Source organism: Vibrio sp. (assembly GCF_048266485.1).
In the GTDB taxonomy this organism is placed as follows: domain Bacteria; phylum Pseudomonadota; class Gammaproteobacteria; order Enterobacterales; family Vibrionaceae; genus Vibrio.
This window is the reverse complement of the sequence record NZ_JBLWZK010000005.1, coordinates 115343-173013: the sequence shown is the minus strand read 5'-3', so window position 1 is coordinate 173013 and position 57671 is coordinate 115343. Positions and strand designations below refer to the sequence as shown.

At 42.4% G+C, this 57671-nt stretch carries 47 protein-coding genes (2 of these 47 running past the window's edge); 29 read left to right on the top strand and 18 right to left on the bottom strand.

Going from position 1 to position 57671, the window contains the following annotated elements; translation table 11 throughout:
* The 9 genes from mraY to lpxC all read left to right on the top strand — a co-directional run.
* Positions 1-1008: the 3' portion of a phospho-N-acetylmuramoyl-pentapeptide-transferase gene (mraY, locus tag ACN0T8_RS08855; protein ID WP_417880270.1), read on the top strand. Its footprint begins 75 nt before the window's first position; only the last 1008 of its 1083 coding nucleotides appear in the window; its start codon lies beyond the left edge, outside the window; the stop codon is at positions 1006-1008.
* A 21-nt stretch (positions 1009-1029) separates the two neighbouring features.
* Positions 1030-2370 carry a UDP-N-acetylmuramoyl-L-alanine--D-glutamate ligase gene (murD, locus tag ACN0T8_RS08850; RefSeq protein WP_417880269.1) on the top strand — a complete coding sequence of 447 codons (1341 nt, stop codon included), beginning with the start codon at positions 1030-1032 and terminating at the stop codon, positions 2368-2370.
* 64 nt (positions 2371-2434) lie between these two features.
* Positions 2435-3661 carry a cell division protein FtsW gene (gene ftsW / locus ACN0T8_RS08845; RefSeq protein ID WP_417880268.1) on the top strand — a complete coding sequence of 409 codons (1227 nt, stop codon included), beginning with the start codon at positions 2435-2437 and terminating at the stop codon, positions 3659-3661.
* A complete protein-coding gene (murG, locus tag ACN0T8_RS08840; RefSeq protein WP_417880267.1) occupies positions 3648-4712 on the top strand; it encodes an undecaprenyldiphospho-muramoylpentapeptide beta-N-acetylglucosaminyltransferase in 1065 nt (354 codons plus the stop codon). The genes ftsW and murG overlap by 14 nt, the downstream gene beginning before the upstream one ends.
* A gap of 10 nt (positions 4713-4722) precedes the next feature.
* Positions 4723-6189, top strand: a complete 1467-nt coding sequence (gene murC / locus ACN0T8_RS08835; protein ID WP_417880266.1) for a UDP-N-acetylmuramate--L-alanine ligase — start codon at positions 4723-4725, stop codon at positions 6187-6189.
* A gap of 138 nt (positions 6190-6327) precedes the next feature.
* Entirely contained in the window at positions 6328-7104 is a 777-nt protein-coding gene (locus tag ACN0T8_RS08830; protein ID WP_417880265.1) for a cell division protein FtsQ/DivIB, read from the top strand.
* The gene (gene ftsA, locus ACN0T8_RS08825; protein ID WP_417880264.1) at positions 7101-8378 is read left to right on the top strand and encodes a cell division protein FtsA; all 1278 of its coding nucleotides are present in this window, start codon (positions 7101-7103) and stop codon (positions 8376-8378) included. Before ACN0T8_RS08830 ends, ftsA begins: the two co-directional genes overlap by 4 nt.
* Before the next feature lie 33 nt (positions 8379-8411).
* Positions 8412-9629 carry a cell division protein FtsZ gene (gene ftsZ / locus ACN0T8_RS08820; protein ID WP_417880263.1) on the top strand — a complete coding sequence of 406 codons (1218 nt, stop codon included), beginning with the start codon at positions 8412-8414 and terminating at the stop codon, positions 9627-9629.
* Positions 9630-9735: 106 nt separating this feature from the next.
* Complete coding sequence (gene lpxC / locus ACN0T8_RS08815; protein WP_417880262.1) at positions 9736-10659, top strand: UDP-3-O-acyl-N-acetylglucosamine deacetylase; 924 nt, start codon at positions 9736-9738, stop codon at positions 10657-10659.
* 78 nt (positions 10660-10737) lie between these two features.
* Here lpxC and ACN0T8_RS08810 read toward each other — a convergent pair whose 3' ends face one another.
* Positions 10738-11199: a DUF721 domain-containing protein gene (locus ACN0T8_RS08810; protein WP_417880261.1), complete on the bottom strand. Its 462-nt coding sequence runs from the start codon at positions 11197-11199 to the stop codon at positions 10738-10740.
* A gap of 358 nt (positions 11200-11557) precedes the next feature.
* Between ACN0T8_RS08810 and secA the strand changes: the two genes are divergently transcribed.
* Together secA and mutT are read left to right on the top strand one after the other, a co-directional pair.
* Positions 11558-14293 (top strand): preprotein translocase subunit SecA, encoded by a 2736-nt coding sequence (gene secA, locus ACN0T8_RS08805; protein WP_417880260.1) that lies wholly within the window; start codon positions 11558-11560, stop codon positions 14291-14293.
* A gap of 83 nt (positions 14294-14376) precedes the next feature.
* Positions 14377-14775 (top strand): 8-oxo-dGTP diphosphatase MutT, encoded by a 399-nt coding sequence (gene mutT / locus ACN0T8_RS08800; RefSeq protein WP_417880259.1) that lies wholly within the window; start codon positions 14377-14379, stop codon positions 14773-14775.
* Positions 14776-15065: 290 nt separating this feature from the next.
* On the opposite strand, the gene yacG is transcribed toward mutT, so the two are convergent.
* The 8 genes from yacG to nadC form a co-directional block, all read right to left on the bottom strand.
* A complete protein-coding gene (gene yacG / locus ACN0T8_RS08795) occupies positions 15066-15269 on the bottom strand; it encodes a DNA gyrase inhibitor YacG (protein WP_417880258.1) in 204 nt (67 codons plus the stop codon).
* Between the two features lie 47 nt (positions 15270-15316).
* Positions 15317-16048, bottom strand: coding sequence for a cell division protein ZapD (gene zapD / locus ACN0T8_RS08790; RefSeq protein ID WP_417880257.1), 732 nt, complete (start codon positions 16046-16048; stop codon positions 15317-15319).
* A 35-nt stretch (positions 16049-16083) separates the two neighbouring features.
* Complete coding sequence (gene coaE / locus ACN0T8_RS08785) at positions 16084-16707, bottom strand: dephospho-CoA kinase (protein ID WP_417880256.1); 624 nt, start codon at positions 16705-16707, stop codon at positions 16084-16086.
* 3 nt (positions 16708-16710) lie between these two features.
* A complete protein-coding gene (locus ACN0T8_RS08780) occupies positions 16711-17604 on the bottom strand; it encodes a prepilin peptidase (RefSeq protein WP_417880255.1) in 894 nt (297 codons plus the stop codon).
* A 42-nt stretch (positions 17605-17646) separates the two neighbouring features.
* On the bottom strand, positions 17647-18879 hold the full coding sequence (locus ACN0T8_RS08775) for a type II secretion system F family protein (protein WP_417880254.1): 1233 nt from the start codon (positions 18877-18879) through the stop codon (positions 17647-17649).
* 58 nt (positions 18880-18937) lie between these two features.
* Positions 18938-20626: a type IV-A pilus assembly ATPase PilB gene (gene pilB / locus ACN0T8_RS08770; protein ID WP_417880252.1), complete on the bottom strand. Its 1689-nt coding sequence runs from the start codon at positions 20624-20626 to the stop codon at positions 18938-18940.
* Between the two features lie 5 nt (positions 20627-20631).
* Positions 20632-21099, bottom strand: a complete 468-nt coding sequence (locus tag ACN0T8_RS08765; protein ID WP_417880251.1) for a pilin — start codon at positions 21097-21099, stop codon at positions 20632-20634.
* A gap of 470 nt (positions 21100-21569) precedes the next feature.
* The gene (gene nadC / locus ACN0T8_RS08760; protein WP_417880250.1) at positions 21570-22490 is read right to left on the bottom strand and encodes a carboxylating nicotinate-nucleotide diphosphorylase; all 921 of its coding nucleotides are present in this window, start codon (positions 22488-22490) and stop codon (positions 21570-21572) included.
* A gap of 250 nt (positions 22491-22740) precedes the next feature.
* Between nadC and ampD the strand changes: the two genes are divergently transcribed.
* The 5 genes from ampD to lpdA all read left to right on the top strand — a co-directional run bounded on the left by ampD (position 22741) and on the right by lpdA (position 30907).
* Positions 22741-23289, top strand: a complete 549-nt coding sequence (gene ampD / locus ACN0T8_RS08755; protein WP_417880249.1) for a 1,6-anhydro-N-acetylmuramyl-L-alanine amidase AmpD — start codon at positions 22741-22743, stop codon at positions 23287-23289.
* 467 nt (positions 23290-23756) lie between these two features.
* Complete coding sequence (pdhR, locus tag ACN0T8_RS08750; RefSeq protein WP_417880248.1) at positions 23757-24524, top strand: pyruvate dehydrogenase complex transcriptional repressor PdhR; 768 nt, start codon at positions 23757-23759, stop codon at positions 24522-24524.
* 51 nt (positions 24525-24575) lie between these two features.
* Complete coding sequence (gene aceE, locus ACN0T8_RS08745; RefSeq protein WP_417880246.1) at positions 24576-27239, top strand: pyruvate dehydrogenase (acetyl-transferring), homodimeric type; 2664 nt, start codon at positions 24576-24578, stop codon at positions 27237-27239.
* A gap of 80 nt (positions 27240-27319) precedes the next feature.
* Positions 27320-29206 (top strand): pyruvate dehydrogenase complex dihydrolipoyllysine-residue acetyltransferase, encoded by a 1887-nt coding sequence (gene aceF, locus ACN0T8_RS08740; protein WP_417880245.1) that lies wholly within the window; start codon positions 27320-27322, stop codon positions 29204-29206.
* 273 nt (positions 29207-29479) lie between these two features.
* Positions 29480-30907: a dihydrolipoyl dehydrogenase gene (lpdA, locus tag ACN0T8_RS08735; RefSeq protein WP_237296008.1), complete on the top strand. Its 1428-nt coding sequence runs from the start codon at positions 29480-29482 to the stop codon at positions 30905-30907.
* A gap of 165 nt (positions 30908-31072) precedes the next feature.
* Here lpdA and ACN0T8_RS08730 read toward each other — a convergent pair whose 3' ends face one another.
* Entirely contained in the window at positions 31073-31681 is a 609-nt protein-coding gene (locus tag ACN0T8_RS08730) for a TetR family transcriptional regulator (RefSeq protein ID WP_417880244.1), read from the bottom strand.
* Positions 31682-31975: 294 nt separating this feature from the next.
* Here ACN0T8_RS08730 and hpt point away from each other — a divergent pair, with 294 nt between their 5' ends.
* On the top strand, positions 31976-32506 hold the full coding sequence (gene hpt, locus ACN0T8_RS08725; RefSeq protein ID WP_417880243.1) for a hypoxanthine phosphoribosyltransferase: 531 nt from the start codon (positions 31976-31978) through the stop codon (positions 32504-32506).
* A 151-nt stretch (positions 32507-32657) separates the two neighbouring features.
* On the opposite strand, the gene can is transcribed toward hpt, so the two are convergent.
* A complete protein-coding gene (gene can, locus ACN0T8_RS08720) occupies positions 32658-33329 on the bottom strand; it encodes a carbonate dehydratase (protein ID WP_417880242.1) in 672 nt (223 codons plus the stop codon).
* Positions 33330-33423: 94 nt separating this feature from the next.
* Here can and ACN0T8_RS08715 point away from each other — a divergent pair, with 94 nt between their 5' ends.
* Both ACN0T8_RS08715 and ACN0T8_RS08710 read left to right on the top strand, forming a co-directional pair.
* Entirely contained in the window at positions 33424-34377 is a 954-nt protein-coding gene (locus tag ACN0T8_RS08715; protein WP_417880241.1) for an ABC transporter ATP-binding protein, read from the top strand.
* Positions 34377-35147, top strand: a complete 771-nt coding sequence (locus tag ACN0T8_RS08710) for an ABC transporter permease (RefSeq protein WP_417880240.1) — start codon at positions 34377-34379, stop codon at positions 35145-35147. The genes ACN0T8_RS08715 and ACN0T8_RS08710 overlap by 1 nt, the downstream gene beginning before the upstream one ends.
* A gap of 111 nt (positions 35148-35258) precedes the next feature.
* Here ACN0T8_RS08710 and panC read toward each other — a convergent pair whose 3' ends face one another.
* From panC to sfsA, 7 genes are all read right to left on the bottom strand, one after another.
* Positions 35259-36140 (bottom strand): pantoate--beta-alanine ligase, encoded by an 882-nt coding sequence (panC, locus tag ACN0T8_RS08705; RefSeq protein ID WP_417880239.1) that lies wholly within the window; start codon positions 36138-36140, stop codon positions 35259-35261.
* A 29-nt stretch (positions 36141-36169) separates the two neighbouring features.
* Entirely contained in the window at positions 36170-36964 is a 795-nt protein-coding gene (gene panB / locus ACN0T8_RS08700) for a 3-methyl-2-oxobutanoate hydroxymethyltransferase (protein ID WP_417880238.1), read from the bottom strand.
* Between the two features lie 35 nt (positions 36965-36999).
* Positions 37000-37485: a 2-amino-4-hydroxy-6-hydroxymethyldihydropteridine diphosphokinase gene (gene folK, locus ACN0T8_RS08695; protein ID WP_417880237.1), complete on the bottom strand. Its 486-nt coding sequence runs from the start codon at positions 37483-37485 to the stop codon at positions 37000-37002.
* Complete coding sequence (gene pcnB, locus ACN0T8_RS08690; RefSeq protein ID WP_417880236.1) at positions 37482-38870, bottom strand: polynucleotide adenylyltransferase PcnB; 1389 nt, start codon at positions 38868-38870, stop codon at positions 37482-37484. The genes folK and pcnB overlap by 4 nt, the downstream gene beginning before the upstream one ends.
* A gap of 122 nt (positions 38871-38992) precedes the next feature.
* Positions 38993-39871 (bottom strand): tRNA glutamyl-Q(34) synthetase GluQRS, encoded by an 879-nt coding sequence (gene gluQRS, locus ACN0T8_RS08685; RefSeq protein ID WP_417880235.1) that lies wholly within the window; start codon positions 39869-39871, stop codon positions 38993-38995.
* Positions 39872-39968: 97 nt separating this feature from the next.
* Positions 39969-40418, bottom strand: a complete 450-nt coding sequence (gene dksA, locus ACN0T8_RS08680) for an RNA polymerase-binding protein DksA (RefSeq protein ID WP_417880234.1) — start codon at positions 40416-40418, stop codon at positions 39969-39971.
* Positions 40419-40554: 136 nt separating this feature from the next.
* Positions 40555-41298: a DNA/RNA nuclease SfsA gene (gene sfsA, locus ACN0T8_RS08675; RefSeq protein WP_417880233.1), complete on the bottom strand. Its 744-nt coding sequence runs from the start codon at positions 41296-41298 to the stop codon at positions 40555-40557.
* A gap of 86 nt (positions 41299-41384) precedes the next feature.
* Between sfsA and hrpB the strand changes: the two genes are divergently transcribed.
* From hrpB to ACN0T8_RS08625, 10 genes are all read left to right on the top strand, one after another.
* A complete protein-coding gene (gene hrpB, locus ACN0T8_RS08670; RefSeq protein ID WP_417880232.1) occupies positions 41385-43919 on the top strand; it encodes an ATP-dependent helicase HrpB in 2535 nt (844 codons plus the stop codon).
* A gap of 95 nt (positions 43920-44014) precedes the next feature.
* On the top strand, positions 44015-46387 hold the full coding sequence (gene mrcB, locus ACN0T8_RS08665) for a penicillin-binding protein 1B (protein ID WP_417880230.1): 2373 nt from the start codon (positions 44015-44017) through the stop codon (positions 46385-46387).
* Positions 46388-46535: 148 nt separating this feature from the next.
* On the top strand, positions 46536-48755 hold the full coding sequence (locus tag ACN0T8_RS08660; protein ID WP_417880284.1) for a patatin-like phospholipase family protein: 2220 nt from the start codon (positions 46536-46538) through the stop codon (positions 48753-48755).
* Positions 48756-49011: 256 nt separating this feature from the next.
* Positions 49012-51609: a bifunctional aconitate hydratase 2/2-methylisocitrate dehydratase gene (gene acnB, locus ACN0T8_RS08655; RefSeq protein ID WP_417880229.1), complete on the top strand. Its 2598-nt coding sequence runs from the start codon at positions 49012-49014 to the stop codon at positions 51607-51609.
* A gap of 210 nt (positions 51610-51819) precedes the next feature.
* Positions 51820-52194, top strand: a complete 375-nt coding sequence (locus ACN0T8_RS08650) for a YacL family protein (RefSeq protein WP_417880228.1) — start codon at positions 51820-51822, stop codon at positions 52192-52194.
* Between the two features lie 181 nt (positions 52195-52375).
* Positions 52376-52714, top strand: a complete 339-nt coding sequence (gene glnK / locus ACN0T8_RS08645; RefSeq protein ID WP_027696300.1) for a P-II family nitrogen regulator — start codon at positions 52376-52378, stop codon at positions 52712-52714.
* 26 nt (positions 52715-52740) lie between these two features.
* A complete protein-coding gene (locus ACN0T8_RS08640) occupies positions 52741-53958 on the top strand; it encodes an ammonium transporter (protein ID WP_417880227.1) in 1218 nt (405 codons plus the stop codon).
* Positions 53959-54128: 170 nt separating this feature from the next.
* Positions 54129-55142, top strand: coding sequence for a Fe(3+) ABC transporter substrate-binding protein (locus tag ACN0T8_RS08635; RefSeq protein WP_417880226.1), 1014 nt, complete (start codon positions 54129-54131; stop codon positions 55140-55142).
* An 81-nt stretch (positions 55143-55223) separates the two neighbouring features.
* The gene (locus ACN0T8_RS08630; RefSeq protein ID WP_417880225.1) at positions 55224-56864 is read left to right on the top strand and encodes an ABC transporter permease; all 1641 of its coding nucleotides are present in this window, start codon (positions 55224-55226) and stop codon (positions 56862-56864) included.
* A protein-coding gene (locus ACN0T8_RS08625) for an ABC transporter ATP-binding protein (protein WP_417880224.1) crosses the window boundary here: on the top strand, positions 56865-57671 show its 5' portion. The gene runs 273 nt beyond the window's last position; the window shows 807 of its 1080 coding nt (coding positions 1-807); its start codon is at positions 56865-56867; the stop codon falls past the right edge of the window.

Sequence of the window (57671 nt, the reverse complement as noted above, 5' to 3'; positions counted from 1 at the left end):
GCTATTTTGAGCATTTTGACTGCTTTGGGGTTATCTCTTTGGATAGGACCTAAACTTATCCAGCGTTTACAGCTTTTACAAATTGGTCAAGTCGTGCGTAATGACGGTCCTGAATCTCACTTTAGTAAACGTGGCACCCCAACGATGGGCGGTGTGATGATACTAGCAGCGATCACTGTGACCGTTTTCCTATGGGCAGATTTATCTAACCCTTATGTTTGGGCGGTGATAGCAGTATTGCTTGGTTATGGTGTCGTTGGTTTTGTTGATGACTATCGTAAAGTTGTGCGCAAAAATACAGATGGCTTGATTGCTCGCTGGAAGTATTTTTGGCAATCAGTCATTGCACTAGGTATAGCGTTTGCTTTATATGCAATGGGCAAAGATACTTCAGCGACTCAACTAGTGGTTCCTTTCTTTAAAGATGTGATGCCACAACTTGGTTTGATGTATATCGTGCTGACTTACTTTGTAATTGTAGGTACCAGTAATGCGGTGAACTTAACCGATGGTCTAGATGGCTTAGCGATCATGCCTACGGTATTAGTTGCAGCAGGCTTTGGTGTTATCGCTTGGGCGACGGGTAACGTCAATTTCTCTGAATATTTGCACATTCCTTATATTCCTTATACCAGTGAGCTTGTGATTGTTTGTACTGCAATAGTTGGGGCTGGTTTAGGCTTTTTATGGTTTAACACCTATCCAGCACAAGTATTTATGGGCGATGTTGGTTCATTAGCGTTAGGTGGAGCTTTAGGGACGATTGCGGTTTTGGTTCGTCAAGAGTTTGTATTGGTGATCATGGGTGGGGTATTCGTGATGGAAACCCTATCGGTTATCTTGCAAGTCGGTTCTTATAAATTACGTGGCCAGCGTATTTTCCGTATGGCACCGATTCACCACCATTACGAATTAAAAGGCTGGCCGGAACCTCGCGTTATTGTGCGTTTTTGGATCATCTCTATCGTATTGGTATTAATTGGCTTAGCGACACTGAAAATACGTTAATTTTTTATAGGATATTACTTTATGTCACACTCATTATTAGCAAAATGGCAAGGGATACAACGTGTCGTTGTGGTTGGCTTGGGTGTGACGGGGTTATCCGTTATTCGATATTTACAAAAACTGCCACAGGATTTATCGATAAAGGTTATTGATACTCGTTCCGAACCACCTGGTGTGGAATTGTTGGATGCTAGCGTTGAAGTACATACTGGTAGTTGGCAGCTTGATTGGTTATTGGAAGCAGACTTAATTGTGACTAATCCGGGAATTGCATTAGCTACTCCAGAGATTCAACAAGCGCTGGCAAACAATATTCCGGTAGTTGGTGATATCGAGTTATTCGCATGGGCAGCCAATGCGCCAGTGGTGGCTATCACTGGTTCAAACGGCAAAAGTACGGTCACCGATTTAACAGGCGTTTTGGCAAAATCTGCCGGGTTAACGGTGGGTGTCGGTGGCAATATCGGCGTGCCAGCTTTGGATCTACTTGCAGATAATGTGGATTTGTATGTGTTGGAACTCTCTAGTTTTCAACTGGAAACTACATCGTCATTGAAATTGGCCGCGGCTGCTTATTTGAATCTTTCTGAAGATCATATGGATCGCTACCAAGGCATGGAAGACTATGCTGAGGCGAAGCAACGTATTTTCTTACATGCCGATAAAGCGATTGTTAATCGTGCTGAACCAGAAACCTATCCCAAAAATGATATCCCAGTTGTCAGTTTTGGCTTTGATGAGCAAGACTTTGGCTTGGTGTGGTTAGAAGCGCAAGAATATATTTCTAAGCAAGGTCAACCAATTGTCGCGGTTGAGGATTTAAAACTTGTCGGTAGACACAATGTCGCCAATAGCTTGGTCGCTTTAGCCTTGCTAGATAGTGTTGATGTTGAATTATCGAAGGTTGTGCCTGCGTTGAAAACTTACTCAGGGCTAACACATCGCTGTCAGTTAGTTGTGGATAATAATGGTATTAAATGGATCAATGATTCTAAAGCAACCAACGTAGCCAGTACGTTAGCGGCATTATCGGGGTTGCAATTAACAGGCAGTCTGCATCTGTTGGTTGGTGGCGTTGGAAAAGGCGCGGATTTTTCTGAATTAGCGCCAGTGTTGAAAAACTTAAATGTTCAATTGCATTGCTTTGGTCAAGATGGTGACTCGTTTGTTTCGTTGCACCCTTCGGCACAACGTTGGGAAACAATGGAGCAAGCAATAAACTCGTTTCATCATGAATTAAAAGCGGGTGATTTAGTGATGCTATCGCCTGCTTGTGCCAGTTTTGATCAATTTAAAAACTTTATGGCCAGAGGAGATGAATTCACTCGTTTGGCGCAACATTATATGAAATTATCGTCTTAATAATTTTCTCATTGCTCATTTATCGGATTGAAGGCTGACCGTGGTTAAAGCAAAAGTGCAAAATATGGGTAAAGGATTTCAAGGGTGGATGAGTCAACCTTCTCCTGATGTACTTTACGATCGTCAATTGGTTTGGTTAGCATTTAGTTTAATGTTAATTGGTCTGGTGATGGTCACGTCAGCATCTTTTCCTATTAGTACTCGTCTAACTGGTGAACCATTTCACTTTATGGTGCGACATGGCATATTTTTATTTCTCGCTTTAGGTGCCGCGACGATAGTGGTACAAATTCCGTTAGAACGTTGGATGAAGCATAGCATGCACTTACTTTTGCTCTCTATGTTCTTATTGTTGGTGGTATTGCTGGTTGGACATTCCGTTAATGGTGCGTCTCGTTGGATCCCATTAGGCTTATTTAATTTACAGCCTGCGGAAGTGGCGAAGCTATCATTATTTATTTTTATGTCTAGTTACTTAGTTCGTAAGCATGATGAAGTGAAAAGCTCATTTTTTGGTGGCTTTATCAAACCCATTATTGTATTTGGTTGTTTGGCGGTATTACTGCTCGCTCAGCCCGATTTAGGTACAGTGGTGGTCATGTTGGTGACGTTATTCGGTATGTTATTTATTGCGGGAGCAAAGCTAAAACAGTTTATCGCTCTGCTATTGGTCGGTATCGGCTCAGTAGCCTTATTGATTTTGGCTGAACCTTATCGTATGCGACGCGTAACCTCATTCATGAATCCATTTGAAGATCCTTTTGGTAGTGGTTATCAATTAACCCAATCCTTAATGGCATTTGGTCGTGGTGGTTTATTTGGTCAAGGGCTAGGTAACTCGATTCAGAAGCTAGAATATTTGCCTGAGGCACATACTGACTTTGTCTTTGCGGTGGTGGGAGAAGAGTTAGGCTTTATTGGCGTGACATTGGTCTTATTGATGATTTTTGCTTTGGTATATAAAGCATTATCGATTGGTAAGAGGTCGCTTGAATCGGGCCATTTATTTGGTGGTTTTTTAGCGACTAGTATTAGTATTTGGTTCGCGTTTCAAACCTTAGTTAACGTCGGTGCGGCGGCCGCGATTGTACCAACTAAAGGTTTAACATTACCTTTGATCAGTTATGGTGGTTCTAGTCTTATTATTATGATGACGGCGGTAGCACTGTTGTTACGTATTGATTATGAGCGTCGCTTGGCAGAGTTGTCAGCTAGAACTAAACCGGTGAGTGAAAAGAAACCCCAACCAGATCAAACCCAACAAGAATTAAGTGATAATGAAAAAGAATAAACGTTTATTAGTAATGGCTGGTGGTACTGGTGGACATGTCTTCCCTGGTTTGGCTGTAGCGAAAAAGTTGCAACAGCAAGGTTGGGAGATTCGCTGGTTAGGCACACCTGATCGTATGGAAGCAGATTTAGTACCAAAGCATGGTATTGAAATTGATTTTATTCATGTAAAAGGTCTGCGTGGTCAAGGGCTTGCTAAGCTAATTAAGGCACCTTTTCAAATTGTTAACGCCATTATGCAAGCGAAAAAACATATTAAAGCTTGGCAACCTGATGTGGTTTTAGGCATGGGCGGCTATGTAAGTGGCCCGGGTGGTGTTGCCGCTTGGATGTCTGGTATTCCAGTGGTTCTGCACGAGCAAAATGCCGTTGCCGGTTTAACCAATCAATGGTTATCTAAAATAGCCAAACGAGTGATGCAAGCATTCCCAGGTGCATTTCCCAATGCTGAAGTGGTGGGAAATCCTGTGCGCCAAGATGTCGTCGAGATTGCTGAGCCAAAACAACGCTTAGAACAACGTGATGGACCTATCCGTATTTTGGTTATGGGGGGGAGCCAAGGTGCTCGAATACTGAATACAACGTTACCTCCAGTGATGAGAGCTTTGGGTAATGATTACGAGATACGTCATCAAGCGGGTAAAGGGCAACAACCAATGGTTGAATCACTGTATCAAGAGAACCAAGTGATTAACGCTCAGGTTACCGAGTTTATTGATAATGTGGCACAAGCGTATGAGTGGGCGGATTTATTAGTATGTCGCTCAGGTGCTTTGACGGTTTCTGAAGTTTCTGCTGCTGGTGTTGGGGCTATTTTTATTCCTTTTATGCATAAAGATCGCCAACAAGCACTGAATGCTGATCATCTTGTTCAATGTGGAGCCGCTTTAATGATTGAACAGCCAGATTTGACTGAACAAGTTTTAATGGAACAAATACAACAACTGGATCGGGCTCAGTTACTTGCGATGGCAGAAAAAGCACGATCAGCTGCCATTACCGATGCTGACACACGAGTTGCTGAAGCGATTATCGCTGTAAGCCAAGATTGAGAAATAATTGATGTTAACAAAACAAAATCCCAACCTATCTGAACTGCGTTCTATCGTACCTGAAATGCGCCGAGTAAAGTGTATTCATTTCGTGGGTATTGGTGGTGCTGGCATGAGCGGTATTGCTGAAGTTTTACTTAATGAAGGTTATGACATTAGCGGTTCAGATTTGAATGAAAATACTGTAACTGAGCGTTTGAAGGCAAAAGGGGCGACAATATACATTGGTCATCAAGCAGCGAATATTGAAAAAGCTAGTGTAGTGGTGGTCTCGACTGCGATTTCAACTGATAATCCTGAATTGATTGCGGCTAAAGAGTTACGTATTCCGGTGGTACGTCGTGCCGAAATGCTTGCTGAATTGATGCGTTTTCGCCATGGTATTGCCGTTTCCGGTACTCATGGTAAAACTACAACTACAGCGCTTGTCACACAAATTTATTTTGAAGCGGGTCTCGATCCTACCTTTGTTAATGGCGGATTAGTGAAAAGTGCTGGAACTAACGCACGCTTAGGCTCTAGCCGTTACTTAATTGCTGAAGCTGATGAAAGTGATGCATCCTTCCTGCATTTACAACCAATGGTGAGTATTGTAACCAACATAGAAGCCGACCATATGGACACTTATGGTGGTGATTTTGAAACGTTGAAGCAAACGTTCATCGATTTCCTGCATAATTTACCTTTTTATGGTCAAGCGATCATGTGTATTGATGATCCTGTTGTCAGAGAGTTGATACCACGAGTCAGCCGCCAAGTGATTACTTATGGTTTCTCTGAAGATGCGGATGTTCGAATTGTTAACTATCATCAAAAAGGCCAGCAAGGTAAATTTACCGTAGTCCGTCAAGAGCGTGCTGATTTAGACATTACGTTAAATATTCCAGGTAAACATAATGCGTTAAATGCTGCTGCTGCTATTGCGGTAGCTACTGAAGATAATATTTCAGATGATGCGATTGTACGTGCTTTAGTGAGCACTCAAGGCACTGGTCGTCGATTTGATCATCTAGGTGAGTTTGATACGGGTAATGGTCAAGCTATGTTGGTGGATGACTATGGTCATCATCCCAGTGAGGTTGACGTTACTATTCAAGCGGCTCGCTCAGGTTGGCCAGATAAACGCTTAGTCATGATTTTTCAACCACATCGCTATAGCCGCACACGCGACTTATATGATGATTTCGCGAATGTTCTAGAAAAGGTTGATGTGTTGATTATGCTTGATGTTTATTCTGCAGGTGAAAAACCGATTGCAGGAGCAGATAGCCGTTCTTTATGTCGTACAATTCGCAGTCGTGGCAAAGTCGATCCAATTTTTGTGGATTCATCGAATAAACTCCCCTCAACCTTGGCTAGTTTATTAGAAGACAATGATTTGGTTTTAACTCAAGGGGCGGGTGATGTTGGCCGTGTCGCAAAAATCTTAGAGGATTTTCAACTGGATATTGACAAAATGAAAGTCATTAGTGAGTAAAATAGCTACAAGTTGTCTTGGCACTCAGGCCTTCGGTCAGTATAATCCCTGTTAATTGTCGTTATTTTCAGGGATGTACCATTAGTTAACCTCAGATTATGGGCATTTAATGAATATTTTAGAGTCTAACTGCTCATTATGAATATCACCGCGGAAGATTTGGTTGAAGGCAATACTCAATCATCATCGAAACAGCATTGGGTCGGTGGTGCTTTTTTATTATTAGTCGTGATTGGTATCGGTACTTTAATTTATTCAACTTTTAGCTGGATGACCGATGACCAGCGTTTACCTCTTTCGCGTTTAATGGTCGAAGGGGATTTGCATCACGTAAGTCCTAAACAGGTACAAGGTGCTTTAGCCAGGCTACCACATATGGGAACATTTATGACCCAAGATGTGGACCAGTTACAGCAAGCATTACAAACCTTACCTTGGGTTGCTCAAATTTCGATCAGAAAACAATGGCCTGACTTAGTTAAAGTCTATATTGTTGAATACCAAGCGATTGCGATTTGGAATGGTAATTCGCTATTAAGCCCGGAAGGTCATATTTTTAATGGTCACCCAGAAGACGCTCCTGAAAATACGGTGAATCTTTACGGACCAGAAGGTTCTAGTGAGCAAGTCTTGTCAGTTTGGCAAAAAAGCACGCAAAAATTAAAGCCGCTAGGTCGTACTATTACATCAGTTGTATTAAATGATAGACGTGCATGGCAATTAATATTAGATAACGGTATTCGTTTAGAGCTCGGAAAAGATGCTCGTGAAGATCGTTTGAATCGTTTTATTAAACTTTATGGTCGGTTGGGCGATAAAGTAGAGCAAATTAGCTACATTGATCTTCGATATGATACTGGGGCCGCCGTTGGTTGGATTCCAGATGATGATTCAGCACAAGAGAGAAATAAATGACGAAGACCGCAGAAGGTAACATAGTCGTTGGTCTTGATATTGGCACAGCTACTGTATCCGCGTTAGTAGGTGAAGTGCTTCCTGATGGACAAATTAACATCATAGGAGCCGGAACTAGCCCATCTCATGGTATGGACAAAGGTGGTGTTAACGATCTTGAATCGGTTGTAAAATCCGTTCAGCGCGCTATCGACCAAGCCGAATTAATGGCAGAATGCCAGATTACGAGTGTCTATCTTTCTCTTTCAGGTAAGCATATTGCTAGCCGTATAGAAAAAGGTATGGGGGCGATTTCAGAAGAAGAAGTTTCTCAAGAGGATATGGATCGTGTTATTCATACTGCTAAATCGATTAAAATCGGTGAAGAGCAGCGTATTTTGCACGTCATTCCTCAAGAGTTCACTATCGATTATCAAGAAGGAATTAAAAACCCTTTAGGTTTGTCTGGTGTTCGTATGGAAGCGAGTGTTCACTTGATTTCTTGTCATAATGACATGGCAAGAAATATCATCAAAGCGGTAGAACGCTGTAATTTAAAAGTGGAACAGCTGATATATTCAGGCTTAGCATCAAGTAATGCGGTTATCACTGACGATGAGCGTGAGCTTGGTGTCTGTGTGATCGATATCGGGGCGGGTACAATGGAGCTATCCATCTGGACTGGTGGTGCGCTACGTCACACAAAAGTATTTTCTTATGCTGGTAATGCCGTAACAAGTGATATTGCCTTTGCATTTGGTACACCTGTCAGCGATGCTGAAGAGATAAAAGTTAAGTTTGGTTGTGCGCTTAGCGAGCTAGTAAGCAAAGACGATACTGTTAACGTACCAAGTGTTGGTGGTCGTCCTTCTCGAAGTTTACAACGTCAAACTTTGGCAGAAGTGATAGAACCCCGATATACTGAGCTTATGGGCATGGTTAATCAAAGCATTGATTCTGTTCAAGCAAAGTTACGTGAAGATGGAATTAAACACCATTTAGCGGCAGGTATTGTGCTAACCGGTGGAGCATCACAGATTGAAGGATTAGTGGAGTGTGCAGAACGCGTATTCCGCAACCAAGTAAGAATTGGTAAACCCCTAGAAGTCAGAGGGTTAACTGACTACGTTAAAGAGCCATATCATGCAACAGCGGTTGGATTATTACATTACGCCAAAGACAGCCAGTTTTATGATGAGGGTGAATATCAACACACAGCACCAAAGCAGCGCTCTGGTAGCTCGTTTACGGATATCATTCAAAAGCTACGTAATTGGATACAAAAAGAGTTTTAACCTGAGGCGAACAGGAAGAAACGGAGAAAACACATGTTTGAACCGATGATGGAAATGTCTGACGATGCTGTAATTAAAGTCGTTGGAGTTGGAGGCGGCGGTGGCAATGCCGTAGAACACATGGTGCGAGAGTCCATCGAAGGGGTGGAGTTCATCAGTGTTAATACGGATGCCCAAGCGCTACGTAAAGTAAGTGTCAGCAATGTTATTCAAATTGGTGGCGATATCACTAAAGGTCTAGGTGCCGGAGCAAACCCTCAAGTAGGTCGTGACTCAGCATTAGAAGACCGTGAAGCAATTAAAGCGGTTTTAGCTGGCGCCGATATGGTGTTCATTGCAGCTGGTATGGGTGGTGGTACCGGTACCGGTGCAGCGCCTGTGATTGCAGAAGTAGCTAAAGAACTTGGTATCTTAACCGTAGCGGTCGTAACTAAACCGTTTAGCTTTGAAGGCAAAAAGCGTATGGCTTTTGCTGAGCAAGGTATTGAAGAGCTTTCAAAGCATGTTGATTCATTGATCACCATTCCAAATGAAAAGCTACTGAAAGTACTTGGCCGTGGTATTACATTGCTTGAAGCCTTTGCTAAAGCGAATGATGTATTACGTAATGCCGTTCAAGGTATTGCTGAGCTGATTACTCGTCCTGGTATGATGAATGTTGACTTCGCCGACGTACGTACGGTGATGTCTGAAATGGGGCATGCCATGATGGGGAGCGGTGTCGCTACTGGTGAAGACCGTGCAGAAGAAGCCGCTGAAATTGCTATCTCAAGCCCATTACTAGAAGACATCGATCTTGCTGGTGCGCGTGGTGTGTTAGTTAACATCACTGCTGGCCTAGACATGCGTTTAGAGGAATTCGAAACCGTAGGTAACACCGTTAAGGCATTTGCTTCAGATAATGCAACGGTTGTTATTGGTACTTCTCTTGATCCTGACATGAGCGATGAAATCCGCGTAACAGTTGTTGCAACGGGAATTGGTAACTCTCATCAACCTGATATCACTTTAGTTAAAGGTAGTTCAGCGAAACCAGTTTCAGCACCTCAACCTGCAGTTCAAGCGTCCGCTCAATCATCAGCTAAGACTGAGGAAGAAGTGCCACAGCCCATGCTTCGTACTAACAAAGCACCGGCGACAAGTTCCTCATCAAGCTCTTCGAATGAAAATTCAAATACGGTGAAGAAGCCAGATGAAAATGACAGTGGTTACCTTGATATCCCTGCATTTTTAAGACACCAAGCTGATTGAGTTTTGCACAATTAGTTGAAGTATATCTAAAATGTGATAAGATATCTGACCAGTCAAATATTGGCTGTGATATGTAGCGTAAAAGCGTAAATTAGAGGCAAATTAGATGATCAGACAACGTACATTGAAAGAAATGGTGAAAACGACTGGTGTGGGTCTCCACTCTGGACGTAAAGTCACGCTTACGCTACGTCCTGCACCAGCTAATACCGGTATAATTTATCGTCGTACAGATATGAATCCCCCTGTGGATTTTCCTTCTGATCCAAACTCAGTACGTGACACTATGTTGTGTACTGCGTTAGTAAACGATGAAGGCATTCGTATTTCTACCGTTGAGCACTTAAATGCAGCTCTAGCCGGTATGGGAATCGACAACATTATCATCGAGGTTGATGCGCCTGAAATTCCAATTATGGATGGCAGTGCTAGCCCGTTTGTATATCTGCTGCAATCAGCAGGTGTCGAAACTCTAAATGCACCAAAACGTTTTATTCGTATTAAAAAGCCAATTCGTATTGAAGATGGTGATAAGTGGGCAGAGCTTGTTCCTTATGACGGTTTCCGTATGGATTTTGAAATTGAGTTTGATCACCCTGCTATTGATTCTGAACAACAACATATGTTGTTTGATTTCTCTTCACAGGCGTTTATCAAAGATATTTCTCGTGCTCGTACCTTTGGTTTTATGCGCGATATCGAATATTTACAGTCACAGAATCTATGTTTAGGTGGTAGCTTTGACTGTGCAATCGTTCTTGATGAATACCGTATCTTGAATGAAGAAGGCTTACGTTTTAGTAATGAATTTGTTACGCACAAAGTATTAGATGCCATTGGTGACTTATACATGTGTGGCCATAGCATTGTTGGTGAGCTTCGTGCTTATAAAACAGGCCATGCTTTGAACAACCAGTTATTGCGTGCAGTTCTAGCTGACCAAGAAGCTTGGGAATGGGCTACGTTTGAAGAAGCTGCCGGTTCGCCAGTTGCATTTGGTGAAGTTATGCCGAATACAGTATTAGCTTAAGATCGAATTAAGTATTAAAAAAGCCAGACTGAAAGTCTGGCTTTTTTATTACCTAAAATTTATCAAAACAAAAAAGAGTTATTTGCTTTTTGGTTGAGCAAGTTTCGCTAGGCTTTCCATTCGATGCTTCAGCTTCGGTGGTGCTAAAGAGGCGGCCATTAGGATAGATTGAGCTGCTTCCTCACTTAAAGCATGTTGCTGATAAGTCACTTCTTTTTCTTTGAGAGATTCACTACGATATAACTCAGGGTTTACTTTAAACTCTATTCCAGCCAAACGAGAAAATCCTGCTGCTCTTAGCTCAGATAAAATTCTGATTCGCTCATAGTTGAGTTTCATTTGGAAAGAAGCATTCGCCACTTCGATCAGTAATTGATTTTGACGAACATTGGCCGCTCGACAATGAGCTAATAGGTTCTTCGGCAAGATACTTTTTAGTGTTTGGTTGATCGATAAAATTTCAGAAACATGCTGAGAAAAGGCCTTTAACTGGCTATCACCAATCAGATCTTGTGTTAGTTTTGGGCGGTGGTCTCGCATAAAATATCTCATCATATTAAAGCTTAATCATTATACTCAAGTCGCTTGAGTATATATTATGCGTTATGAAAAATTATTAATGTCAAAAAATATTATTTTTGATTAAAAATAATGAGGATGAACGCAAACAACAGTGTTTGTAGATAGAAGATAGGTGCATAATCCCATACTATATAACCAAGTGAATTCTGTATCTTGAAGTCACTTGGCTATATAACCACTTGTCTTTTAGTCTTGAAAATGGGCTTGATTGGCACCATATGACAAGTAGACCAAATTTATCTCAGTATTCTTAGAATTAAACTGTGAGAAGCTGAAAGCAGAGATCCGAAAGATCAGGAAGAGAGATTCGTAAATAATGTTAACTAAGTTACTGACTAGTGTCATCGGCAGCCGTAATGATAGAACGTTACGCCAGCTGAGAAAGATCGTAAATCAAATTAATAGCTTTGAACCAGAATATGAAGCATTAACTGATGAACAACTTCAGCATAAGACCATTGAGTTTCGTGAACGTTACACCAATGGTGAATCATTAGATAAACTGTTACCTGAAGCTTTTGCAACGGTACGTGAAGCGTCAAAGCGTATTTATGGCATGCGTCATTTCGACGTTCAGCTTATCGGTGGTATGGTTCTTAACGCAGGTAAAATTGCAGAGATGCGTACCGGTGAAGGTAAAACGTTAACCGCGACTTTATCAGCTTATCTTAATGGGATTTCAGGCAAAGGCGTTCATGTTATTACTGTGAATGACTACTTAGCCAAACGTGATGCTGAGACTAACCGCGAGTTATTTGAATTCTTAGGTATGACGGTTGGTATTAATGTACCAAACATGATCCCATCTGAGAAAAAAGCCGCTTATCAATGTGATATTTTGTACGGAACGAACAACGAGTTCGGTTTCGATTACTTACGCGATAACATGGCGTTTCGTCCAGAAGACCGCGTACAACGCGAACGTTTTTTTGCGGTAATCGATGAAGTCGACTCCATCCTAATCGATGAAGCGCGTACTCCGCTGATTATTTCTGGTCCTGCAGAAGACAGCTCTGAATTATACACCCGCATTAATACTTTAATTCCATATCTAGAGCGTCAAGACGAAGAAGATACGGAAGAGTATCGCGGTGATAAGCACTACACCATTGATGAAAAAGCCAAGCAAGTACACATGACTGAAACTGGTCAAGAGTACGTTGAAGAGCTACTGATCAAAAATGGCTTAATGGAAGAAGGGGAGACGCTTTACTCTCCAGCTAATATCAGCTTGTTACATCACGTCAATGCGGCACTTCGTGCTCATGTGTTGTTTGAAAGAGACGTTGATTACATTGTAAAAGATGATGAAATTATCATTGTAGATGAACATACCGGCCGTACTATGCCGGGGCGTCGTTGGTCTGAAGGTCTTCATCAAGCGGTAGAAGCAAAAGAAGGCGTTAAGATTCAAAATGAAAACCAAACCTTAGCGTCGATTACCTTCCAGAACTACTTCCGTTTATATGAGAAGCTTTCTGGTATGACAGGTACTGCGGATACTGAAGCGTTCGAATTCCAATCCATTTACGGTCTTGATACGGTGGTTATTCCAACTAATCGTCCAATGATTCGTAATGATATGCCAGATGTTGTGTATCGCACCGAAAAAGAAAAATTTGATGCAATCATTGAAGACATCAAAGAGCGTGTTGCCAATGGTCAGCCGATCTTAGTTGGTACGGTTTCGATTGAGAAATCTGAACTACTTTCTAATGCGTTAAAAGCGGCAAAAATTAAGCATAACGTGTTGAATGCTAAGTTCCACGAACAAGAAGCTGAAATCGTTGCTCAAGCCGGTACACCTGGCGCGGTGACTATTGCAACCAATATGGCGGGTCGTGGTACCGATATCAAGTTAGGCGGTAGCTGGGAAAACCAAGTTGAGAAACTAGAAGAATCTCAAGGTACTCCAGCAACGGAAGAACAAATCGAGCAAGTGAAAACCGAGTGGCGAAAAGTACATGATGCGGTTCTAGAGTCTGGTGGTTTACACATCATAGGTACAGAGCGTCATGAATCACGCCGTATTGATAACCAATTACGTGGTCGTTCTGGTCGCCAAGGTGACGCTGGTTCTTCACGTTTCTATCTATCAATGGAAGATTCACTACTACGTATCTTTACTTCTGAGCGTATGGCTGGCTTGATTCAGAGCGGAATGGAAGAAGGTGAAGCGATTGAAAGTCGTATGCTATCTCGCTCAATTGAAAAAGCGCAGCGTAAAGTAGAAGGTCGTAACTTTGATGTACGTAAGCAATTGCTTGATTACGATGATGTGGCCAATGATCAACGTAAAGTGGTGTATGAGCTTCGTGATGAGCTAATGGCATCAGAAGATATCAGTGAAATGCTTGAGCAGAACCGTACGGACGTTTTAAGTTCGGTATTTGAGCAGTACATTCCGCCGCAATCACTTGATGAAATGTGGGATGTAAAAGGCTTAGAAGAGCGTTTACACGCTGACTTCGATTTACCACTACCGATTCAAACTTGGTTAGATGAAGACGATAAGTTATATGAAGAAGTCTTGCTTGAGCGTGTGATCAGCGAAGCGAATACTATCTATAAGCAAAAAGAAGAAGCGGTTGGTGCGGAAGTACTACGTAATTTTGAACGTCAAGTAATGCTACAAACACTTGATAACTTATGGAAAGAACACTTAGCGGCGATGGATCATCTGCGTCAAGGTATCCATTTACGTGGTTATGCACAAAAAGATCCAAAGCAAGAGTTTAAGCGTGAATCGTTTGAGTTATTTGGTGAGTTATTAGATAGCTTGAAGTTTGATGTGATTTCTACCTTAAGTCGTGTTCGCGTACAACAACGTGAAGAAGTTGACCGTATGGAAGAGCAACGTCGCATTCAAGCAGAAGAGGCAGCACGTAATCAGCAGTTCCAACATGAATCAACTGAAGGCATAGAAGAAGAGACCACCGACGCTGATTCTCCAAACCAACCAAGTGTTCGAGAAGAACGTAAAGTTGGTCGTAATGAGCCTTGTCCATGTGGTTCGGGTAAAAAGTACAAACAATGTTGTGGTAAGATCTAACCATTATATTGAGTAATGCAACAAGGCCGCAGCGATTGCGGCCTTTTTATTGCTCACTTTTTAAACTTATTTGGAGAATAGCAATGAAACGAGTTCACATTGTGGCCGCGATTATTTTAAATGCACAGCAAGACCAAATATTTATTACTAAGCGCCCTGAGAACCTGCATAAAGGTGGATATTGGGAATTTCCCGGGGGTAAGGTCGAGCTTGGGGAGTCAGCTGAGCAAGGCTTGATTCGCGAGCTACAAGAAGAAATTGATATTACCGCCACCGAGATGTCATTGTTTGAACATTTCGATTTTGATTACCCTGAAAAAAGCCTAACCTTTGATTTCTTTAGCGTGACGGATTTTGCAGGCCAGCCGTATGGTAAAGAAGGGCAGGAAGGCAAATGGGTCGCGATCAGTGATTTGAATGGCTACAGCTTTCCAGAAGCTAATGAGCCAGTGTTGGAGAAGGTTATTAAACGTTTTGGTTAATGATTCGAGCTTGTTCGAGCGCTACGCTACTCGTTTCTAGGGAAAGACTGTTCCTAGTTTCGAGAGAGTACATTAACAAAAACGTCATCCTGAAAAGCGACGTAGGAGCGCAGTTCAGGATCTCCTACCATAGTTTGAGTCTCAACATACTGTAGGAGATTCCGTATCTTCTTCGCTTAGGCTCATGTACGCAATGACGTTATTTATACATCGAGCAACGAAAAAGAGATCGAAATTCACACCACGATCTCTTCAAACCTAGAAACTAGGGACTAGAAACTTAATTCCTTTTAACCTTCCGACCACCCATCAGAATCCGACATATCAGGCGCGCCCGGAATGGCTTTTTCTTCATCGGCCCATTCACCAAAGTCAATCATTTGGCATTGCTTGCTACAAAAAGGGCGGTAAGCACTCACTTCTCCCCAAATAACTTCAGTTTGGCAGGTTGGACATTTTACTACGGTAACTTTCTTGGATTGTACTTGTGTCATATTGAGAGATAACCTGTCATAGGAATTTATGTTAGTGGGGATATATTCTAACAGACTGCCAGTTTAAACTCGACGTCCTGACTATACGCCTTTGCTGTTTCAAAGCTCATAAATTTAACTACAAAACGGTTCTTATGGCCAGATATCATAGGGTAGATTCCCAACTCTGATGGTATTTCCAGGCGTAGAATATTGGCGTCATTGGCATCACTTTGAAAAAAACCATTATGCGCAGTCTGAGATTTAAAATGACCGTTGCCACGTAGTAGCTTTAATAGTAATTCTAGTGCGTGATGCAGCGGCGTTAAGGTAGAAAGCCATTTATCGATATCTAGTAAACGTTTATCTAACGGCAGGTTTTGCCAATAGTGTAGTGAAGGTAAATCAAAGCAGCAGTGGCCACCGGGTAAATTAAAACGCTGTCGAATGGCACTTAAAAAGCGGTCTTCTTTTAGCGATTGCCCAAAACGTTCTGCGGCCATCACTTCACGGAAGCAAGAATCGAGTTGCGTTAGAATATTGTCTAATAGTCTTTGATCGACACCGGGTACATTCGCCCAAGTCTTAACGGTGATTTTTTGTTTTTCGAGCTCTTTGGTGAGCTCAGATTTAACATGGATTTGTTCAAAAAGATCCATCAAATTAAACAGTGAGCGAAATAAAATCTGATCATCTAGTGGGGATTCAAACTTAGCAGATTTATGCAATTGAGCCATCAGAGATTCAACTCTAAGGTAAATTCGTACTTTTTCGGTTAACGGATGTTCGAATTTAAGCATAATGCCTTCAGGTAATGGAGATATTTGTACTATTTTTACAGAAAGTGGCTGGATAATGCTAGGTACTTTTTGTGTAAAACTGTGATTTGAGATAAAAGTTTTTGCTTTGCTTGCTCAGTGAGCGGATCATCATTGTTAATTACATCATCGGCTACTAAGAGGCGCTGTTCACGAGATGCTTGAGAAGCTAAGATCGAATGAACTTGCGCTTCTGGCACACCATCACGTTGACAAGTACGATCAATTTGCGTTTCAGGGGTTACATCCACGACTAGCAAACGGTCGATCATGGTTTGCCAGTTATTTTCCACCAATAGCGGCACCACCAATAAAGCATAGTCCGAAGTCATTTCAGTTATCTGCTGTTTAATGCGCTGACGGATCAACGGATGGAGTAAGTTATTAAGCCACTTTTTTTCATCGGGATGATTGAAAATACGCTCTCTTAATGCCGCGCGATTAAGCTCTCCATCAAGGGTTAATATCTCTTGACCAAAATGTTCAGCAATCGCTTGTAATCCTGGACTTTGCGGCTCAACGACTTCTCTTGCCACAATATCGGCATCGACAATATTAATTTCAAATTGATCGTGGAATAGGTTCGCGACAGTGGTTTTACCGCTGCCAATACCTCCCGTTAAGCCAACTATCATAGTCATTGTTTACATTCCTAGAATGTTAGTTAGGTACCAAGACGTTAAGTCACTACCCCAGATTAAACAAAACCAACCAGCAATTGCGAGGTAAGGGCCAAATGGAAAAGGTTTTTCTATGCCTTTCTTTTGTAAACGTAGTTGGATAATACCAAAAATTAATCCGACGACCGAGGATAGTAATATGAGTAAAGGGAGTTGCTGCCAACCTAACCAAGCACCAAGTGCAGCTAATAATTTAAAATCACCGTAGCCCATGCCTTCTTTACCGGTGAGTAACTTGAACGCCCAGAAGATTGACCATAAGCATAGATAACCAGCCATGGCGCCAATCACGGCATCTTGAAGTGATACTGGGCTAATCTCAAATAAAGACAGCGCTAAACCTACCCACATTAAAGGTAGTGTCAGTTGATCGGGCAGTAACATAGTATCAAGATCGATAAAGGTGGCTGACACGAGAGTAAACGTGAAGAACAGTAATGCGAGGCCATACCAATCGGCAGTAAAATTAACGCCGATCACCACACATAAAATAGCGGTTAGGAGCTCGATGGCTGGATAGCGAAAACTGATAGGGTTAGCGCATTTGTGGCATTTACCTTTGAGAATTAACCAGCTAATAACTGGGATATTATCAACGGTACGAATTTGCGTATCGCATTTTGGGCAATGTGAACGCGGTACATTGAGATTAAATGGTTTATTGAGTTCGGTAAGCGCTTGTTTGATCTTTGGATCTTTTTTCAGTTGCGGGAAATACTCGATGCACTCTTGCTTCCACTCTCGTTCCATCATGATAGGTAGGCGATGGATCACCACATTTAAAAAACTGCCAATTAATAAACCAAAGATGCCAGCCGCAATTGGAAAGAGAGTAGGGTAATAATCAAAGATCGCCATGAGATACGATAATGTCCAATAATCAAATGAATAATATGGGCTCTAGAATACACTAGCCATTTTAAAAATGGGAAGATAAAGTGATACTACTAATCCACCGACGACCACGCCAAGGAAAACAATAATCACGGGCTCAATAATTTTACCTAGGTTATCGACGGTATTATCAACTTCAAATTCATAAATCGCCGCAACTTTGTTAAGCATATCATCGAGGTTACCGGATTCTTCGCCTATCATCACCATTTGCAAAACCATTTCAGGGAAAGCATCGGCATTACGCATTGCAATGTACATCGGCATGCCTGCGGCAGTATCTTTATGCACTTGCTCAATCGCCACTTGATAGTGCAAATTTCCAGACGTTTTTGCGGTAGTTAATAGGCTCGTTAAAATCGGAATACCAGCGCTAAAGCTTGTGGCTAATGTGCGGCTAAATTTGGCAATCGCTGCCTTGGAAAACACTCCACCGAGAACTGGCATACGCAGAGCTAATCGACTGGTTTTAAGCTGAAAACTAAAAGATCGTTTACGCGCTTCTTTTATCGCAAAGATTAAACCTATCAGGGCAAGAATAATGATAAATAAATAGTTTTGGAGAAAGTGAGATAAGTTGACTACTTGTTGGGTAAACCATGGTAGATCCGCTCCCATGCTTTTAAACATAACTTCAAACTCAGGGATTACCATTGTCAGCATTAATATTGAAACAATGGTTGCTACAGATATCACCATTATTGGGTAAATCATTGCTTTTATTACTTTCGATCTTAATTCTTCACTTTTCTCACGATAGGTCGCGAGGCGATTAAATACATTGGCCAAGTTACCGGTTTGCTCACCGGTGGCCACAAGATCACAATAAAATTCATTGAAGAAAGGGCTGCTGGACAGCATGGCTTTGGAGATCGGGGTACCGGCTTCTACTTGAGTGCAAATCTGCAAGAGCACTGATTTCATTTCGGCTTTACGTTGGCTATCTGAGATCAATTTGATCGCTTGAACGATCGGGACGCCGGTGCCTAGCATGGTAGCTAACTGTCTGGTGAGTACCGTAATATCTTTGCGCTTTACCTTGTGGCTCATTTTAGCAAAGATCGACACACTACGTTTTTTGAGTTTCTTAATTTGTACTCGCTGTTCTTTAAGTTTGGCGCGCACCTCAACTTCGTTGAGCGCCAACATTTGCCCTGATACTTTTTTGCCAGAGCTATTTACCCCACGCCATTGAAAGTTTTTTAGTGCTGGCGCTTTGAGACTTGATGCTTTTGCCATGAGATTCTGTCCTTGTTTGGCATTCCTAATTTGTCGAAAATTTTCTTGGTCTAAAGGCTTAGAAGTACAGTACGCGCTGCAATTCGGCAAAACTAGTAACGCCTTGTTTTAAATTCTCAATGCCCGATTGACGTAGTGTCGCCATACCTTGTTTTACCGCGATCATTTCAATGTCATTAGCAGAAGATTTTTTTATCACCGCACTTGCTAATTCAGTGGTAAACGGCATTACTTCATAAATCCCCACTCGGCCTGAATAGCCGCCAGTGCATTCCGGACAACCTTGTTTAGAGGCTTTATAAATCACCACATCGTGCGAGATATGAAATTTTTCACGTAGCGCATCAGAAAAATCATCGGGCTTTTTACAATGGTTGCATAAACGACGCGCCAGACGTTGCGCGATGATTAAACTTAGTGAGGAAGCTAAGTTAAACGCTTCAATTCCCATATTAGATAAACGCACAACAGTTTCAGCGGAAGAGTTGGTGTGTAGCGTTGAGAGAACTAAGTGACCGGTCTGTGCCGCTTTTACCGCAATTTCAGCGGTTTCTAGATCGCGGATCTCACCGACCATTACGACATCGGGATCTTGACGTAAGAAAGCGCGTAAAGCTGCGGCAAAAGTAAAGCCAATCTTAGGTTTCACTTGCACTTGGTTGATGCCGGTTAAGTTGATTTCCACCGGATCTTCGGCGGTAGAAATATTTTTATCCGGGGTATTTAAAATCCGTAGGCCGGTATACAAAGAAACGGTTTTACCGCTCCCGGTTGGGCCGGTCATTAAGATCATGCCTTGCGGTTGTTGCAGGGCATCGAGATACAATTGCTTTTGCGCTTCACTATAACCGAGCTTATCAATATTAAGGTTGGCGGCGCTGCTATCGAGCAAACGCAATACGATCTTCTCACCCCACAACGTTGGTAGAGTGGAGACACGCATATCGATTGCGGTATCAGCATTAAGGCGGATCTTGATTCGTCCATCTTGCGGTAGGCGACGTTCAGCAATATCCAGTTTCGATAAGATCTTGATCCTAGCAGCAAGGCGTCGACCTAAATGCGGCGCAGGGCGGTTGGTTTCCACCAAGATACCATCACAGCGCAAGCGTACTCGGTAGAGTTCTTCATAAGGTTCAAAGTGAATATCCGATGCGCCTTTACGTACCGCATCGAGTAAAATCTGGTTGATAAAACGGCTAACCGGCGCTTCATCTTGGCTAAGATCTTCAGTTTCTTGAATTTCATCACTGCCAACTTCAACCAGATTCGCCAGCTCATCTTGGGTGATATCTTTGCCTTGCGTGGCATCCGAGTTAACCGCTCGACCATACAAACGGCGAATTGCCCCTTCGAGCTCTTTACAATCGGCAAGAATAAACTCGATTTGCTTACCGGTGGCAAAGCGAAAATCGTCTTCAACATTGGTGTTGGTTGGATCGGCGACGGCCAGTAATAAGCTATGAGAATCTACTTGTAGCGGCAGCACTTGGTGGTTAATGATTAAATCACGCATCCCCAGTTGCTCACATACTTGGGCGAAGCTGTAATGTTCGAGATTGGCTTGCGGTAGGGCAAATAACTGGCAAAGCTCGACTAGAAGTTGATCGCTAGAAATAAAACCAGCGTCCACGCAAGCCACGGGGACGCTTTTATTATCATTAAGAACGCTGCTCACCACCATAAGCTCTTGATCGTCAGTCAAAAGCTCCGCTTGGCGTAATATGGAGGTGAGGTTGGTGTTCATCTTTATTATAAAGGCGTATTACATGATTTAGGTAGATCTTCATCAGTAAGCTTACCAGTTGAATCTGCAGTAAATGCACATTCCCAACCAGATGAAGAATTTTTAGTTAAAGTAACAACAGCCCCAGTAATTGATGATGAGTTTCCGTATGTAAATGTAATTGTACCTGAAGCACCACTAGCGGTTTGGGCTACTGCTAATGTACCTAAAGAGTTCATATTTGCAGTAGCACCTAACTCACCCAATTTCGCAGCATCTGGGAATTCACCGTTCTCTTGTTGATACATATCTACATTTGTAACCAATGAGCGTACTGTAGATAAACCAGTAGCTGCTTCAGATTTTTTTACATAATTTTTATACGCAGGAATCGCAATCGCCGACAGCACGCCAATGATCGCAACTACGATCATCAATTCAATGAGCGTAAAGCCTTTCTGTAACTTCTTCTTACCTTGTTGTAATTGTTTCATTTTCATCTCCGTGAATGATTGATGGTATTACCACACCAAGGTTAAAGCGATTGATAAAAAAGAAAATTACCCTGAGGAGCCTATTCGAGCCAGTTTGAAAACTGAGTCATTGATTACATTAGAAAAACAAATTATTGCGAGCAATATTGAACTATTGAGTGAGGTGAGATGATTTTTTGACCATACCCTGACGTAAGGGAAATATGAATTTAGTATGAAATTGGGAAGGAAATGGGAGGGAGGTCACGGGGGATAGGTTGCTAGTTCCTGGTTCCTAGTTTCTAGGTAAGAGCGGTCCGCGATCGTTTTTGACATGACCATTATTGATATCGTCATCCTGAAAAGCGACGTAGGAGCGCAGTTCAGGATCTCCTACAGTACTTTGAGACTCAATGTGTTGTAGGAGATTCCGTATCTTCTTCGCTTAGGCTCATGTACGGAATGACAATTAAAGCTTAGAAAATAAAAGATTATCCAATTACTCTCATCGACAAATCCATCGCCTTAACATGCTTAGTTAATGCTCCGACTGAGATATAATCTACACCAGTTTTAGCGTATTCATGTATGGTTTTTAAGGTAATATCGCCGGAGTTTTCTAATGCGGCTTGGCCGGTGGTTAAGCCGTTTTCTTTACCGATTTGTTGGTTGATTTCCACTGCAGTAAACATCATTTCTTTAGTGAAGTTATCTAGCATGACAATGTCTGCACCGGCGCGGATGGCACGTTCTAATTCTTCTAAGGATTCGGTTTCCACTTCAACCGGTTTACCTGGGTTAAGTTCTTTCGCGGTGGCAATGGCTTTTTCAATGCCACCACAGGCCATGATGTGATTTTCTTTAATTAGGTAGGCATCAAACACGCCGATACGATGATTAAAGCCGCCACCACAAGTTACCGCATATTTTAACGCGCTGCGCAGACCGGGAATGGTTTTTCGGGTATCCAGTAGGCGACATTCTGTTCCGGCCAACTCTTTAACATATTCTGCCGTTAAACTAGCGCAACCAGACAGGGTTTGAATGAAGTTCATTGCATTACGTTCGCCCGTTAATAGCGCGCGAGATGGACCGGTTAGCGTGCAAAGCGTTTGGTTGGGTTCTACCGTATCACCATCCGCTACATGCCAGTCGATTTGTACTTGATCGCCAAGTTGTTTGAATACTTCATCCGCCCACGCTTTGCCACAAAATACCCCGTGTTCACGAGTGATAATGGTGGCGGTGTTGGTCGCTTTAGCTGGGATCAAGCTGGCGGTAATATCGGCATTAGGATCGAGCGTGCCTCCGAGATCTTCTTTCAATGCATCTGCCACCATACGAGTGATTTCAGTTGGTAATTGTTGCTTTAAATATTCAAGACGAGATTGAGAATCGTGAGCAGTTTTCATGAAGCAAGATCCGTTGAGGTTGTTAGAGGGGGTATGATACTGCAAGGGGAAACGATTTTCGAGCGCTTCGCTCTAGGACGTTCCACTTCTCGTTTCTCGAATTGTTTAATGAGATCTTACTTATAGGTAGAACCCGCTTTTATCTTTACCTAGCCACGAGACGCGTAGCGCCCGAGTTACGAGCTCCCTCGCTTGACTTAAACCTTGATTACTACAGAATAACGCCATCGAATAAATAAGGTTGCCGACTATGCACATCACTCCCGACTCTTGGCTGTCTGATACCAAACATGTGCCATCACCATTTTGTGACGCTCGCCCTGATCACACACCGATTTCTTTACTGGTGGTGCATAATATTAGCTTGCCGCCGGGGCAGTATGGCGGGCCTTATGTGGAGCAATTCTTTACTGGGAAGTTAGATCCTAATGAGCATCCGTTTTTTAACGTGATCCATAAAATGGGGGTGTCGGCGCATTGCTTTATTCGTCGTGATGGTGAAATCATTCAGTTTGTACCATTTAATGCTAGGGCTTGGCATGCGGGGAAATCGAGCTTTTCTGGAGTAGAGCGTTGTAATGATTATTCGATTGGCATTGAACTAGAAGGAACTGATTTAGATAGCTACAGCCAAGCGCAGTATCAATCTTTAGCAGCAATTACCAAGTTAATTATGCAGCAATATCCTGAGATTACCTTACCGAGAATAACGGGCCACCAATATATTGCTCCGTTAAGAAAGTCCGACCCGGGGCTAGGATTTGATTGGCGTTACTTTCGTCGCCTATTAAGGTATTGATTTCACTATTATTTATTAATAACTCATTACGCTTAGCGATTTTCCTACTTTTGATTATTTTCATATTTCTAATAAAATTATCAGCACGACAAAGTCTCTTTGATTTTGGGGGCTTGAGTGCTGGTGTTGTCATTTTCTAGTAATAAAATTTCGCTACAAACACATTCAACAATATTGATTTTCTTTTACCTCTAATGAGGTATTTTAATGGCGATCAACGTCACGCTTTTAACAAATTATTCCCATCTTACTTAATGAAATGACAATTTGAATGTCGACTATTTAAATGGTCTTACCAATCTTATTAGTGTTTTAGTGTGATTATGTTATGTGGTGGTTAACGCAGCTTGTATATTTGATGTGGGTCAATTTTGTCTGGACACTTGTGTTTGCATTCGGTAAAATTTTTGTTGTACATGGTAATTGGTCTTACCAATTTACAATAACGAGTGAGAAATGAATTAATCATGGCTTATCAAAGGATCCGTCAGCCAAAGCTTTCCGATGTCATTGAACAGGAAATCGAACGGCTGATTTTAGAAGGCACACTTTCTCCCGGGCAACAACTGCCTCCAGAGAGAGAACTAGCAAAACAATTTGATGTGTCTCGCCCCTCGATTCGTGAAGCGATTCAGCGTTTAGAAGCAAAACGTTTATTAACTCGTAAACAAGGTGGCGGTACGTTCGTCACTGATACTTTATGGACTTCTTTTTCCGATCCTTTGCTAGAGTTATTGTCGACGCATTCAGAAACACAACTCGATTTACTTGAATCTCGTCATGCAATGGAAGGTATTTCGGCTTATTTCGCTGCCTTACGTGGTACTGAAGAAGATTTTGAGCGCATATCTCAATGCCAAAAAGAAGTTGAAAAAGCGATTGAAAATAAAGATGTGGTGCAGGAATCAAGCGCAGTAATGGCAGTGTTAATTGCGATTTCTGAAGCGGCTCACAATGTTGTTTTATTGCATATTGTGCGTAGCCTAGCCCCTTTATTGCAGCAAAACGTATTACAGAATTTAGAATTACTTCATCGTCGTGATGAGGTGGTAGAAAAGGTGAGTCATCACCGTGCCAATATTGTGCAAGCGATTTTAGAACGTGAACCAGAAAAAGCACGTAAAGCCTCGCATGCCCATTTGGCTTATATCGAAGAGACCTTGTTGGATTTGACTCGAGAAGAGAGTCGCCGTGAGCGTTCACTGCGCCGAATTCAACAAGCTAACGAATCATAAGATTGGCTAAAAGCTAGTTAATCTGTCAAACCAACAAAAGGATAGATCGCCATGTCTGAAGTCATTAATAATGACGTTGATGCACTGGAAACTCAAGATTGGTTACAAGCCCTTGAATCAGTGGTACGTGAAGAAGGTGTCGAGCGCGCTCAATATCTATTAGAGCAAGTGTTAGATAAAGCCCGTTTAGACGGTGTAGATATGCCAACAGGCATCAACACTAACTATGTAAACACCATTCCGGCAGCACAAGAGCCGGCATATCCTGGTGATACTACGTTAGAGCGTCGCATCCGTGCGATCATCCGTTGGAATGCGGTAATGATCGTATTGCGCGCATCAAAGAAAGACTTAGAGTTAGGTGGCCACATGGCTTCTTACCAGTCTTCTGCTGCGTTCTACGAAGTATGTTTTAACCACTTCTTCCGTGCGCCAAATGAAAAAGATGGCGGCGATTTAGTTTACTATCAAGGTCACATTTCTCCAGGGATCTACGCACGTGCTTTCCTAGAAGGTCGTTTAACTGAAGAGCAACTTGATAACTTCCGTCAAGAAGTGGATGGTAAAGGTATCCCTTCATATCCTCACCCTAAACTAATGCCTGAATTCTGGCAGTTCCCAACGGTATCTATGGGGTTAGGCCCAATCGCCTCTATCTACCAAGCGCGCTTCTTGAAGTACCTTGAAGGTCGTGGTCTGAAAGATACTTCAGAGCAACGTGTTTATGCATTCTTAGGTGATGGTGAGATGGATGAGCCAGAATCACGCGGTGCGATTTCTTTCGCTGCTCGTGAAAAGCTGGACAATCTATGCTTCTTAATCAACTGTAATTTACAACGCCTAGATGGCCCGGTTATGGGTAATGGCAGCATCATTCAAGAACTTGAAGGTCTATTTAAAGGCGCAGGTTGGAATGTAGTTAAAGTGATCTGGGGTAACAATTGGGATTCACTACTGGCTAAAGATACTTCAGGTAAATTGCTGCAACTGATGAACGAAACCATCGATGGTGATTACCAAACATTCAAATCGAAAGATGGTGCTTACGTACGTGAACACTTCTTCGGTAAATACCCTGAAACTGCAGCACTTGTTGCCGATATGACGGATGACGAAATCTTCGCGCTTAAGCGTGGTGGTCACGAGTCTTCTAAGCTATATGCTGCTTACAAAAACGCACAAGACACTAAAGGTCGTCCAACGGTTATCCTAGCTAAAACGGTTAAAGGTTACGGCATGGGTGATGCGGCTGAAGGTAAAAACATTGCACACCAAGTGAAGAAAATGGACATGACACATGTTCTTCACCTACGTGATCGTTTAGGTCTACAAGAACTTCTATCTGATGAGAAAGTGAAAGAGCTTCCTTACCTAACGCTAGAAGAAGGTTCGAAAGAGTACGAATACCTACACGCTCGTCGTAAAGCATTACACGGTTATACGCCTGTTCGTTTACCTAACTCGACTCAAGAATTCAAAGTGCCTGAGCTGAATGACTTTGAAGCACTATTGACTGAGCAAAAGCGTGACATTTCAACCACAATGGCTTTTGTTAGAACGTTGAATATCTTAATTAAAGATAAAAGTATTGGTAAGCAGATTGTGCCAATCGTAGCCGATGAAGCACGTACTTTTGGTATGGAAGGTTTATTCCGTCAAATTGGTATTTATAATCCTCACGGACAAGAATATACACCAGAAGACCGTGGCGTAGTGTCTTACTACAAAGAAGCGACATCTGGACAAGTTCTACAAGAAGGTATCAATGAGTTAGGTGCGATGTCTTCATGGGTTGCTGCGGCAACATCATACAGCACTAACGACTTGCCAATGATTCCATTCTATATTTACTACTCAATGTTCGGCTTCCAACGTGTTGGCGATATGGCGTGGATGGCGGGTGATCAACAAGCTCGTGGTTTCCTACTAGGTGCGACAGCCGGTCGTACAACGCTTAACGGTGAAGGTCTGCAGCACGAAGATGGCCACTCACACATCATGGCGAACACGGTTCCTAACTGTATTTCTTACGATCCTACTTTCGCTTATGAAGTGGCAGTTATCATGCAAGACGGCATTCGTCGCATGTACGGTGAACAAGAAAGCGTTTACTACTACCTAACCGTAATGAACGAGAACTACCACATGCCAGCAATGCCAGAAGGCGCTGAAGAAGGCATCCGTCGTGGTATCTACAAGCTAGAAACTTACGCTGGTAGCAAGTCGAAAGTTCAGTTAATGAGCTCAGGTACTATCATGAATGAAGTTCGTAAAGCAGCGCAGATCCTAAGCGATGACTACGGCGTAGCGTCTGATGTTTACTCAGTAACGTCTTTCAACGAACTGACTCGTGATGGTCAAGAAGTTGAGCGTTACAACATGCTTCACCCAGAAGCGGAGCAAAAAGTACCTTATATCTCAACAGTACTAGGTTCAGAACCTGCTATTGCTGCGACGGATTACATGAAGAACTACGCAGACCAAGTACGTGCATTCGTACCTGCTGAGTCTTACAAAGTATTGGGTACGGATGGCTTCGGTCGTTCTGATAGCCGTGAAAACCTACGTCGTCACTTCGAAGTGAACGCGCATTATGTTGTGGTTGCTGCTCTAACTGAGCTAGTTAAGCGTGGTGATATTGAAAAATCAGTGGTTGCTGAAGCCATTGCTAAATTCAACATCGATGCAGACAAAATCAACCCACTGCACGCTTAATTCACGAAACGCATAAGAATGAAGGTGCGTAGCATGACAAAATACATGCTGCGCACTTCAATCAAATAAAGGAAAGAATAATGACAATCGAAATTAATGTACCTGACATTGGTGCCGATGAGGTTGAAGTTACTGAGATTCTAGTAAACGTTGGTGACAAGGTTGAAGAAGAGCAGTCTCTTATTACTGTTGAAGGTGATAAAGCTTCAATGGAAGTCCCAGCACCACAAGCTGGTGTAGTCAAAGAAATTAAAATCAATGTAGGTGATTCAGTTTCAACTGGTTCATTTATTATGGTCTTTGAAGCCGAAGGTGCAGCAGCGGCTCCAGCAGCAGAAGCACCAAAAGCAGAAGCGGCTCCAGCGGCAGCACCTGCAACTTCTGAATTAAAAGAAGTACACGTTCCTGATATCGGCGGTGATGAAGTTGAAGTAACTGAGATCATGGTTGCTATCGGTGACAGCATTGAAGAAGAGCAATCGCTACTGACGGTTGAAGGCGACAAAGCTTCAATGGAAGTACCTGCTCCTTTTGCGGGTGTTCTTAAAGAACTTAAAGTGAATACTGGCGATAAAGTGACGACTGGCTCACTTATCATGGTATTTGAAGTGGCAGGTTCTGGTGCTCCAGCGGCAACAGCTGCAGTTGAGGCGCCAGTGGCAGCTTCTGCTCCAGTAGCCTCTGCTGCAAAAGAAGTGAACGTTCCTGATATCGGCGGCGATGAAGTTGAAGTCACTGAAGTAATGGTTGCGGTTGGTGATACTGTTGAAGAAGAGCAATCTTTGATCACAGTTGAAGGCGACAAAGCTTCTATGGAAGTTCCAGCACCATTTTCAGGCGTAGTAAAAGAAATCAAAATCAATACTGGTGATAAAGTATCAACGGGTTCATTGATTATGGTCTTTGAAGTCGCTGGCGCAACACCGGCACCACAAACGGCTGCTCCAGCTCAAGCTGCGGCACCTGCATCGGCTTCCACTCCAGCTCCAGCAGCGGCTCAAGCGCCAGCATCAACGGGAGATTTCCAAGAGAACAATGAGTACGCTCATGCTTCTCCTGTCGTTCGTCGTTTAGCGCGTGAGTTTGGTGTAAACCTAGCAAAAGTGAAAGGGTCTGGTCGTAAGAGCCGTATCTTGAAAGAAGACGTACAAAACTTCGTAAAAGATGCGTTAAAACGTTTAGAGTCTGGTGCAGCAGCATCTGGCAATGGCGACGGCAGTGCACTAGGTCTTCTTCCTTGGCCAAAAGTGGACTTCAGCAAGTTCGGCGAAACTGAAGTACAGAAACTGTCTAAGATTAAGAAAATTTCTGGCGCTAACCTGCACCGTAACTGGGTAATGATTCCGCACGTTACACAGTGGGACAATGCAGATATCACAGCACTAGAAGCGTTCCGTAAAGAGCAAAACGCAATCGAAGCGAAGAAAGACACTGGCATGAAGATCACACCACTTGTGTTCATCATGAAAGCCGTCGCTAAAGCGCTAGAAGCATTCCCAGCGTTTAACTCTTCTCTTTCTGAAGATGGCGAAAGCATCATTCTTAAGAAATACGTAAACGTTGGTATCGCAGTTGATACGCCAAACGGTCTTGTTGTTCCTGTATTTAAAGACGTGAACAAGAAAGGCATTTATGAGCTATCTGAAGAGCTGGCTGTGATTTCTAAGAAAGCACGTTCAGGTAAACTGACTGCTTCTGATATGCAAGGCGGTTGTTTCACAATTTCAAGCCTTGGCGGTATCGGTGGTACAGCGTTTACTCCAATCGTTAACGCACCAGAAGTAGGTATCCTTGGGGTATCTAAATCTGAAATGAAGCCAGTATGGAATGGTAAAGAATTTGAACCACGCCTACAGCTTCCACTTTCTCTATCTTACGATCACCGCGTGATCGATGGTGCAGAAGGTGCACGTTTCATTACTTATCTAAATGCTTGTCTATCAGACATCCGCCGTTTGGTACTGTAATGAAATAAAATAGGGTGGCTCAGCGGCCACCTTATTTTTTGAACAAGATTTTACTGTTACGTGAATAAACGGTGTTTATTTTTCACGTAATATGACTCAAGTAAAAAAGAATGTTGTCTAGCTCACAGGCTAACGTGAATCACTTTTCAGACTGTTAACAAGTCGATAAACTGGCTGTAATTCTGAAATAGATAATTCACTCCCGTTTATTCATCGTTGTACAAATGGGAACCGTCAGCTTGTCAGGGATTAAATGACTATAACGAGGTCAAAATGAGCAAAGAAATTAAAGCACAAGTCGTGGTACTTGGTGCAGGTCCTGCTGGTTACTCAGCAGCATTCCGTTGTGCAGATTTAGGTTTAGAAACGGTTCTTGTTGAACGTTACAGCACATTAGGTGGCGTATGTCTAAACGTGGGTTGTATCCCATCAAAAGCATTACTTCACGTTTCTAAAGTAATTGAAGAAGCTAAAGCTATGGCGGAACACGGTGTAGTATTCGGTGAGCCTCAAACTGACATCGATAAAATCCGTGTATGGAAAGATAAAGTAATTACTCAGCTAACTGGTGGCCTTGCTGGTATGGCTAAACAACGTAAAGTAACCGTTGTGAATGGCTTTGGTAAATTCACAGGTCCTAACACGCTAGAAGTGGAAGGCGAAGAAAAAACAACGCTTACTTTTGATAACGCAATCATTGCAGCAGGCTCTCGTCCAATTAAACTGCCGTTTATCCCACATGATGACCCACGTATTTGGGATTCGACTGACGCGCTAGAATTAAAAGAAGTACCTAAGAAGCTTCTTGTCATGGGCGGTGGTATCATCGGTCTAGAAATGGGTACGGTGTACCATTCTCTAGGTTCTCAAATCGATGTAGTTGAAATGTTTGATCAGGTGATTCCAGCAGCGGATAAAGACGTTGTTAAAGTGTTCACTAAGCAAATCAAAGACAAATTCAACCTAATGCTTGAAACTAAAGTAACCGCAGTTGAAGCGAAAGAAGACGGTATCTACGTTTCAATGGAAGGCAAAAAAGCACCAGCAGAAGCTGAGCGTTACGATGCCGTGCTTGTTGCGATTGGCCGTGTTCCAAATGGTAAGTTAATGGACGCAGAAAAAGCTGGTATCGAAGTTGATGAGCGTGGCTTCATCAATGTGGATAAGCAAATGCGTACTAACGTTCCTCATATTCACGCGATCGGTGACATTGTAGGTCAACCAATGCTGGCTCACAAAGGTGTGCATGAAGGTCACGTAGCGGCTGAAGTCATTTCTGGTAAGAAGCATTACTTCGATCCGAAAGTGATTCCATCCATTGCTTACACTGAGCCAGAAGTAGCATGGGTTGGTAAGACTGAAAAAGAAGCAAAAGAAGAAGGTATTAAATACGAAACTGCTACCTTCCCTTGGGCTGCATCAGGCCGCGCCATCGCCTCTGATTGTGCTGAAGGTATGACTAAGCTTATCTTTGATAAAGAAACTCACCGCGTAATCGGTGGTGCAATTGTCGGTACTAACGGTGGTGAATTGCTAGGTGAAATCGGTCTTGCGATCGAGATGGGTTGTGATGCAGAAGATATCGCATTAACGATCCACGCTCACCCAACGCTACACGAATCTGTTGGCCTAGCGGCGGAAGTATTTGAAGGTACGATCACCGACCTTCCAAATGCAAAAGCAGTAAAGCGTAAGAAGTAATATATCCTGGCTCGATATTAAGTCGAGTTGAGATAAAGGAGAGCCGCACAGGTTAAACTGTGCGGCTCTTTTGTTTTTGTTAGCTTTTTATTACTTAGCCTTGAGCCTAGATAAACAAATAACCTAAACCAAATAATAGTCAGGTAGTCTTATTAACCAATACTTCTAGCGCTTATAAATACACAACATATCTAAGAAGCTAGTGATCAGCTTAGTTAAGTACTGTTTGTCTGGCGTGCGGTTGGCTTGAATAAAGAGGGAATAACATAAGCCATGGAAAAGCTTAGCAATATTACCTGGGCTATGTTTTTCTTCTAATTCGCCATTTTTAATTGCGCTAGAGAAGAGGTCACGGAAATACTGTTGATGTTTTCCATGAGTTGCCACAAATAATGGCCAGACATCATCTCGAGTGGAAGTGCTCCATTCAAACCAAATCTTAATCCATTGAGTATCATCTAATACGGTATCAATTAATTGATGGCAAAGGTTGTCTAGATTTTGTCTTACTGGAAGTGAATGATCGATATTTTGATTTAAAAAATCGGCAAAGTGTTGTTCGACGTCGCTTAATACCGCTTCAACCAGATCTTCGCGAGTGGGGAAGTAATTAAAAACGGTGGCGACAGATACTTGAGCTATTTCGGCAATATCCGCATGTCCACCGCGGCCAATACCACGTCGCGCGAATACTTCTATACCAATTTCTAATAATTGTAATTTTCTTTTTTCTGGGTTTAATCGAGTCCTTGGGTGTTTTGTAATCATATCCATATTAAGTCCTAAAATGAGCCTATTCAAATGTTCCCCCACTTACTTGAGTCCGGTATCAAATGTGCGAGATAGCTCTATAAATAATTATCGTAATGGTTCTTATATTTATTATATGAATGAGTCTACCGTGGTTAAATAATGTGTCAATCTGATTAAAACATCATCAATAAAAAGATTGTCACGGGTAAAAGTTAACGTTAAGGACTGGTAGTGCTAGAATAGATAGCTTGACGTCAAAGTTTTGCTGATTGAGTAAAACTTATTTTGCTGCAAAATCTAAATATTGAGAAAAGTATGAAACACACTGTAGAAGTAATGATCTCTGAACAGGAAGTGCAAGATCGAGTGAAAGCGCTAGGCAAGTCTATTGCTGAGCATTATCAAGGATCCGAAAATTTGGTGATTATTGGCCTACTACGTGGTTCGTATGTATTTATGGCAGATTTGTCTCGTTCAATCGAAGTTAATCACCAAATCGATTTTATGACCGCTTCTAGCTATGGAAACGGTATGACTAGTACTCGTGATGTTCGAATTTTAAAAGATCTTGATGATGATATTAAAGGTAAAGATGTCCTTTTAGTTGAAGATATCATCGACACTGGCAATACGTTAAGTAAAGTGTGTGAAATTTTAGAAATTCGCGAACCAAACTCAATTGAGATATGTACTCTTCTAGATAAGCCATCGCGCCGTGAAGTGCACGTTGATGCAAAATGGATCGGCTTTGAAATCCCAGATGAGTTTGTAGTTGGTGTTGGTATCGATTATGCACAAAATTATCGTCACTTACCTTATATCGGTAAGGTAATACCACAAGAGTAATAGGAAGAATAAGTTGACTATTCTTGCCAGTGATTTTCACTATGAATCAAGATCATTGGTAGACTGAAACAAAAGTCGGTATTCTTGTTGTAACAAAAAAGAGCGGCCAAATCGGTCGCTCTTTTATTGAGTATTTACTCGTTTGATTGAGTTATATATTTAGTTTTTCTGGATTATCTTCATTTAATATTTTAGCCAGAGAAGCTTGGTGAGAGATCTCAAGTGATTCCCGACTGTGGCAGCGAACGCCTAAGTCATTAAGTACACCATCAGCAATACCGTATACCCAACCGTGAATTTGAATGTTTTGACCGCGTTCCCAAGCTTGTTGAAGCACGGTAGAGTTACCTAGGTTGTAAACTTGTTCAGCAACGTTGATTTCACACAGTTTATTGGCCCAGTCTTCTTTCGGGAATTGAGCAAGCCAGTTACGGTGTTTTAGGTATAAATCACGAATATGTAGCAACCAGTTGTTGATAAGGCCAAGTTTTGGATTATCGATAGAGGCTTGCACACCACCACAACCGTAGTGGCCACAAATGATGATATGTTTAACTTTTAGTACATCGACTGCATATTGAACGACTGATAAGCAGTTGAGGTCGGTATGTATAACTTGGTTTGCCACATTGCGGTGAACAAACAATTCACCCGAGTAGAGTCCAGTAAGACGTTCTGCGGGTACTCGACTATCTGAACAACCAATCCATAGGTATTCAGGGTGTTGTGATTCTTCTAATTTAGCAAAAAATTCAGGGCGTTCTGATTTTATCGACTGAGCCCAAGTCGAGTTATTATCAAATAACTGTTTAATGTCTGGCATGTTATCTTCCTCATTGATCTGCCTAACTATACACAAGACTGATAAAAATCAAATCCGATTTGTGATCAAATTATCAATTCAGGGTAAAAATATTATGTATGCATTAGAAATTCAATCGTTACGTAAAGTCTATGCGGGGGGTGTCGAAGCGCTAAAAGGGGTTTCACTCAACGTTGAGCAAGGCGATTTTTACGCACTACTAGGCCCAAATGGCGCAGGTAAATCGACTACCATCGGCGTGATCAGCTCGTTAGTTAATAAGACTTCAGGACAAGTAAAAGTGTTTGGTTACGACATTGACACCGATCTAGTCAAAGCTAAGCAACAACTCGGTTTAGTGCCACAAGAATTTAATTTCAACCCATTTGAAACGGTTGAGCAAATAGTGATGCAACAAGCGGGTTATTATGGCGTGTCACTCTCTTTAGCCAAAGAACGCGCTAAAAAGTACCTCTCGCAGCTTGATCTATGGGAAAAGCGTAATGAGCGTGCGCGTAACTTATCTGGCGGTATGAAGCGTCGCTTGATGATTGCTCGCGCATTGATGCATGAGCCTAAATTGCTGATTCTCGATGAACCAACTGCTGGGGTAGATATTGAGTTGCGCCGTTCAATGTGGGAGTTCTTGAAAACAATCAACCAAGAGGGGGTGACGATTATTCTGACGACTCACTATCTAGAAGAAGCGGAAATGCTGTGTCGCAATATCGGCATTATTAACCGAGGTGAAGTGATAGAAAATACCTCGATGAAAGCTTTGTTAAATAAACTGCATGTCGAAACCTTTATTCTTGATCTGCAAGATTGCGAGCAAGTGCCTGTACTTAAAGATGTTAATATTACGCATTTTTCTCCCAATACCCTAGAAGTGGAAATTGATAAGGCTCAGGGCTTAAACCGAGTATTTGATCAACTGACGGCTCAAGGCGTACAGGTATTGTCGATGCGTAATAAAGCTAACCGATTAGAAGAATTATTTGTCACTATCGTACGTAATGGTGAAAAGACAAACGCTGAGAAAAAACAAGCACAAGGAGCAACCCTGTAATGGCAGAGTTATATTGGACGGCATTTAAAAGCTTAGTCACCAAAGAGGTTCGTCGTTTTATGCGTATCTGGGTACAAACTATTGTACCACCAGCGATTACGATGACCTTGTACTTTATTATTTTTGGTAACTTGATTGGCTCACGTATTGGTGAAATGAACGGCTTTAGTTATATGGAATATATTGTGCCAGGTCTGATCATGATGTCGGTAATTACCAACTCTTATTCTAATGTGGCTTCATCCTTCTTTAGTGCAAAATTTCAAAAGAACATTGAAGAGTTGCTGGTGGCACCTGTACCTCATCATATTATTATTTGTGGTTATGTAATGGGCGGGGTCACTCGTGGCTTAATGGTTGGTGTTATGGTGACCGCAGTATCGATGTTCTTTGTCGATTTACACATTCATCATTGGTTTATCATTATCTCGACGGTCTTTTTTACTTCAGTAGTGTTTGCATTAGGTGGACTGATTAATGCGGTATTTGCTGATAGTTTTGATGATATCTCGATTATTCCGACCTTTGTGTTAACACCACTGACGTATCTTGGTGGGGTGTTTTATTCGATTAGCTTACTACCTGAATTTTGGCAAGGCGTGTCGAAAATCAACCCAATCGTCTATATGGTCAATGCCTTCCGTTATGGTTTCCTAGGGGTTTCCGATGTTGGTATCTACACCTCATTTGGTGTATTAATGGTGTTTATCGTAGTCCTATATAGTGTTGCGTATTATCTAGTATCTCGCGGCATTGGGTTACGCAGTTAACTTGGCTAATGCCTCAAAAAGAAAAGCCAGATTCGAAGTTAAATCCGAATCTGGCTTTTTCATTTTACCGAGCCACGATCAGCAACGCACCGAGACTCGAAAAATGTACACTTACTCTTCTTCGTTGTCGCTTTCTTGGTTACTCTTTAGCTCAACAACTAGGTTATCAATTAAACGTGCTTTACCTAGAAATGCCGACATCAAAATAACAATTTGAGTGGTTTCTTCGCTTGGTAATTGCAAGCTTTCTGCATCACGAATAAAAATTTCATCCGGTTCTAAATCTGCAGCACGTAGTTGATCGTTCGCATCTTCTAGTAGTGAGGTATAATCATCACGCCCACCACGTATTTGACTACCAATCCAGCGCATGGTTCTTGCTAGTACTGGCGCTCTTTGACGCTCACTCAAACTTAATAGTCCGTTACGTGAACTCATCGCTAAGCCATCTAGTTCACGAACGGTTGGTACGCCAATAACCTCAATATCTAAAGCAAGATCTGTCACCATTTTTTTGATAACGGCTAGTTGTTGGAAATCTTTCTCGCCAAAGCAAACGACATCTGGCTGAACGATATTAAAAAGCTTCGTTACGATCGTACTTACGCCGCGGAAGTGTCCAGGGCGAGATGCGCCTTCTAACATGTGTGATAAACCAGGAACCTCAATAAAGGTTTGTTTATCTAAGCCTTCAGGGTAGATGATTTCTGGCGTTGGTGTGAACACAAAATCGACCCCTTCAGCATTGAGTTTACTTAGGTCATCATCAAGTGTTCTTGGGTAGTTATTTAAGTCATCAGAACGCTCAAACTGCATTGGATTGACAAAAATACTGACCACAACAAGATCGGCATTTTCATGGGCTTTTCGAACCAGTGTTAGATGGCCTTCGTGTAAGTTGCCCATTGTTGGGACAAAAGCGATACGACGACCATCGCGGCGTGCGCTTTTAAGCGGCTCTCTTAGAGAGTGAATATCGGCAAAAGTTTGCATACTTGTTCCTTACTTATATCAGCACAAAATTATTCAAAGCTATGTTCTGGGCCAGGAAATATCCCAGTTTCAACATCTTGAATATATTGCTGAACAGCGGCTTGCATGCTGCCGGTTTCGGTTAAAAAGTTTTTTGAAAATTTAGGCATGTAATTGGCTGAAATACCAAACATGTCATGCATCACTAGAATCTGGCCATCGGTGTCTTTACCTGCACCAATGCCGATCACTGGGATGTGTAGTTGTTGGGTAATTTGCTTGGCCAATTGACTAGGCACGCACTCTAATACCAGAATTTGCGCGCCGGCATTTTGTAGTGCGATCGCATCATCAATAATTTGTTGAGCTTTTTCTTGCTCACGACCTTGGATACGGAAACCGCCAAAAATATTGACTGATTGTGGGGTTAACCCAAGGTGCGCACAGACTGGAACTGAACGCTCTGTTAGTTGTTTTACCGTTTCAACTAGCCAGCTTCCACCTTCTAGTTTCACCATATTCGCACCTGCACGCATAAGAACCGCAGCATTTTCACAAGCTTGCTCTGGAGTGGCGTAGCTCATAAATGGCATGTCAGCTAATAATAAGCAATTAGGACTACCAGCGCGTACGCAGCGAGTGTGGTAAGCAATATCTTCAATGGTGACTGGTAAAGTGCTTTCTTCACCTTGCAGTACCATACCAAGTGAATCACCAACTAATAATAATGGCATTTCTTGTTGTTCAAACAACTGAGCAAAGCTAGCGTCATAAGCGGTTGATGTCGCAAACTTACGACCATCCTGTTTCCACTTGATTAAAGTGTTAATGGATACTTTTTTCATTATTTGGTCCTTATAACAACAAGCTCGATTGAGTATTAAGCTTGCCAAATAGAGAGCCCATTACGGTCGATGCTGTCGAGCAGTGACTTGAGCTCTGTCCCATCCGGGAGAGATAAATTCGGGGCAATTTCAAACAGCGGGTAGATAACAAACTCACGTATTTTCATGCCGTAATGAGGCACGGTTAAACGTTCGTTATTAATCACTTGATCGCCATAAAGCAGAATATCGAGATCTAAACTTCTTGGTCCCCAACGTTCTTCTTTGCGAACACGCCCTTGTTGTTGTTCGATAGCTTGGGTGTTATCGAGCAATTCAAGAGGTGATAATTCTGTTTGTATTTCAGCGACGGCATTGATGTAGTCAGGCTGATCTTGTGGGCCCATCGGAGTACTGGAATACAAGGACGAGCAAGCAATAAGCTCTATATGGGGATGATCACGCAACGCTTCAATAGCTCGTTTCGCTTGTTCTACTGGTTCGGCTAAATTACTACCGATGGCAATGTAGGCGGTGATCATTTTTGAGCCTTTGATTTAGTGCTTTTTTTCTTAGCGTGTGGACGTTTACGACGGCGACCAGTTGGTTTTGGTGCGCCTAAGGCTTGTACCATATTTTGACGATGAACCAGTGGCGCATCTTGGAACTCTTGCCACCATAAGGCTAATTCTTCGGTTTGGCCTTGTTCGACTTTGCCACGCATTTCGAGCATATCAAAGCCTGCACGGAACTTATTAAGCTCTAATATCTGGAAGGCGCGTTTACCGGTACGACGGGTGAGACGCAATTGTAGTTGCCAGATATCACGAATGGTCGCGCTATGACGACGTGGGATCGCTAAGTGACGAACTTGCTCATCGAGAATATGATTGCTGGCCATCATGATTGCATCGTAATGGCTCATTTTGCGAACTTCAGCTAGTTCTTTGGCGTGTTTTTGTAGCGGATACCATAAGAATGCAGCAAACATAAAGGCAGGGTTAATACGCTTGCCTTCATTGATGCGCTTATCCGTTGACTTTAGCGCGATTTCGACCATTTGTTCGACATCAGAATCTTGCTCTGGCGTGAAGTATTGCGCCACTGTCGGGAATAGGCTCGAAAATAAATCAAATTCACGCAGTAGTTGGTAAGTTGCCCAACCTTGGCCAGATTGCAGGAGTTTCAGTGACTCTTCAAATAAACGCGCAGCTGGCACACTTGTCATTAAATGAGAAAGTTCTTTGATAGGAGCTGCTGTGTTTGGGTCTATTGTCATATCCAGTTTAGCGGCAAAGCGAATGGCACGGATCATGCGAACCGGATCTTCACGGTAACGGGTTTCTGGATCGCCAATCATGCGGACCACGCCAGCTTTTAGATCTTTCACGCCATTGGCGTAATCATGAATACTATAATCGGCAATGTTGTAATACATAGCGTTGATAGTGAAATCACGACGCTCGGCATCTTCTTCTACCGTGCCATAGACATTGTCACGTAACAGCATGCCTTCTTTTGATTGGGCTGATTGATTCTTTTCAGGTTCTTGATGGTGACCACGGAAAGTGGCGACTTCAATAATTTCGCGGCCAAACATGATGTGTGCCAAACGGAAGCGACGACCGATTAAGCGACAATTACGAAACAATTGCTTGATCTGCTCAGGGGTCGCATTAGTGGCAATATCAAAATCTTTTGGCTCTTTGTCTAGCAGTAGGTCGCGTACACCGCCACCAACAAGAAAAGCATCGTAGCCATGATTGTGTAATCGATAGAGCACTTTCAGTGCGTTGTCACTAATGTGATCGCGCGAAATCGTATGCTCTTGGCGAGTGATAATGTTCAGGTTAACGTCTCCATTTGAGCGGTTCTGCGCTGAGCTTGATTGGTCAGATTTTGTGTTGGTAAATAGTTTACGACACAAATTAGCAGCTTGAGTGAAAATAACCCACCTCAGTCATGTTGGTAATGCTGCGTTCTACAGCGAGAACTAATATTCAAAGCAAAGATAAAAATTTCGCCAATGATAGCCTAGCTGGCCTCATTTTAGAATGGCGAATCGACCTTTAATGAATTTGGCAGTTGAGCAAGCGTCCAATTTTGGCATCCCCATTGCAGTATTTTCTCTATGCTAGCGGACTCAAAATCACTTGGGATACTAAAACCAAGAAAGTGCATCACTTTAATTAAGGTGTGCTTAGGACTTTTGATATCCACTGCTGGCGCATGGTTTTGTTTGGATAATTTATTCCCTTGCGCATCCACCGCTAAAGGTAGATGGATATAGCTAACTTCTGTCTGTTGTAAAGTGCGATACAGGTTAATTTGCCGACCTGTTGGTTCAATTAAATCCGCACCTCTGACGACTTGTGTGACCCCTTGATCAATATCATCGAGCACCACTGCTAGATTATAGGCAAATAATCCATCTCGACGTTTGATAATAAAATCTTCTTGCGCTAATTGCTTAGGGATTTGAATGGTGCCATGTTTGTCATCGTAAAATTGCTGGATGGCCTCATCGACTTTAAGGCGAATAGAGCAGTTTTCTTGGCTTTGAATAGCTTGGTCTCGACAATTCCCTAGGTAAAAACCACCGGATTGCTTAATTTGCTTACGAGTGCATTGGCAGTAATAGGCATGGCCTGATTGTAGCCAAGTTTCGATTTGTTCTTGATAGCGTTGGTGGCGTTGGCTCTGATAAACCACGGATTGATCCCAGTGTAAACCATAACTTTCTAGAGTGGATAAAATTAAGCTTGCTGCGCCTGGCATTTCTCTTGGAGGATCGAGGTCTTCAATTCGAACTAGCCATTGGCCATTTTGAGATTTCGCTTGAAAATAGCTGCCAAGTGCGGCAACTAGTGAGCCAAAATGTAAGGGCCCTGAAGGGGATGGGGCAAAGCGACCGATATAGGTAGACATGTATATACCTAAGTAATATTAATAACGAGGACAAACAAAAATCGCCCCTAAACCCTAGATCAGAGACCGTGGTGTAAGGGCGACTTTGATGGTGTTATTAACCTTGCATTTGCTTTTCTTTAAGCTCAGCTAGGGTTTTACAGTCGATACAAAGATCAGCAGTTGGTCTTGCTTCTAAACGACGAATGCCGATTTCAATGCCGCAAGATTCACAGAAACCAAAGTCATCGTCTTCGATTTTGATCAGTGTTTTTTCAATTTTCTTGATAAGACGACGCTCGCGGTCACGGTTACGTAACTCTAAGCTGAACTCTTCTTCTTGTGATGCACGGTCTACCGGATCAGGGAAGTTGGCTGCTTCGTCTTTCATATGGCTCATAGTGCGGTTAACTTCTTCATGAAGCTGGTCACGCCATGCTTTTAAAATTTTTGTAAAGTGAGCCATTTGATCTGGTGACATGTACTCTTCACCGACTTTCTCTTGATATGGCCCAACACCCGCAATGGCTAGAATGCCTAGCGTTTTTTTCTTGTTTAGTTCTGGCATACAGCGCTCCTACTTGCTCTTTTTAACCAATCGCTGGTTAACAAGGGCGGTACATATAGCAGAAAGAATCTTGCTTGGCAAACAAATAGATTGTTGAATGTGAATTTGAATAACAAGATTGTGTTTTTTATAAAGTCTAGTCAATAAATTCAATGGGTGACGCCAATTCTATTCGCTCAGGTGAAAGATGTGCTTTATAGCAAATTACCTCAACACCAACTTCTTTTGCTTGCTTTAAAAGTTGTGAATAATTTGAGTCTATATGGTAGGCGCTGGAGACTTTTTCAATTCCCGAATGCAAAACAGCGAAAAATAGTATCGCTCTGTGTCCTGATTGCACCATTTCCATTAATTCTCGTAAATGTTTCTGTCCACGGGTGGTCACCGCATCGGGAAAGAAGCCACGCCCTACACCAAATTCATCTTGCAGTAATGTCACGCTTTTGACTTCGATATAGCAATCTTTGTTGGCATGTTGAGCTTGAAGGTCGGTATTGGAATGAGGTTCCAGCAAAATATCAATACGACTGTTTTCACGACCGTATTTCACTTCAGTACGAAGGGTTTGATAGCCTACTAATTCAGGAATTTTTTGCTGTTCTATCGCTTCAACCACTAAGGCATTGGCTTTGGCAGTATTAATGCAAATAATGTCGCCTTGTGGGGTGACCGATAATTCCCAACTATTGGGATATTTGCGCTTGGGATTGTCAGAAGTTGAGTACCACACTTGATTGCCAGGCTCGGCACAACCGGTCATGGCTCCAGTATTAGCACAATGCATGGTTTTGGTTTCACCATTTGGCAAAGTGACATCGGCAAGAAAGCGCTTATAACGTTTGATTAAAGTGGCAGATTGCAAAGGAGGAGAAAAAATCATGATGGTTTTCGATGGCCTTTATTTTGATGGTATTAAGCTTATTGGGTAGAATCAGCGTCAATTCATCATGACATAAGGATTTCCCCTTGTCACAACTTCCCATCGTTTCAGTTATCGCCGATTTGCTGTCGACGTTGCGTAGCTATTCGCAAGTGATTCTGAAAGCTGCCCCCGGAGCCGGTAAATCGACTTATCTTCCTAAAGTACTGCTGCAGTCTGGGGCGGATGATATTGGGCTACAAGGCAAGATCATCATGATGGAACCGCGTCGTTTAGCGGCTAGAAATATTGCTCATTACTTGGCAAAGCAACTAGGTGAAAGCGTCGGTCAAACAGTAGGTTTTCGTGTTAAAGGTGAATCGAAAGTCAGTGCCAATACACGTTTAGAGATCGTCACGGAAGGGGTGATGACTCGGATGATCCAGAACGATCCTGAACTTAGCGGGGTTGGCTTGGTGATTTTTGATGAGTTTCACGAGCGTAGTATTCATGCCGATACTGCACTGGCTTTTTGTTTGGAAGCTCAGCAAGCCTTACGTGATGATTTAAAGATTTTACTGATGTCGGCAACCTTAGATCAGCAAGCGTTAAAAACCCTAATGCCTCAAGCGGGTTATATCGAATCTGAGGGGCGAGGTTTTCCGATTGAATATCACTATGCTCCTTTAGCCGCCAATCAATACTTAGTGCCGCGACTCACTCAACTTGTTCCATTATGGCTCGCAAAAGAGCCGGGCTCGATGTTGGTGTTTTTACCCGGTGCGCGAGAAATTCGTCAATTGGCCTCCAACCTTGAAGATCTAGGTTTATCTGAGCAGGGTATTGATATTTCTCCTTTGTACGGCCAACTGGATGCTAAGGCGCAGCAATCGGCTATCGCAGCCAGTGAATCAGGACGACGAAAAGTAGTGTTGGCAACCAATATTGCCGAGACCAGCTTAACCATTGAAGGCATTCGCATGGTAATGGACTCAGGCTTCGAGCGAGTGGCAAAGTTTGATCCGAAAACCGGTATCACTAGGCTTGAACAAGCCATGATCGCACAATCTTCGGCCGAGCAAAGGGCTGGACGAGCCGGGCGACTCGAAGCAGGCGTTTGTATTCGTTTATACAGCCAAGAAAACCTTAAGCAGCAACCGGTTGTGCCACAAGCGGAAATTCTGCATAGCGATTTAACTAGCCTACAAATGGAGTTGCTGTTTTGGGGAGCCAATGCTGCCGATGAGCTGTCTTGGCTTGATCTTCCTCCACAATCAAATCTACAACAAGCCAAAGGGTTATTGAAATCATTAGGGTTATTGAAAAAACAAGAGGTATTGAGTTCTCAGGGACAATTGACCGCTTATGGTCAACACAGTCAAAAGTTAGGAGTAGAGCCACGCTTCGCTGCGATGTTGCTCAGAGCGAAAGATTTAGGTGATGACTACTACCATACTGCATTAGCGACACTGGCAATGTTAGAAGAGCCGGAAAAGAACAGCCAAGATATTACTCAAGATTGGCATCGTTGGAACCAAGGTGCACATAAGAAGGCTGCTGTTTTAACGCGCCGTAGTCAGCAAGTCGGTAGAGCTTGTGACGTGCCATTTGATATTAAACAGGTGGATAGTCAGTTAATTGGCAGTTGTGTTGCATTGGCTTTTCCTGATCGCATCGCTCAGAGTCGAGGGAATAGGCAAGGTCAGTTTTTATTGGCTAATGGTCATGGTGCGACTATGGATGAGCGACATGGGTTGGCGAATTACTTTTTATCGAATAAGTCTCATCTTGAGAGTGACTTCATCGTGGCAATCGATTTGATACGTTCTTCTCATTCGATGACCAGTCAGATCTTTCGCGCAGTAATAGTTACAAAGCAAGATATCGAACGGATCTTTACGGGGCAAATTGAAATTGTCGATCATGTTCAATGGCTAGAAACAAGAGGCTGTGTCAGCGCGGAAAAGCAACGCCGATTAGGAGCCTTAGTCTTAGAGAAACAAGTCATTCGCGATATCGATCCATTACTTAAGCAAGCGGCCATTCTTGATTATATTCGTCGCAAAGGTTTATCGGTATTGCCTTGGGATAAATCCAGTACTAACTTATTGAATCGAATTAGAAATGGTATTGAATGGCTGCCAGAGCAAGATTGGCCCGCGATGAGTGATGACATTCTTTTAGCAAAACTCGAACAATGGCTTGAGCCTTACATGGTAGGAATAGATAGCGTTGCCAAAATAAAGCAATTACCGTTATCGCAAGCGTTATTGTCGTACCTAGGTTGGCCGCTTAATCAAGAAATTGATAACTGGTTACCCACGCATTACCGTTTGCCTACTGGTACTAACAAAGCCATTCGTTATCAAGCGGGCGCGGAGCCAGTACTCTCGGTTCGCATGCAAGAGGTGTTTGGTGAGTCGGATTCACCATTAATTGCTCAAGGACGTAAAAAGCTCGTGCTAGAATTGCTTTCTCCGGCGCAGCGCCCTTTGCAGATCACTCAAGACTTAGCGGGATTTTGGCAAGGGGCATACAAAGAAGTACAAAAAGAAATGAAAGGGCGTTATCCCAAACATGTTTGGCCGGATGATCCTGCTAATCATGTCGCCACGACGAAAACAAAACGACATTTTTCGTAAATTGAGATGGCTCGGCCGTCATATCATGAATGTTGCACGTACTATACCTTGAAGTTAATTGGGGATATATGCGTCGCAAATAAAAAGGCAATACATTGAACACACCAAAGAAAACCACCACAACGCGCCGTAAACCTGCGGCAAAATCAACGGCTAAATCGACTCGTAAAGCAGGGCCTGCCCGAGGACGAAAAACGCCGCCGAAGAAAAAAACATGGTTGCAAAAGCTATGGAGCATCGGTTGGAAATTAGGCTTAGTGTTTATCGCCGTTATGGTGGCAGCAGGGTTTTATTTAAATGGTGTGGTGACGCAACGTTTTGCTGGGCAATTATTTGAACTGCCCACCGTGGTGTACGCTAGAGTGATGACGCTTGAGCCGGGGAGTAACCAGACGATCACCAAGGTACGTCAGGAGCTTGATGTACTGAATTATCGTAAAGTCGCGAATCCAATGCGTGAAGGGGAATATTCGGCCTCATCGACCAAAATTGAGTTATTCCGTCGTCCGTTTACTTTTGAAAATGGCCCGGAGCCTGCACGCCATGTGATGATTTATTTTGATAATAACGGCTTGAAGCGCATCCAATCATTAGAATCAAAAGCAGATTTAGGATTTTTACGCATTGAGCCGAAAATGCTCGGTATGCTAGAAGCGAAAAAGCAAGAAACCCGCTTATTCTTAAAACGTGAGCAATTTCCTGAAGCTATGGTAGCGGCGTTACTTTCAACCGAAGACCGTGATTTCTACCAGCATGGTGGGGTCGCGCCATTAGCGATTGCTCGTGCTTTTGTGGCCAACTTAAAAGCTGGTCGTGCGGTGCAAGGTGGTAGTACTTTAACTCAGCAATTGGCGAAAAACTTATTCTTAAGTAGCGAGAAGACCTTATGGCGTAAGTTTAAAGAAGCTTATATTGCGGTGATTTTAGATTATCGTTTTAGTAAAGATAAAATTTTAGAAGCGTACTTAAATGAAGTGTACTTAGGTCAAAATGGCGGAGAAGCGATCCATGGTTTTGCCTTGGCTTCGCGTTATTATTTTGGTCAGCCGCTACAAGAGTTACGTATCGATCAATTGGCTATGCTAGTTGGTATGGTGAAAGGGCCATCTTATTACAACCCAATTCGCCATCCTGAGCGTATTCAAGAACGTCGAAATTTAGTACTTGAGTTGATGATGACGCAAAATATTTTAACTGCGTCACAGTACAGCCAAGCGGTCAGTCGCGATCTTGATTTACAAAACAACCCACACTTAGGTAAACGTCAACCTGCTTATTTTGAGCAATTACAACGCGAGCTAAAAGATAAGGTTGGCGATAAATTTAAAACAGACATTGGGTTGCGTTTGTTTACGACGCTAGATCCGGTTTCACAAACTTACCTTGAGCAAGCAGTGACTAAGACGCTGCCACAATTGGAGCAACGATCTGGTAAAGGTTTACAAACTGCGGTGGTGGCCGTTGATCGCCAAACTGGTGAAATTCGCGCCATGATAGGCGGTCGTAATAGTGGCTTTGATGGCTTTAATCGTGCTTTAAGTGCTAGCCGTCAGATAGGTTCACTTGCTAAACCCTCAGTGTATTTAACCGCGTTAGAGCAACCAGAAAAATACAACCTAGGCACTACGATTGATGACAAACCAATCACCTTAACCAATAAGCAAGGCAAAACTTGGTCGCCGAAAAACTATGATCGTAAATTCCGTGGTGAAGTGCCTTTGTATCAAGCGATGGCACGTTCTCTTAACGTTCCTACCGTAAATTTAGGTATGCAATTAGGTATTCCAGCGGTGATAGAGACGCTGACTAAACTTGGTATTGATAAGCAAGAAATTCGTCCCGTTCCTTCGATGTTTTTAGGTTCATTTACCTTGACGCCATATCAAGTGTCACAAATGTTCCAGACAATCACCAATTCAGGTAAGCGAGCGCCATTAACGGCATTAAGAACGGTAATGGATGTTGATGGCAATGTGTTATACGAAAGCATACCGAGAGCATCGCAGCAGGTGCCTCAACAAGCGGCATGGTTGACGACTTATATTATGAAAAAGGTTGTTAGCGAAGGTACCAGCCGTTCTTTACAAGGACAGTATGGTTGGGCAACTCTCGCTGCGAAAACGGGTACCAGTAATGATAGCCGTGACAGTTGGTTTGTCGGAGTCGATGGCCGTGAAGTAGTCACGATTTGGACCGGCCGCGATGATAATAAACCGACCAAATTAACCGGCGCCAGTGGCTCATTAAAAACTTATGCCAATTATTTAGCTCAGCGCGCACCAGAGCGTTTAACCTTGCCGTGGCCTAGTAAAATAGTCACCACTCATTTTGAGCAAACTCAGGCTGGTGGCTATCAAGCAGAGTGCGGTGGTGATATTGAATTACCTCAATGGGATGTGAACGGTGATCTCAAAGATCAATGTAAAAACAACCCAAGCCGTTGGTTGAAGTCGTTATTTGATTTTTAATAGCGGAATTTATATTAGGTTGTGATTTAATAGACGCCTGTTGAAACTTGCTTTTGTGAATAAGGATGTTTTGTTGAAAATTGCGCGTTTGTTATTTGGAATTCTCACGCTTCCACTCGTGTGTTGGTCGGTTAATGCCCAGCAAGTGATGCCTGATGGCTCGACTCGACCGACTATTGCGGTGGTACTAGCTGGCGGTGGAGCCAAAGGCGCAGCACATATTGGTGTGCTACAAGCGTTAGAAGAAATGCATATTCCGGTTGATATTGTGACTGGTACTAGTATGGGGTCTTATGTTGGTGGCCTTTATGCGCTAGGGATGAGCGCCGAAGAAATCGAAGAAACCGTACAAGATATTGATTGGAATTCTGGTTATCATGATCGAGTTGGGCGTAGTGAACGCCGAGTTCGTGATAAAGAATACGATGACCGATATCAATTACATACGGATCTAGGTTTACGTTGGCTTGAAGTTAAAATGCCTAAAGGCGTGGTTCAAGGCCAAAATATGCTACAAATTTTACGTCAAAGTACTGGTAACCTCCCACCTTTTGATTCCTTTGATGAGTTACCCGTTCATTATCGTGCTGTTGCCACCGATATTGTTAATTTAAAACCTGTTGTGATGGGCGATGGTGAAATTGTTGATGCCATGATGGCGAGTATGTCAGTACCCGGTGCACTTCCTCCATATCAATATAAAGGAATGTTGTTAGTAGATGGAGGGGTGACCGATAATATGCCGGTAGAACTGGCTCGCTCAATGGGGGCGGATGTCGTTATTGCTGTCGATATCAGTACTGATTACCAAACCGAAGACCAACTAAAAACGTTTTTAAATGTTGGTAATCAACTGTCTAATTATTTGGTTCGACGTAGTACTCAAGCTCAAAGTGATCTATTAACACCAAATGATGTATTGCTACAACCTGCTGTCGGGAAAATGAGTACCACAGACTTTTCACACATGTCTGAAGCCTACGATAGAGGTTATCAATCTGCAACCGAACAAAAAGCACAATTACAGAGATACTCTATTTCAGTTGATAATTATGAATCTTATCAGCTAGCTAAGCTTACAAAAAGAAAGGATTTTAAACGTGGGCCTGAGTTAAAAATCCAGCAAGTACATGTCGAAAATAATAGTCATTATCACGAAAATGTATTGTTAAACCGTTTAGGGATTAAGCCTGGAGAACAATACACAAGTGAAGAAATAGAGCTGAAAATTCGTGATTTATATGCCCTCGATCGTTTTGAACGTGTTTCTTATAGTTACAAAGATAATAAAGATGGAACGATAGACCTTAATATTCACGTTAATGAAAAAGAATGGGGGCCAAATTACGTTGATTTTCGTTTCTTTATGGAAGATAACTTTAAAAGTTCTAGTAAGTATTCGATTGGTTTAACCAGTAACTTTACCGAGATAGGAAGTCTTGGCGCGGAATTACGAAGTAATGTTGAAATCGGAACCGATAAGCTTTTTGGACTTGAGCTGTATGTTCCTTTTACTTATAACCAAAATTACTTTATTTCAGCAGCATCTACTTATAGTGACGAAAAATCTAACTTCTTTATCCCAGATGCGAATAACCCTAACCAAGATTCAGAAGGCAGCACTCAGTTAACGGATACTGAAAATTCATTACCGATTGATTATAAGAAGTGGGTTGGTGATCTTTCTATTGGTTATCAACCAACGTTATGGCAAGAAATTCGTTTAGGACTTCGTTATACCAATGGCAATACTAGTCTCACAGGTTTACCGTCATTTGGTGATAGTGACTACACTCGCCAGGGAGCTTATGTTCGATATCGTTTAGATACGCTTGATGACTTTAGTTTTCCGAGTAAAGGTTATTATGCCGATATAGAGTACTTATATTCTAGCGATAAATATGATGGCCAATCGAGTGAGATCGCATCTGAAATTAGCACCAACTTTATGATTGCTAAAAGTTATCAAAAACATTCATTAGTTGGCCGATTTGAATACAGTGTGGTGGATACAGAAAGTGAAGGTGTACCAATAGATCCTCTGGAGCTTGGTGGCTTTTTGCATTTATCGGGTATTCCAAGAGACAGTTTATTAGGGCGAAATAAAGTTTATACCAGTTTAGTGTATCGTTATAAGTGGTTTGAGAATGATTTTGGTTTATTCCGATCTCCCGTATATCTGGGAGCGTCATTAGAGTATGGTGGGGTATGGACTAATTCTGATTCTAACTGGAACAGTGACTCTATGTATGTCGCAGGTTCGGCTTTTACAGGGGTTGATTCACCGATTGGTCCAATCATTTTAGCTTATGGTCAAACTGAGCAAGGTTTTAACTCAGCTTACTTGATAATAGGCTCTACTTTCTAACCTATAGTAAAAGGTGGGGGGGATTAAGTTTTTAGCAACTTTAGTTCCAGTTTGCTAGCTTGGTCAAACTCGCAAGATTTTAATTTTTCGTTAAATTTGTTATTCTCCAATCAACACTTTGGCTCCGACCGTATTCGATTATTAAGAATCAGCCATAATACTAATTCATAATAAAACATGGGCAGGAAGCCAAATTTCCAAGGATGTTTACCCTTATCACAAATAGAAGGGTCGACCGCAATGAGAGGAATGAGTCGTGCTTGAAGCCTACCGTAAACACGTCGAAGAGCGTGCCGCTGAAGGAATTGTCCCAAAACCTTTAGACGCAGAGCAGGTCGCTGCTTTGGTAGAACTACTGAAAAATCCACCTCAAGATGAAGAAGAGTTTATTCTTGATCTGTTTGTTAACCGTATCCCACCTGGCGTTGATGAAGCCGCTTATGTTAAAGCTGGTTTTTTAACTGCCGTTGCGAAAGGCGAAGCTAAATCTCCATTAATTTCTCGTGAAAAAGCCGCTGAATTACTAGGTACTATGCAAGGTGGTTATAACATCGAGCCATTAGTGAGCTTTTTAGATGATGAGCTACTTGCACCGATCGCGGTAACCGCACTTAAGCAAACATTACTGATGTTTGATGCTTTCCATGATGTGGAAGAAAAAGCCAAAACAGGTAACGCATTTGCGAAAGAAGTGATGCAATCATGGGCTGATGCGGAATGGTTCCTAAACAAACCTAAACTTGAAGATAAAGTAACCTTAACTGTCTTTAAAGTAACAGGTGAAACCAACACTGATGATCTCTCTCCTGCACCGGATGCATGGTCTCGTCCAGATATCCCACTTCATGCTTTAGCAATGCTAAAAAATGAACGTGAAGGTATTAATCCTGACGATGCGGGTAATGTTGGTCCAATTAAACAAATTCAAGAACTAGAAGAAAAAGGTCATCCACTCGTTTATGTGGGTGACGTTGTTGGTACGGGTTCTTCTCGTAAATCGGCGACTAACTCAGTGCTTTGGTTTATGGGGCATGATATCCCATACGTGCCAAATAAACGTGCGGGTGGTTTCTGTCTAGGTGGTAAAATTGCCCCAATCTTCTTCAATACTATGGAAGATGCCGGTGCGCTACCTATCGAGCTTGATGTTTCTAAAATGAACATGGGTGACGTGATTGATATTTACCCTCATGAAGGAAAAGTATGCAAGCACGGTACTGATGAAGTGATTTCTACTTTTAAGTTAAAAACAGACGTACTTTACGATGAAGTTCGTGCGGGTGGTCGTATTCCACTGATCATTGGTCGTGGTTTAACCGATCGTGCTCGTACTTCTTTAGGTCTTGAGCCTTCAGAAGTGTTCCGCCGTCCTGTACCGGTTGCTGAATCTGACAAAGGCTTTACGCTTGCTCAGAAAATGGTAGGTAAAGCATGTGGTGTGACAGGCGTTCGTCCTGGCACATACTGTGAGCCGAAAATGACAACAGTAGGATCGCAAGATACGACTGGCCCAATGACGCGTGATGAGCTTAAAGATCTGGCTTGTTTAGGTTTCTCAGCAGACTTGGTGATGCAGTCTTTCTGTCATACTTCTGCTTATCCAAAACCTGTTGATGTGAATACACACCATACGCTACCAGATTTTATTATGAACCGTGGTGGTGTATCGCTTCGCCCTGGTGACGGTATTATTCACTCATGGCTAAACCGTATGCTTCTGCCTGATACTGTTGGTACTGGTGGTGACTCACATACTCGTTTCCCACTTGGTATTTCATTCCCTGCAGGTTCTGGTCTGGTTGCTTTTGCTGCAGCTACGGGTGTGATGCCACTAGATATGCCTGAATCTGTTTTAGTGCGCTTTAAAGGCGAAATGAAACCGGGGATTACACTGCGTGATTTAGTCCATGCGATTCCTTACTATGGCATCCAGCAAGGTCTACTAACGGTTGAGAAAGCAGGTAAGATCAATGAATTCTCTGGTCGCGTACTCGAAATTGAAGGTCTTGAGCACCTAACGGTTGAACAAGCATTTGAGCTTTCTGATGCTTCAGCAGAACGTTCTGCAGCAGGTTGTACGGTGAAACTTTCAGAAGAATCGATTGCTGAATACCTTAATTCAAACATTGTGATGCTGAAGTGGATGATCTCTGAAGGTTATGGTGATGTTCGTACGATTGAGCGTCGTATCACAGCAATGGAAGAGTGGCTAGCTAAACCAGAGCTAATGAGCGCCGATAAAGACGCTGAATATGCTCATGTAGTTGAAATTGATCTTGCTGAGATTGATCAACCGATTCTTTGTGCGCCAAATGATCCAGATGATGCACGTCTACTTTCTGATGTTCAAGGTACTGAAATTGATGAAGTATTCATCGGTTCTTGCATGACAAATATTGGTCACTTCCGTGCCGCTGGTAAGTTACTGGAAAAACACAAAGGTGAACTTGATACTCGCCTATGGGTAGCGCCACCAACTAAGATGGATAAAGATCAGCTAATCGAAGAAGGTTACTACGGTATCTTCGGTCGTGCAGGAGTTCGTATTGAAACTCCGGGCTGTTCATTATGTATGGGTAACCAAGCACGTGTTGCTGAGAAATCAACAGTAATGTCGACTTCAACACGTAACTTCCCGAACCGTTTGGGTAATGGTGCGAATGTATTCTTAGCGTCTGCTGAACTATCAGCTGTGGGGGCAATTCTTGGTCGTATCCCGACCAAAGAAGAGTACTTAAGCTATGCTGAGCAAATTAATGCAACAGCAGCCGATACATACCGCTATCTGAACTTCCATAAGATGAAGCATTACACAGATAAAGCGGACACAGTGATTTTCCAAGAGCCAGCATAACGGCCTTGAGTTAATTTACTTACGTTATAAAACCGCTGAGTAATCAGCGGTTTTTTTCGTTTAAAGAGAAAAGGTCTTTTGACTCATTTACCAGCATTGACAAAACTTACTCACTACTCACTACTCACTACTCACTACTCACCAAGTCGCATTTCCAATCATTAGCAAGTAAACTCTCAGTATCCCCTAAAAAGAAAAAAGTGCTCCGTTATGGACTTTGAGTTTAAGAAAAATACTTTAGATGGTTGTTATCGTGTGGTGTTCTCTTCAGGACATGAAGCCATTGGTCATTGGTTAATTGAAGAAATCGGTACTAATATCACAAAGCTGGATAGTGTTTTGCAACAAATTAGTGCGCAAAGAAATATTAACCAAGAATGGTGCTTATTAGGCCAAGAGTGGAGTCTGTTTCTTGAGCAGAATGAAGTGCATATTTCTTCTAACCAGTTGTTAAGTCATGAGACCTCTATTTATGAAGAAAATAGAGAGGATGAGCTTTCGGCTTATAATGAAGAAAGTGAATCATGGTGTGGTATCGAAGACTTTGAACAAGTTTTGCATTCTTGGCGTGCATTTATCGCATAACCTTTCTTTTTCTCTTTCCTTGCTATTTTATTGTGAATTATACGCACTATTGTGGTGCGCATAATTTCCCGTCCAAATGCCATTGATTATCTATTTCTTTTAAATCAAGGTCTTACAAAGTTGGCATGCAACTTGAAAGAATTGTAAATGTTAAAGGAATGCATCATGACGAGGGAATGCAATGAAATTAATTAGTGCAATAATCAAACCGTTTAAATTAGATGATGTCCGTGAAGCGTTAGCTGATGTAGGCATTGAGGGGATGACTGTTTCTGAAGTGAAAGGCTTTGGACGTCAAAAAGGCCATACAGAGTTGTATCGTGGCGCGGAATATCAAGTGGATTTCTTACCGAAAGTGAAGGTAGAAATTGCCACTCAAAGTGACAATGTGGATCGTGTGATTGAAGCGATTATGAAAGCCGCACAAACCGGTAAAATCGGCGATGGTAAAATTTTCGTCTTTGATCTGCAGCAAGCAGTTCGTATTCGTACTGGCGAAATGGACGACGAAGCACTTTAAAGGATTAAGGGACGGAGAATTAAGATATGGAAATTGTAGAAATTAAATACGCGTTAGATACGTTTTTCTTACTGATATCTGGTGCGCTAGTCATGTGGATGGCAGCGGGTTTTGCCATGTTAGAAGCCGGTTTAGTTCGCTCGAAAAATACCACAGAAATTTTAACTAAAAACTTTGTATTGTTTGGTATTGCTTGCACCATGTTCTTATTGGTCGGTTATAACATTATGTACGTTGGTAATGCAGAAGGTGGCGTTTTCCCATCGTTTGGTGGCCTGATTGGCTCTCAAGGTGAAGGTGCTTCACACTCTTTAGAATCAGATTTTTTCTTCCAGGTAGTGTTTGTTGCGACTGCAATGTCAGTGGTATCTGGTGCGGTAGCAGAGCGTATGAAGCTGACTACTTTCTTGATCTTTAGTGTGGTGTTAACTGGCTTTATCTACCCAATTGAAGGTTACTGGACTTGGGGCGGTGGTTTCTTATCTGCTGCTGGTTTCAGTGATTTTGCTGGCTCAGGTATTGTTCACATGGCGGGTGCAGCAGCTGCATTAGCGGGTGTGTTGCTACTTGGTGCTCGTAAAGGTAAATACGGTAAGAATGGTGAAGTTCACCCAATTCAAGGTTCAAACATGCCATTAGCCACTTTAGGTACATTTATCCTTTGGTTTGGTTGGTTTGGCTTTAATGGTGGCTCTCAACTAGCGTTATCTTCAGCGGCAGATGCAACAGCAATTGGTCAAGTTTACTTAAATACCAATGCGGCTGCGGCGGCTGGTGCAGTTGCTGCTTTGATTACAGTGAAGCTGATTTGGGGTAAAGCTGATCTTACTATGATCCTTAATGGTGCCTTGGCAGGTTTAGTTGCCATTACCGCCGATCCAGCATCACCATCACCAGTAATGTCACTTGTGATTGGTGCCATTGCAGGTGTATTGGTTATCTTTAGTATCTTATTCTTAGATAAAGTGAAGATTGATGATCCAGTCGGTGCCATCTCAGTGCATGGTGTATGTGGTGTATTTGGTCTATTAATGGTTCCATTTAGTAACTCTGATGCAACGTTTGGTGCGCAAATTTACGGTGCGATAGTTATCTTTGCATGGGTATTTGGTGCTAGCTTAGTGGTTTGGAGTATCTTGAAAGCCACTATGGGTATCCGTGTTAGTGAAGAAGAAGAAATGGATGGCGTTGATATGCACGATTGTGGTGTAGCAGCTTATCCAGAGTTCACTTCAAATAAGTAATTTATCGCTAGATTAAATTATATTGTTATACTCTGTTACAAAGCCCTGCTCAATTTGAGTGGGGTTTTTTATTTTTGTGAGCTAACAATGATTGAGTTAAATTTCATTCTCCATATAATAAACCGCATTGATAATTGTTATCACTTCCATTTGATTTAAGGATGAGTTTAATGAAAAAGCTGTTATTAGCCTCTGCGGTTACCGCAACGACTTTTGCCCCTCTCGCTATGGCTGCAGAAGAAGTGAATGTTTATTCTTACCGTCAGCCGTTTCTTGTTGAGCCAATGCTCAAAGAGTTTGCTGAAGAAACGGGCATTAAAGTAAATGTGAAATTTGCTAAAGATGGCTTGGCAGAAAAACTGGTTCAAGAAGGTGAATATAGCCCTGCTGACGTAGTACTTACTGTCGATATTAGCCGTTTAGCTGAGTTGAGTGATAAAGACGTTGTTCAAGCCGTTAATAGCGATGTGATTAATGGGAATATCCCATCTCAATATCGTGATAAAGAAGGTGAGTGGTTCGGTGTAACAACGCGTTCTCGAGCCGTTTATTCATCAAAAGATCGTGTAGGCAAGCTACCGGCTTCATTTGATTATATGGATTTAGCGAAACCTGAATATAAAGGCAAGATTTGTACTCGCCCAGGTAAGCACCCTTACAATGTATCTTTAGTTTCTGCTGTGATTGCTCACCATGGCGAAGCTGAAGCTAAGCAATGGTTAGAAGGGCTTAAGTCTAATTTGGCTCGCAAACCACAAGGCAGCGATCGCGGCCAAGTTCAAGCAATCAAAGAAGGCTTATGTGATTACTCTCTAGGTAATAGTTATTATTTTGGTAAAATGCTGAATGATGAAAAGCAAAAAGCATGGGCTGAAGCAGTATACATTAACTTCCCTGGTCAAGAAGCCTTTGGTACTCATGTGAATATCAGTGGTATGGCGATGGCAAAATATGCACCTAATAAAGAGAATGCGCTCAAACTTATGGAGTTCTTATCTGGTGATGTTGCACAGAAAATGTATGCTAAAGATAACTTTGAATCTCCAGTTAAACCAGGTGTTGAGGCTTCTAAATTAGTCGCATCATGGGGTGATTATAAAGCGGATGATTTATCGCTAGATGAAATTGCTGCTCATCATGAAGCTGCGGTGAAGTTATTAGATGAAGTGAAATTTGACCTGTAATTCTAGTCAAAGTTAAGTCGAAAATGAAAGGGGGAGCTTAGGCTTCCCTTTTGTGGTTTTTATAAGCGTGAAGTGGTCGCGATGAAGGAAAAGTATTTTAATTGGAAGTTAGGAAGCTGGGCGGTGATGGGGTTACTCATCTTGCCTATTCTCGCGATTTTTTATACAGCTATCGGTGAAAGTGACGAGCTTTTTTCACATCTATTTTCTACCGTTTTACCTACCTATACTTTAAATACCTTTTTCTTAGTTGCGGGTACTATGTTGCTTGCTTTGCTGTTTGGCATTCCTAGTGCTTGGCTGATGGCAATGTGTAAGCTTCCTGGGGAAAAAATATTGCAATGGGCGCTAGTTCTTCCCTTAGCAATGCCGGGTTATATTGTGGGGTATGTTTATACCGATTGGTTTGACTTTGCTGGCCCGATTCAAATTTGGCTAAGAAATACCTTCGAATTGACTCCGCAACAATATTGGTTCCCAGATCTTCGTACTTTACCCGGGGCGATAACGATTTTAGCGTTAGTGCTTTACCCTTATGTTTATTTATTATCACGTTCAGCTTTTATGGAGCAAAGCGGTTCATTACTACAATCTGCTCGGCTCTTAAAATGTACACCTACACAAAGTTTCTTTCGTGTTTCATTGCCTTTGGCTAGGCCTGCGATTGCCGTGGGGCTTTCTCTTGTGGCAATGGAAACCTTAGGGGATTTTGGAACTGTCAATTATTTTGCTGTGAGTACGCTAACCACTGCAGTTTATGATACTTGGTTGGGGTATTCTAACCTTACGGCAGCCGCAAAAATCTCTTCCATTATGTTGTTGGTTGTCGTGTTACTGCTTAGCGCTGAACGTTATAGCAGACGCAAGCAAAAGCATTTCCAAGCTCAGTTTACTAACCATGAAGATCATCGCTATCCATTGTTTGGTTGGAAAAAATGGTTAGCACTTATATGGTGTTGGGGATTAGTGCTGGGTGGTTTTTTATTACCGATCCTTCAACTTGCTTATTATAGTCTGCATTACTTTTCAGATAGCTGGACAACCGAGTTTAAAGTTTATTCCTTGAATAGTTTAAAAGTCTCATTCAGCGTCGCGTTGGTTTGCGTAGTGATTGCACTTATTGTGAATTTTTATCATCGATTATCAGGGCAAGGCGGATATGTCTCGAAATCGGCGTTAATACCAATGCGATTATCTTCATTAGGGTATGCAGTACCGGGCACAGTGCTCGCCATTGGCATTATGGTAGCGGTATTAACGCTAGATCATAGTGTTAATGATGTGGCTAAATTTATGGATTGGGGAAGACCTGGGCTGATTTTCTCCGGTACTATGTTTGCGTTAGTGTTTGCATTGAGCGTTCGTTTTTCTGCTGTTGCTATCGGAAGTGTTGAGAGCGGTTTAGCGAAAGTGACACCAAGTTTAGATATGGCCGCTCGCACTATGGGGTGTAATTCTAGTCAGATGTTGCGTAGAGTTCATATCCCTTTAGTGATGAGAGGAACATTGATCGCGGGTTTATTAGTGTTTATCGAGTCAATGAAGGAGCTTAATGCCTCCATATTATTACGCCCTTTTAATTTTGAGACCTTGGCGACTTATGTTTATAACTATGTTTCAGACCAGCAATTAGAATTGGCAGCACTACCTGCAATCTTGTTAATTTTGGTAGGTTTACTGCCTTTAATTATTGTTAATCGTTCTTTAGAAAAGGTGCATTAAATGACCTCTCAACATCAAGCTGTAAAAGCAGAGTCTTTCGCATTAAAAATTGAAGGTTTGACGTGTCATTATCCCTCGCATACTCAACCTAAAATATCGACACCCGTTTTAGAGAACCTGAATTTATCGGTACAACAAGGCGAAATTGTTTGTTTGCTTGGCGCTAGTGGTTGTGGCAAAACCACCTTACTTAAAGCGATCGCCGGGCTGTTACCATTATCATCTGGGCAAATGAAATTAAATGATAATTTGATTGATGATGGCGAACATTGGGTCGCGCCAGAGCAACGCAATATCGGTTTGATTTTCCAAGATTACGCACTATTTCCCCATTTGACGGTTTCTGAAAATGTGGCTTTTGGGCTGCAAGACCATTCAAAATCACAACGAAGAACAATAGTCGAAAGTATGTTGGAGTTGGTTCATTTATCTGGGTTAGGTGAGCGTTATCCTCATCAGCTTTCTGGTGGACAACAGCAGCGCGTTGCGATTGCACGTTCATTGGCTTATCAGCCAGACCTTTTGTTATTGGATGAACCGTTTTCTAATATTGATACTCAAGTACGTCATGAATTGATTCGCGATATTCGCCGTATCTTTAAGCAGCAAGGAGTGACGGCAATTTTTGTGACTCACTCCCGTGAAGAAGCTTTTGCCTTTTCAGATAAAATGGCAGTGATGAATCATGGTGTTATTGAGCAATTTGGCAGTGCTGCGCAACTGTATTACCAGCCTTCGAGCAAGTTTGTGGCGAACTTTTTAGGAGGAGGTTGTTATCTACCAGCACAAAAACTGACACCGAGCCGA

What these genes read in the sequence shown, in the direction of transcription:
- murD (WP_417880269.1), top strand. Translation starts at nt 1,030, where the DNA reads ATGTCACACTCATTATTAGCAAAATGGCAAGGGATACAACGTGTCGTT.
- ftsW (WP_417880268.1), top strand. Translation starts at nt 2,435, where the DNA reads ATGGGTAAAGGATTTCAAGGGTGGATGAGTCAACCTTCTCCTGATGTA.
- murG (WP_417880267.1), top strand. Translation starts at nt 3,648, where the DNA reads ATGAAAAAGAATAAACGTTTATTAGTAATGGCTGGTGGTACTGGTGGA.
- murC (WP_417880266.1), top strand. Translation starts at nt 4,723, where the DNA reads ATGTTAACAAAACAAAATCCCAACCTATCTGAACTGCGTTCTATCGTA.
- ACN0T8_RS08830 (WP_417880265.1), top strand. Translation starts at nt 6,328, where the DNA reads ATGAATATCACCGCGGAAGATTTGGTTGAAGGCAATACTCAATCATCA.
- ftsA (WP_417880264.1), top strand. Translation starts at nt 7,101, where the DNA reads ATGACGAAGACCGCAGAAGGTAACATAGTCGTTGGTCTTGATATTGGC.
- ftsZ (WP_417880263.1), top strand. Translation starts at nt 8,412, where the DNA reads ATGTTTGAACCGATGATGGAAATGTCTGACGATGCTGTAATTAAAGTC.
- lpxC (WP_417880262.1), top strand. Translation starts at nt 9,736, where the DNA reads ATGATCAGACAACGTACATTGAAAGAAATGGTGAAAACGACTGGTGTG.
- ACN0T8_RS08810 (WP_417880261.1), bottom strand. Translation starts at nt 11,199, where the DNA reads ATGCGAGACCACCGCCCAAAACTAACACAAGATCTGATTGGTGATAGC.
- secA (WP_417880260.1), top strand. Translation starts at nt 11,558, where the DNA reads ATGTTAACTAAGTTACTGACTAGTGTCATCGGCAGCCGTAATGATAGA.
- mutT (WP_417880259.1), top strand. Translation starts at nt 14,377, where the DNA reads ATGAAACGAGTTCACATTGTGGCCGCGATTATTTTAAATGCACAGCAA.
- yacG (WP_417880258.1), bottom strand. Translation starts at nt 15,269, where the DNA reads ATGACACAAGTACAATCCAAGAAAGTTACCGTAGTAAAATGTCCAACC.
- zapD (WP_417880257.1), bottom strand. Translation starts at nt 16,048, where the DNA reads ATGCTTAAATTCGAACATCCGTTAACCGAAAAAGTACGAATTTACCTT.
- coaE (WP_417880256.1), bottom strand. Translation starts at nt 16,707, where the DNA reads ATGACTATGATAGTTGGCTTAACGGGAGGTATTGGCAGCGGTAAAACC.
- ACN0T8_RS08780 (WP_417880255.1), bottom strand. Translation starts at nt 17,604, where the DNA reads ATGGCGATCTTTGATTATTACCCTACTCTCTTTCCAATTGCGGCTGGC.
- ACN0T8_RS08775 (WP_417880254.1), bottom strand. Translation starts at nt 18,879, where the DNA reads ATGGCAAAAGCATCAAGTCTCAAAGCGCCAGCACTAAAAAACTTTCAA.
- pilB (WP_417880252.1), bottom strand. Translation starts at nt 20,626, where the DNA reads ATGAACACCAACCTCACCTCCATATTACGCCAAGCGGAGCTTTTGACT.
- ACN0T8_RS08765 (WP_417880251.1), bottom strand. Translation starts at nt 21,099, where the DNA reads ATGAAACAATTACAACAAGGTAAGAAGAAGTTACAGAAAGGCTTTACG.
- nadC (WP_417880250.1), bottom strand. Translation starts at nt 22,490, where the DNA reads ATGAAAACTGCTCACGATTCTCAATCTCGTCTTGAATATTTAAAGCAA.
- ampD (WP_417880249.1), top strand. Translation starts at nt 22,741, where the DNA reads ATGCACATCACTCCCGACTCTTGGCTGTCTGATACCAAACATGTGCCA.
- pdhR (WP_417880248.1), top strand. Translation starts at nt 23,757, where the DNA reads ATGGCTTATCAAAGGATCCGTCAGCCAAAGCTTTCCGATGTCATTGAA.
- aceE (WP_417880246.1), top strand. Translation starts at nt 24,576, where the DNA reads ATGTCTGAAGTCATTAATAATGACGTTGATGCACTGGAAACTCAAGAT.
- aceF (WP_417880245.1), top strand. Translation starts at nt 27,320, where the DNA reads ATGACAATCGAAATTAATGTACCTGACATTGGTGCCGATGAGGTTGAA.
- lpdA (WP_237296008.1), top strand. Translation starts at nt 29,480, where the DNA reads ATGAGCAAAGAAATTAAAGCACAAGTCGTGGTACTTGGTGCAGGTCCT.
- ACN0T8_RS08730 (WP_417880244.1), bottom strand. Translation starts at nt 31,681, where the DNA reads ATGGATATGATTACAAAACACCCAAGGACTCGATTAAACCCAGAAAAA.
- hpt (WP_417880243.1), top strand. Translation starts at nt 31,976, where the DNA reads ATGAAACACACTGTAGAAGTAATGATCTCTGAACAGGAAGTGCAAGAT.
- can (WP_417880242.1), bottom strand. Translation starts at nt 33,329, where the DNA reads ATGCCAGACATTAAACAGTTATTTGATAATAACTCGACTTGGGCTCAG.
- ACN0T8_RS08715 (WP_417880241.1), top strand. Translation starts at nt 33,424, where the DNA reads ATGTATGCATTAGAAATTCAATCGTTACGTAAAGTCTATGCGGGGGGT.
- ACN0T8_RS08710 (WP_417880240.1), top strand. Translation starts at nt 34,377, where the DNA reads ATGGCAGAGTTATATTGGACGGCATTTAAAAGCTTAGTCACCAAAGAG.
- panC (WP_417880239.1), bottom strand. Translation starts at nt 36,140, where the DNA reads ATGCAAACTTTTGCCGATATTCACTCTCTAAGAGAGCCGCTTAAAAGC.
- panB (WP_417880238.1), bottom strand. Translation starts at nt 36,964, where the DNA reads ATGAAAAAAGTATCCATTAACACTTTAATCAAGTGGAAACAGGATGGT.
- folK (WP_417880237.1), bottom strand. Translation starts at nt 37,485, where the DNA reads ATGATCACCGCCTACATTGCCATCGGTAGTAATTTAGCCGAACCAGTA.
- gluQRS (WP_417880235.1), bottom strand. Translation starts at nt 39,871, where the DNA reads ATGTCTACCTATATCGGTCGCTTTGCCCCATCCCCTTCAGGGCCCTTA.
- dksA (WP_417880234.1), bottom strand. Translation starts at nt 40,418, where the DNA reads ATGCCAGAACTAAACAAGAAAAAAACGCTAGGCATTCTAGCCATTGCG.
- sfsA (WP_417880233.1), bottom strand. Translation starts at nt 41,298, where the DNA reads ATGATTTTTTCTCCTCCTTTGCAATCTGCCACTTTAATCAAACGTTAT.
- ACN0T8_RS08660 (WP_417880284.1), top strand. Translation starts at nt 46,536, where the DNA reads ATGCCTGATGGCTCGACTCGACCGACTATTGCGGTGGTACTAGCTGGC.
- ACN0T8_RS08650 (WP_417880228.1), top strand. Translation starts at nt 51,820, where the DNA reads ATGGACTTTGAGTTTAAGAAAAATACTTTAGATGGTTGTTATCGTGTG.
- glnK (WP_027696300.1), top strand. Translation starts at nt 52,376, where the DNA reads ATGAAATTAATTAGTGCAATAATCAAACCGTTTAAATTAGATGATGTC.
- ACN0T8_RS08640 (WP_417880227.1), top strand. Translation starts at nt 52,741, where the DNA reads ATGGAAATTGTAGAAATTAAATACGCGTTAGATACGTTTTTCTTACTG.
- ACN0T8_RS08635 (WP_417880226.1), top strand. Translation starts at nt 54,129, where the DNA reads ATGAAAAAGCTGTTATTAGCCTCTGCGGTTACCGCAACGACTTTTGCC.
- ACN0T8_RS08630 (WP_417880225.1), top strand. Translation starts at nt 55,224, where the DNA reads ATGAAGGAAAAGTATTTTAATTGGAAGTTAGGAAGCTGGGCGGTGATG.